Origin of the sequence: Pseudomonas sp. BCRC 81390 (assembly GCF_030341915.1) — a bacterium.
Classification (GTDB): domain Bacteria; phylum Pseudomonadota; class Gammaproteobacteria; order Pseudomonadales; family Pseudomonadaceae; genus Aquipseudomonas.
This window is the reverse complement of sequence record NZ_JATAAG010000083.1, coordinates 314,623-369,772: the sequence shown is the minus strand read 5'-3', so window position 1 is coordinate 369,772 and position 55,150 is coordinate 314,623. Positions and strand designations below refer to the sequence as shown.

The 55,150-nt window shown below is 64.9% G+C and carries 50 protein-coding genes (1 of these 50 cut by a window edge); 29 read left to right on the top strand and 21 right to left on the bottom strand.

Features of this window, described 5'->3' with window-relative positions; all coding sequences use genetic code 11:
• Window positions 1–114: 114 nt before the first annotated feature.
• From eco to QSV36_RS24780, 12 genes are all read right to left on the bottom strand, one after another.
• Window positions 115–594: a serine protease inhibitor ecotin gene (gene eco, locus QSV36_RS24835; RefSeq protein WP_289135653.1), complete on the bottom strand. Its 480-nt coding sequence runs from the start codon at window positions 592–594 to the stop codon at window positions 115–117.
• 55 nt (window positions 595–649) lie between these two features.
• Complete coding sequence (gene hbdH, locus QSV36_RS24830) at window positions 650–1,420, bottom strand: 3-hydroxybutyrate dehydrogenase (RefSeq protein WP_289135651.1); 771 nt, start codon at window positions 1,418–1,420, stop codon at window positions 650–652.
• A gap of 10 nt (window positions 1,421–1,430) precedes the next feature.
• Window positions 1,431–2,822 (bottom strand): GntP family permease, encoded by a 1,392-nt coding sequence (locus QSV36_RS24825; RefSeq protein ID WP_289135649.1) that lies wholly within the window; start codon window positions 2,820–2,822, stop codon window positions 1,431–1,433.
• Between the two features lie 268 nt (window positions 2,823–3,090).
• On the bottom strand, window positions 3,091–4,473 hold the full coding sequence (locus QSV36_RS24820; protein WP_289135647.1) for a sigma-54 interaction domain-containing protein: 1,383 nt from the start codon (window positions 4,471–4,473) through the stop codon (window positions 3,091–3,093).
• 36 nt (window positions 4,474–4,509) lie between these two features.
• Window positions 4,510–5,526: an ABC transporter permease gene (locus QSV36_RS24815; protein WP_289135645.1), complete on the bottom strand. Its 1,017-nt coding sequence runs from the start codon at window positions 5,524–5,526 to the stop codon at window positions 4,510–4,512.
• Window positions 5,526–6,584: a microcin C ABC transporter permease YejB gene (locus tag QSV36_RS24810; RefSeq protein ID WP_289135643.1), complete on the bottom strand. Its 1,059-nt coding sequence runs from the start codon at window positions 6,582–6,584 to the stop codon at window positions 5,526–5,528. Before QSV36_RS24810 ends, QSV36_RS24815 begins: the two co-directional genes overlap by 1 nt.
• Complete coding sequence (locus QSV36_RS24805) at window positions 6,581–8,506, bottom strand: extracellular solute-binding protein (protein ID WP_502945762.1); 1,926 nt, start codon at window positions 8,504–8,506, stop codon at window positions 6,581–6,583. Before QSV36_RS24805 ends, QSV36_RS24810 begins: the two co-directional genes overlap by 4 nt.
• A 13-nt stretch (window positions 8,507–8,519) precedes the next feature.
• A complete protein-coding gene (locus QSV36_RS24800; RefSeq protein ID WP_003248318.1) occupies window positions 8,520–8,801 on the bottom strand; it encodes a peptidylprolyl isomerase in 282 nt (93 codons plus the stop codon).
• Between the two features lie 32 nt (window positions 8,802–8,833).
• On the bottom strand, window positions 8,834–9,943 hold the full coding sequence (locus QSV36_RS24795; protein ID WP_289135641.1) for a 3-deoxy-7-phosphoheptulonate synthase: 1,110 nt from the start codon (window positions 9,941–9,943) through the stop codon (window positions 8,834–8,836).
• A 555-nt stretch (window positions 9,944–10,498) separates the two neighbouring features.
• A complete protein-coding gene (locus QSV36_RS24790) occupies window positions 10,499–11,041 on the bottom strand; it encodes a YbhB/YbcL family Raf kinase inhibitor-like protein (RefSeq protein ID WP_289135639.1) in 543 nt (180 codons plus the stop codon).
• 48 nt (window positions 11,042–11,089) lie between these two features.
• Window positions 11,090–11,401, bottom strand: coding sequence for a hypothetical protein (locus tag QSV36_RS24785; RefSeq protein ID WP_289135637.1), 312 nt, complete (start codon window positions 11,399–11,401; stop codon window positions 11,090–11,092).
• Between the two features lie 215 nt (window positions 11,402–11,616).
• Window positions 11,617–12,912, bottom strand: a complete 1,296-nt coding sequence (locus QSV36_RS24780; protein ID WP_289135635.1) for an MFS transporter — start codon at window positions 12,910–12,912, stop codon at window positions 11,617–11,619.
• Between the two features lie 154 nt (window positions 12,913–13,066).
• Here QSV36_RS24780 and QSV36_RS24775 point away from each other — a divergent pair, with 154 nt between their 5' ends.
• On the top strand, window positions 13,067–13,942 hold the full coding sequence (locus QSV36_RS24775; RefSeq protein WP_289135632.1) for an AEC family transporter: 876 nt from the start codon (window positions 13,067–13,069) through the stop codon (window positions 13,940–13,942).
• A gap of 88 nt (window positions 13,943–14,030) precedes the next feature.
• Here the strand turns inward: QSV36_RS24775 and QSV36_RS24770 are convergent, their stop codons facing one another.
• Entirely contained in the window at window positions 14,031–14,633 is a 603-nt protein-coding gene (locus QSV36_RS24770; protein ID WP_289135629.1) for an SEN1982 family lipoprotein, read from the bottom strand.
• Window positions 14,634–14,900: 267 nt separating this feature from the next.
• On the opposite strand from QSV36_RS24770, the gene QSV36_RS24765 reads away from it, so the two are divergent.
• The 4 genes from QSV36_RS24765 (at window position 14,901) to QSV36_RS24750 (ending at window position 19,763) form a co-directional block, all read left to right on the top strand.
• On the top strand, window positions 14,901–16,076 hold the full coding sequence (locus tag QSV36_RS24765) for a M20 aminoacylase family protein (protein WP_289135626.1): 1,176 nt from the start codon (window positions 14,901–14,903) through the stop codon (window positions 16,074–16,076).
• Window positions 16,077–16,156: 80 nt separating this feature from the next.
• A complete protein-coding gene (locus QSV36_RS24760; protein WP_289135623.1) occupies window positions 16,157–17,467 on the top strand; it encodes a citrate-proton symporter in 1,311 nt (436 codons plus the stop codon).
• Window positions 17,464–18,921: an amidase gene (locus QSV36_RS24755; RefSeq protein WP_289135620.1), complete on the top strand. Its 1,458-nt coding sequence runs from the start codon at window positions 17,464–17,466 to the stop codon at window positions 18,919–18,921. The genes QSV36_RS24760 and QSV36_RS24755 overlap by 4 nt, the downstream gene beginning before the upstream one ends.
• A gap of 65 nt (window positions 18,922–18,986) precedes the next feature.
• Window positions 18,987–19,763, top strand: a complete 777-nt coding sequence (locus QSV36_RS24750; protein WP_289135617.1) for an IclR family transcriptional regulator — start codon at window positions 18,987–18,989, stop codon at window positions 19,761–19,763.
• A 6-nt stretch (window positions 19,764–19,769) separates the two neighbouring features.
• Here the strand turns inward: QSV36_RS24750 and QSV36_RS24745 are convergent, their stop codons facing one another.
• A complete protein-coding gene (locus QSV36_RS24745) occupies window positions 19,770–20,681 on the bottom strand; it encodes a LysR family transcriptional regulator (RefSeq protein ID WP_289135614.1) in 912 nt (303 codons plus the stop codon).
• 16 nt (window positions 20,682–20,697) lie between these two features.
• Window positions 20,698–21,354, bottom strand: coding sequence for an HAD family hydrolase (locus QSV36_RS24740; protein WP_289135611.1), 657 nt, complete (start codon window positions 21,352–21,354; stop codon window positions 20,698–20,700).
• Between the two features lie 101 nt (window positions 21,355–21,455).
• Between QSV36_RS24740 and lexA the strand changes: the two genes are divergently transcribed.
• From lexA to QSV36_RS24720, 4 genes are read left to right on the top strand one after another with little or no spacing between them, the layout of a single operon-like run.
• Window positions 21,456–22,064: a transcriptional repressor LexA gene (gene lexA, locus QSV36_RS24735; RefSeq protein ID WP_502945761.1), complete on the top strand. Its 609-nt coding sequence runs from the start codon at window positions 21,456–21,458 to the stop codon at window positions 22,062–22,064.
• The gene (gene imuA, locus QSV36_RS24730; RefSeq protein ID WP_289135605.1) at window positions 22,064–22,684 is read left to right on the top strand and encodes a translesion DNA synthesis-associated protein ImuA; all 621 of its coding nucleotides are present in this window, start codon (window positions 22,064–22,066) and stop codon (window positions 22,682–22,684) included. Before lexA ends, imuA begins: the two co-directional genes overlap by 1 nt.
• Window positions 22,685–22,690: 6 nt before the next feature.
• Window positions 22,691–24,109 (top strand): Y-family DNA polymerase, encoded by a 1,419-nt coding sequence (locus tag QSV36_RS24725; protein WP_289135601.1) that lies wholly within the window; start codon window positions 22,691–22,693, stop codon window positions 24,107–24,109.
• A complete protein-coding gene (locus QSV36_RS24720) occupies window positions 24,106–27,186 on the top strand; it encodes an error-prone DNA polymerase (protein ID WP_289135598.1) in 3,081 nt (1,026 codons plus the stop codon). The genes QSV36_RS24725 and QSV36_RS24720 overlap by 4 nt, the downstream gene beginning before the upstream one ends.
• A 317-nt stretch (window positions 27,187–27,503) precedes the next feature.
• Here QSV36_RS24720 and QSV36_RS24715 read toward each other — a convergent pair whose 3' ends face one another.
• Window positions 27,504–28,325, bottom strand: coding sequence for an aldo/keto reductase (locus tag QSV36_RS24715; RefSeq protein ID WP_289135595.1), 822 nt, complete (start codon window positions 28,323–28,325; stop codon window positions 27,504–27,506).
• Window positions 28,313–29,218, bottom strand: a complete 906-nt coding sequence (locus QSV36_RS24710) for a LysR family transcriptional regulator (RefSeq protein ID WP_225777953.1) — start codon at window positions 29,216–29,218, stop codon at window positions 28,313–28,315. The genes QSV36_RS24715 and QSV36_RS24710 overlap by 13 nt, the downstream gene beginning before the upstream one ends.
• A gap of 140 nt (window positions 29,219–29,358) precedes the next feature.
• On the opposite strand from QSV36_RS24710, the gene QSV36_RS24705 reads away from it, so the two are divergent.
• The 9 genes from QSV36_RS24705 (at window position 29,359) to QSV36_RS24665 (ending at window position 37,692) form a co-directional block, all read left to right on the top strand.
• Entirely contained in the window at window positions 29,359–30,057 is a 699-nt protein-coding gene (locus QSV36_RS24705; protein WP_225777952.1) for a CoA transferase subunit A, read from the top strand.
• Window positions 30,058–30,092: 35 nt separating this feature from the next.
• Entirely contained in the window at window positions 30,093–30,749 is a 657-nt protein-coding gene (locus QSV36_RS24700; protein ID WP_186674200.1) for a CoA transferase subunit B, read from the top strand.
• A gap of 136 nt (window positions 30,750–30,885) precedes the next feature.
• Window positions 30,886–32,304 (top strand): short-chain fatty acid transporter, encoded by a 1,419-nt coding sequence (locus tag QSV36_RS24695; RefSeq protein WP_289135589.1) that lies wholly within the window; start codon window positions 30,886–30,888, stop codon window positions 32,302–32,304.
• A gap of 99 nt (window positions 32,305–32,403) precedes the next feature.
• The gene (locus tag QSV36_RS24690; RefSeq protein WP_225777950.1) at window positions 32,404–32,946 is read left to right on the top strand and encodes a helix-turn-helix domain-containing protein; all 543 of its coding nucleotides are present in this window, start codon (window positions 32,404–32,406) and stop codon (window positions 32,944–32,946) included.
• Window positions 32,947–33,196: 250 nt separating this feature from the next.
• On the top strand, window positions 33,197–33,373 hold the full coding sequence (gene eppA / locus QSV36_RS24685; protein ID WP_289135584.1) for an EPS-associated small membrane protein EppA: 177 nt from the start codon (window positions 33,197–33,199) through the stop codon (window positions 33,371–33,373).
• 225 nt (window positions 33,374–33,598) lie between these two features.
• Entirely contained in the window at window positions 33,599–34,153 is a 555-nt protein-coding gene (locus QSV36_RS24680) for a polysaccharide biosynthesis/export family protein (RefSeq protein WP_289135581.1), read from the top strand.
• 24 nt (window positions 34,154–34,177) lie between these two features.
• Complete coding sequence (locus tag QSV36_RS24675; protein ID WP_289135578.1) at window positions 34,178–35,293, top strand: hypothetical protein; 1,116 nt, start codon at window positions 34,178–34,180, stop codon at window positions 35,291–35,293.
• 19 nt (window positions 35,294–35,312) lie between these two features.
• Window positions 35,313–36,875: a GumC family protein gene (locus tag QSV36_RS24670; protein WP_289135575.1), complete on the top strand. Its 1,563-nt coding sequence runs from the start codon at window positions 35,313–35,315 to the stop codon at window positions 36,873–36,875.
• 10 nt (window positions 36,876–36,885) lie between these two features.
• Window positions 36,886–37,692 (top strand): CpsD/CapB family tyrosine-protein kinase, encoded by an 807-nt coding sequence (locus tag QSV36_RS24665; RefSeq protein WP_289135572.1) that lies wholly within the window; start codon window positions 36,886–36,888, stop codon window positions 37,690–37,692.
• A gap of 33 nt (window positions 37,693–37,725) precedes the next feature.
• On the opposite strand, the gene galE is transcribed toward QSV36_RS24665, so the two are convergent.
• The 3 genes from galE to QSV36_RS24650 all read right to left on the bottom strand — a co-directional run bounded on the left by galE (window position 37,726) and on the right by QSV36_RS24650 (window position 42,953).
• Complete coding sequence (gene galE, locus QSV36_RS24660; RefSeq protein ID WP_289135570.1) at window positions 37,726–38,700, bottom strand: UDP-glucose 4-epimerase GalE; 975 nt, start codon at window positions 38,698–38,700, stop codon at window positions 37,726–37,728.
• 108 nt (window positions 38,701–38,808) lie between these two features.
• Window positions 38,809–41,421, bottom strand: coding sequence for a cellulase family glycosylhydrolase (locus tag QSV36_RS24655; RefSeq protein WP_289135567.1), 2,613 nt, complete (start codon window positions 41,419–41,421; stop codon window positions 38,809–38,811).
• Between the two features lie 5 nt (window positions 41,422–41,426).
• Complete coding sequence (locus tag QSV36_RS24650) at window positions 41,427–42,953, bottom strand: O-antigen ligase family protein (protein WP_289135564.1); 1,527 nt, start codon at window positions 42,951–42,953, stop codon at window positions 41,427–41,429.
• A 92-nt stretch (window positions 42,954–43,045) separates the two neighbouring features.
• Here QSV36_RS24650 and QSV36_RS24645 point away from each other — a divergent pair, with 92 nt between their 5' ends.
• The 11 genes from QSV36_RS24645 (at window position 43,046) to QSV36_RS24595 (ending at window position 55,121) form a co-directional block, all read left to right on the top strand.
• The gene (locus QSV36_RS24645; protein WP_289135561.1) at window positions 43,046–44,422 is read left to right on the top strand and encodes an oligosaccharide flippase family protein; all 1,377 of its coding nucleotides are present in this window, start codon (window positions 43,046–43,048) and stop codon (window positions 44,420–44,422) included.
• A 237-nt stretch (window positions 44,423–44,659) separates the two neighbouring features.
• Window positions 44,660–46,126: a GMC oxidoreductase gene (locus QSV36_RS24640; protein ID WP_289135559.1), complete on the top strand. Its 1,467-nt coding sequence runs from the start codon at window positions 44,660–44,662 to the stop codon at window positions 46,124–46,126.
• Window positions 46,127–46,231: 105 nt separating this feature from the next.
• A complete protein-coding gene (locus QSV36_RS24635; RefSeq protein ID WP_289135557.1) occupies window positions 46,232–46,849 on the top strand; it encodes an acyltransferase in 618 nt (205 codons plus the stop codon).
• A complete protein-coding gene (locus tag QSV36_RS24630; protein WP_289135555.1) occupies window positions 46,842–47,798 on the top strand; it encodes a glycosyltransferase family 2 protein in 957 nt (318 codons plus the stop codon). Before QSV36_RS24635 ends, QSV36_RS24630 begins: the two co-directional genes overlap by 8 nt.
• A gap of 8 nt (window positions 47,799–47,806) precedes the next feature.
• Window positions 47,807–48,331: a serine O-acetyltransferase gene (locus tag QSV36_RS24625; protein ID WP_289135553.1), complete on the top strand. Its 525-nt coding sequence runs from the start codon at window positions 47,807–47,809 to the stop codon at window positions 48,329–48,331.
• Between the two features lie 5 nt (window positions 48,332–48,336).
• Window positions 48,337–49,314 carry a glycosyltransferase family 2 protein gene (locus QSV36_RS24620; protein ID WP_289135550.1) on the top strand — a complete coding sequence of 326 codons (978 nt, stop codon included), beginning with the start codon at window positions 48,337–48,339 and terminating at the stop codon, window positions 49,312–49,314.
• Between the two features lie 10 nt (window positions 49,315–49,324).
• Entirely contained in the window at window positions 49,325–50,326 is a 1,002-nt protein-coding gene (locus QSV36_RS24615; protein ID WP_289135547.1) for a VirK/YbjX family protein, read from the top strand.
• 60 nt (window positions 50,327–50,386) lie between these two features.
• Window positions 50,387–51,589, top strand: a complete 1,203-nt coding sequence (locus QSV36_RS24610; protein ID WP_289135545.1) for a glycosyltransferase — start codon at window positions 50,387–50,389, stop codon at window positions 51,587–51,589.
• Window positions 51,586–52,773, top strand: coding sequence for a glycosyltransferase family 2 protein (locus tag QSV36_RS24605; protein ID WP_289135542.1), 1,188 nt, complete (start codon window positions 51,586–51,588; stop codon window positions 52,771–52,773). Before QSV36_RS24610 ends, QSV36_RS24605 begins: the two co-directional genes overlap by 4 nt.
• Window positions 52,773–53,525, top strand: a complete 753-nt coding sequence (locus tag QSV36_RS24600; protein ID WP_289135539.1) for a WecB/TagA/CpsF family glycosyltransferase — start codon at window positions 52,773–52,775, stop codon at window positions 53,523–53,525. Before QSV36_RS24605 ends, QSV36_RS24600 begins: the two co-directional genes overlap by 1 nt.
• Before the next feature lie 174 nt (window positions 53,526–53,699).
• Complete coding sequence (locus tag QSV36_RS24595) at window positions 53,700–55,121, top strand: undecaprenyl-phosphate glucose phosphotransferase (protein ID WP_289135536.1); 1,422 nt, start codon at window positions 53,700–53,702, stop codon at window positions 55,119–55,121.
• A gap of 27 nt (window positions 55,122–55,148) precedes the next feature.
• Here the strand turns inward: QSV36_RS24595 and QSV36_RS24590 are convergent, their stop codons facing one another.
• Window positions 55,149–55,150, bottom strand: partial view of a LysR substrate-binding domain-containing protein gene (locus QSV36_RS24590; RefSeq protein WP_289135533.1) — a 2-nt sliver only. It continues 949 nt past the right edge of the window; only 2 of the gene's 951 nt are visible here; the start codon falls outside the window, past its right edge; its stop codon straddles the right edge of the window (only 2 of its three bases are visible, at window positions 55,149–55,150).

Genomic DNA, 55,150 nt, shown 5'->3' with positions numbered 1-55,150 from the left:
CTTGCGCCGCGATGGGCTGCGAAGCAGACCCGGCAATTTGTGCTGCGAAGCTGAAAATCCGGGTCTGCTTCGCAGCCCATCGCGGCGCAAGGCCGCTCCTACAAGGAACGGTGTCTACTCTACTTTAGCCTTTTGCACGTCCGGCGATGCGCTCCAGATGCGGTAGCGCACTTCGACATCCTTGGGCACATACACCACCACCGGCAGCTTGCTGTTGTAGCGCAGCATGAAGCCCTCACCGACCACCGGTACGAAGGCCTCGGTCTTCTTGCCATCCGGGCAGGCCATCAGCGTGCTGGCCGGGCCGCTGACCTTGTCCAGGCGGTAGTAGCTGTAACCCCAGCCATCCAGGGTACGTTCCTCCAGGCTACCGCCCAGGCGCTGGCGGTTGCAGTCCACCTGCAAGGTCTTGCCGGCGAGGATTTCCAGTTGGTAGGCCGACTCATCGGCCTGGGCCGGCAGGTGAATGACCTGCCGGTTGAAGCCTTTTTCCGCCTCGGGGTAGGGCGCGACGTCCTTCAGGCTGGCAGCCGACGCGTGCGCGGCAGCCGCCAGGGTCAGGGTCAGGATCGCGGTCTTCGGGGTTGGGCGCATAGGGCCTCCTTGCAGATAAACGAATGCAAGGCCAGCGCCAGATCCAGGCCGTCCCTCACTGGGCCAACCAGCCACCGTCGACGTTCCAGGCGGCACCGCGAACCTGGCTTGCGGCCTCGCTGCACAGGAATAGTACCAGCTCGCCCAGCTGCTCGGGGGTGACGAAGGCCAGTGAGGGTTGCTTTTCAGCCAGCAGATCGTGCTGCGCTTGCAGCGGATCGCCACCGTTGGCCGCACGATCGTCGATCTGCTTCTGCACCAGCGGGGTCAGCACCCAACCCGGGCAAAGGGCATTGCAGGTCACGTTGCTGGTGGCAGTTTCCAGGCCCACCACCTTGGTCAGGCCGACCACCCCGTGCTTGGCCGCCACATACGCCGCCTTGCCGATCGAACCGACCAGGCCATGCACCGAGGCGACATTGATGATGCGCCCCCAGTTGCGTGCGCGCATGCCAGGCAAGGCCAGGCGGGTGCCGTGAAACACGGCCGACAGGTTGAGCGCGATGATCTTGTCCCAGCTTTCCGGCGGAAACTGCTCCACTGGCGCCACATGCTGGATGCCGGCATTGTTGACCAGAATGTCGACGCCGCCAAAGGTCTGTTCGGCCAGGGCGAACAACGCCTCGAGCTGGGCGACGTCCGACAGGTCGGCCGGGTGATGCACCACCTTCACCCCGTGCCGGGCGATCTCGGCTATTGCCGCTGCCGGGTCGCCAAAGCCATTGAGCACGATGTTGGCGCCCGCGCGGGCCAGCACCTGGGCAATGCCCAGGCCGATGCCGCTGGTCGAACCGGTGACGAGTGCAGTCTTGCCGTTGAGGGTCATGCAATGCTCCTTAGACGATGCCGGTGGCGTAGAACGTGGTGATGACCACGAATACCGCCAGGGTCTTGATCAGGGTAATACCGAAAATGTCTTTGTAGGCCTCGCGGTGGGTCAGCCCGGTTACCGCCAGCAAGGTGATGACTGCGCCATTGTGCGGCAGGGTGTCCATGCCGCCGCTGGCCATCGCCGCTACCCGGTGCAGCACCTCCAGCGGTATGTTGGCGGCATGGGCCGCGGCGATGAAACTGTCGCCCATGGCCGCCAGGGCGATGCTCATGCCGCCCGAGGCAGACCCGGTGATGCCGGCCAGCAAGGTCACGGTAATGGCCTCGTTGACCAGCGGGTTGGGGATGCCGCGCAGGGCGTCGGCCAGTACCAGGAAGCCCGGCAGCGAGGCGATCACCGCACCAAAACCGTATTCCGAAGCGGTGTTCATGGCCGCCAGCAAGGCGCCGGCCACTGCACTCTTGCTGCCTTCGGCCAGACGGGTGCGAATGGCGCCGAAGGCACACAGCAAAACCATCAGGATGCCCACCAGCAAGGCCGCCTGCACTGCCCAGATCGCCGTGAGCTTGGCCACATCGCTTTGCACCGGCGCGCTCATGCCGGGCAACTGCAGGCTGTGGCTGGTGCCGTACCATTGCGGGATCCAGTGGGTGAACAGCAGGTTCATCACGCCCACCAGCAGCAGTGGCGACAAGGCCAGCCAGGGGTTGGGCAAGGCCAAGTCGGCGGCGGTTTCCGGTTCGTTGCGCAAGTTGCTGCCGTAGCCTTCACCGGCACGTTGCGCCCTGTTGCGCTGGCGCTGCAGGTAGGCCATGCCCGCACAGAACACGAACAGCGTGCCGATCAGGCCCAGCCAGGGCGCAGCCCAGGCGGTGGTGTTGAAGAAGGTGCTGGGAATGATGTTCTGGATCTGCGGGGTGCCGGGCAGGGCATCCATGGTGAACGAGAACGCGCCCAGGGCGATGGTGGCCGGAATCAGCCGCTTGGGGATGTTGCTCTGGCGGAACATCTCGGCAGCGAACGGGTACACCGCGAACACCACCACGAACAGCGAAACGCCGCCGTAGGTGAGCAGGGCGCAGACCAGCACGATCACCAGCATCGCCTGGCGGGTGCCAAGCACGCGGATCGCCGCGGCGACGATCGAGCGGGAGAAGCCTGACAGCTCGATCAGCTTGCCGAACACCGCCCCCAGCAGGAACACCGGGAAATAGAGTTTGATGAAGCCGACCATCTTCTCCATGAACACCCCGGTGAATGCGGGCGCCACGGCGGACGGGTCGGTGAGCAGCACGGCGCCGAGGGCGGCGATCGGGGCGAAGAGGATTACGCTGTAGCCACGGTAGGCGGCGAGCATCAGCAGGGCCAAGGCGGCGAGGGCGATGAGCACGGTCATCGGGGAAAGTCTCCTGGGTGAGTCTTGTTTTTATCGGTGCCCAGGTATTAGCGGGAATCGTGCCAGTTTCCAAGCTATTGAATTACAAGGTTATTTTCTTTTCCCATTGGTTTCTGTCTCTGCTTTGAGATTTATTTGGGCCGCATTGTGGCCGTCGCGACGCACGGGCCGCTCCCCCACAGGCACCGATTTAACCGTTAGGCACGGGCTCGTGCGAGGTCGACGGCGGCCCTTGCGACAATCTCAAAATAGAAAACCAAGTCTCTAATCAGAGACCAAGCGCCACCATCTTCTTGTACAAGGTCGACCGGCCCAGCCCCAACGCCGCTGCAGCGTCCGGCACGTTCCCTTCATGCTCGGCCAATGCCGTGGCAATCAACTCGCGCTCGAACTGCGCACACGCCTCGCGGTAGCTCTGGCGCATGGGCGCCTGTGCCATCGGGCTCAACGGCCCCAACGCCGTACGCAAGTCGCCGGCCCCGAGCCGCGGCTGGTCCGCCAGCAAGGTGGCGCGCTCGAGCACATTGCGCAATTCGCGGATGTTCCCCGGCCACGCATGCCGCGCCAACAGCTGCTGCGCTTCAGGCTCCAGCTCATACTGGCTGCCCAGCTCGCTGAGGATGGCTTCGCACAGCGCCGGCAGGTCTTCCAGCCGTTGGCGCAGCGGTGGCACCTCGATCGGTAGTACGTTGAGCCGGTAATACAGGTCGGCGCGGAACGCGCCGCGGGCGATGGCCGCCTGCAGGTCGATCGAGGTGGCGGCAATGATGCGCACGTCGCTGCGCAGCATCTGGTTCGAGCCTACCGGTTCGTACTCCTTCTCCTGCAGCACGCGCAACAGCTTGCTCTGCAGTGCCAGCGGCATGTCGCCGATCTCGTCGAGAAACAGCGTGCCGCCTTCGGCCAGTTGCAGCTTGCCGCTGCGGCCCTTGCGGTCGGCCCCGGTGAAGGCGCCAGGGGCAGTACCGAAGAATTCGGCCTCCAGCAGCGTCTCAGGGATCGCGGCGCTGTTGATGCTGACGAAGGCCTTGTGCGCGCGCGCCGACGCTGCGTGGATGGCGTGGGCGAGCAGTTCCTTGCCGGTACCGGTTTCGCCCAGCAGCAATACCGGCGAATCACTGCTTGCGCCACGCCTGGCGCGGCGCTTGGCCTCCAGGCTGGCGGCGCTGCTGCCGACGAACTGGGCGAAGCTGTATTTGGCCTGGCGGGCACGCAACTGCGAGCGGGTCGAGGCCAGCTCCTGCTGCATGCTGGAATAGCGCTTGAGCAGGGGTGACAAGCTGCGCAGCTGGTCGAACAGGGCAAAACCGATGGCGCCGATCAGGCTGCCCTGGTCGTCGTGGATCGGCAGGCGCATCACCACCAGCGGCTCGTTCGGGGTGTCGAGCATGTCCAGCAGGATCGGCCGGCCATGGGTCACCACTTCACGCATCAGGCTACCGGGGATCACCGCCTCGCACGGCTGGCCGATAGCGCCGGCGGCATCGGCCAGGCCGAAACGCCGGGCATAGCGTTCGTTCATCCAGACAATGCGCGCCTGACGGTCGACGATCACCGTACCTTCGCTGGACTGCTCGATAATCTCGAACAGCGAGCGGATCGCCAGTTGCCGAACCTGGGGGTAGTCCTTGAGGCTGTCGCTGTCGTGCATGGGTCTAATTCCAAATCATCTATGAGCAGGCCTGGCCTACCCCCTGGGGTCGAACGCCTCGCGCAAGGCATCGCCGATAAACACCAGCAGCGACAGGATCAGCGCCAGTGCAAAGAACGCGGTAAAGCCCAGCCACGGCGCTTCCAGGTGCTGTTTGCCCTGGGTTACCAGCTCACCCAGCGAAGCGCTCCCGGCCGGCATGCCGAAACCAAGGAAGTCCAGTGCCGTCAGGGTGGTGATCGCGCCGGTCAACATGAACGGTATGTAAGTGAGCGTGGCGTTCATCGCATTGGGCAGGATGTGCCGCAGCATCACCTGGCTGGCCGGCATCCCCAGCGCCCGGGCCGCCTGCACGTACTCCAGGTTGCGCCCTCGCAGGAATTCGGCACGCACCACATCGACCAGGGACAGCCAGGAAAACAGCGCCATGATCCCCAGCAGCCACCAGAAGTCCGGTTCGACAAAGCCGCTGAGGATGATCAGCAGGTACAGCACCGGCAGCCCCGACCAAACCTCCAGCAGGCGCTGGCCGAGCAAGTCGACCCAGCCGCCGTGGTAGCCCTGCAGGGCGCCGGCCGCCACGCCAATGAGTACGCTGACCACGGTCAGGGCAAAGGCGAACAGCAACGATACCCGGGTGCCATACAGCACGCGGGCCAGCACGTCGCGGCCCTGGTCGTCGGTGCCCAGCCAGTTGCTGGCGCTGGGCGGGCTGGGCGTGGGCACCTGCAAATCGTAGTTGGGCGTATCGGCACTGAACGGGATCGGCGCGAACAGCATCCAGCCGCCCTGGTCGGTAATCAGCTGGCGCACGTAGGCGCTGCGGTAGTCCGGCTGGAACGGCAGCTGGCCGCCGAACTGCTGCTCGCTGTAACGCTTGAGCGCCGGCACGTAAAGCTCGCCCTTGTAGCCCAGCAGCAACGGCTTGTCGTTGGCCACCAGCTCGGCACACAGGCTCAACAGCAGCAGGCAGGCGAACAGCCACAGCGACACCCAGCCAAGGCGGTTGCGGCGAAAGCGCTGCAGGCGACGGCGCGCGACCGGTGACAGCATCAGTGCGCCCTCGTGTCAAAGTCGATGCGCGGGTCGAGCAGGGTATACGACAGGTCGCCGACCAGGCGGATCAACAGGCCTGCCAGGGTAAAGATGAACAGCGTGCCGAACACCACCGGGTAGTCTCGCGACACTGCCGCTTCATAGCTCATGCGGCCCAGGCCATCGAGCGAGAAGATCACCTCGATCAGCAACGAGCCGGCGAAGAACACCGTGATCAGCGCCTGCGGCAACCCGGCCACCACCAGCAGCATGGCGTTGCGCAATACGTGGCCATACAGCACCCGCCGCTCGCTCAGGCCCTTGGCCCGGGCGGTGACCACGTATTGCCGGGAGATCTCGTCGAGAAAGGCATTCTTGGTCAGCAGGGTGAGGGTGGCGAAGCCGCCGATGACCAGCGCGCCGACCGGCAGCACCAGGTGCCAGAAGTAATCGGCGACCTGGCCCAGCAGGCTGAGTTCGTCGAAGTTGTCCGAGACCAGGCCACGCACCGGGAACCAGTTGAGCGAGGTGCCGCCAGCAAACAACACGATCAGCAGCAGGGCGAACAGGAACGAGGGCAGGGCGTAGCCGACCACGATCAGCGCGCTGCTCCAGGCATCGAAGCGGCTGCCATGGCGTACCGCCTTGCGGATGCCCAGCGGGATCGAGACCAGGTAGGTGATCAGCGTGGCCCACAGGCCCAGCGACAGGGTAACCGGTAGTTTGTCGAGGATCAGCTCGGTGACCTTGGCGCCACGGAAGAAGCTGTTGCCGAAGTCCAGCCGGGCGTACTGGCCGAGCATCAGCCACAAGCGCTCGGGGGCGCTCTTGTCAAAGCCGTACTGGCGCTTGATCTCTTCGATCAGCTTCGGGTCCAGGCCACGGCTGGCGCGGGACTCGCCATGCACCACCTCGGCCCGGGCACCGGGCGCACCGGCGCCAAGCCCTTGCAGGCGCGCCACGGCCTGCTCCACCGGGCCGCCCGGCGCTGCCTGGACGATGGCGAAGTTGACCAGCAGGATCGCCAGCAGGGTCGGAATGATCAGCAACAGGCGGCGCAGGATGTAACCGGTCATGGCGAAGCCTGCAGGCGCTCAGCCATCTGCGCATTGGTCAGCGCGCTGGGGCTGGCCTCCCACCAGGTGTCCAGGCCTTCGTCATAGGCAGCCTGGACCTTGGGCCGGCCGAAGCGGTTCCACCACACGGTGGAGCTGCCAGGCGGGTAGTAGTTGGGGATCCAGTAGTAGTTCCATTGCAGCACCCGGTCCAGGGCGCGGGCATGCTGCAGCATGTCGGCCTGGGTGGCAGCGCGCACCAGGCCGTCGACCAGGTGGTCCACGGCAGGGTCCTGCAACACCATCAGGTTGTTCGAGCCGGGGTCGTGGGCCGCTGCCGAGCCAAAGTAGTTGTACAGCTCGGCGCCGGGCGACAGGGTGACCGGGTAGCCGGTCACGATCATGTCGTAGTCGCGGGCCATCAGCCGGTTGACGTACTGGGCCGAGTCGACATTGCGGATGTTCAGTGTCACGCCGATCTGCGCCAGGTTGCGCTTCCACGGCAGGAGCAGGCGTTCCATGCCTGCCTGGCCATTGAGGAAGGTGAATGCCAACGGCGTGCCCTGGCTGTCGACCAGGCGATCGCCCTGCGGGTGCCAGCCGGCCTGTTCGAGCAGGGCCAGGGCCTGCAATTGTTGTTGGCGGATGATCCCCGAGCCATCGCTGACCGGCGCGCTGAACACGCGGCTGAAGACCTCGTCCGGCACCTGGCCACGCAACGGTTCGAGCAGTTGCAACTCACCGGCATCAGGTAACTGGCGCGCAGCCAGCGGGGTGTTGGAAAACACGCTCTGCTGGCGGATGTACAGGTTGCGCATCATCTGCCGGTTGCTCCATTCGAAATCCCACAGCATGCCCAGTGCCTGGCGCACCCGGCGGTCCTTGAACTGCGCTTGGTCAAGGTTAAACACGAAGCCCTGGGCAACCTGCGGCTTGGCCGGGCCCAGATGGGCACGCTGCAGGCGCCCGTCATCCAGTTGCGCGCCGGCATAGCCCAAGGTGTAGGCGGTGGCGGAAAACTCGCGGTTGTAGTCGTAGCCGCCGCCCTTGAGCACCTGCCGCGCCACTTCGGTGTCGCCGAAGTACTCGATGCGCAGCTTGTCGAAATTGTAGCGGCCACGGCTGGCCGGCAGGTCCCGTGCCCACCAGTTCGGGTCACGCTCGAAGGTGATGCTGCGGCCGTTGTCGATGCGGCCGATACGGTATGGCCCGCTGCCGACCGGCTTGTCGAAGCCGGCGCCGTTGGCGAAATCGCGCTGCTGCCAGTCGTGCTCGGGCAGCACCGGCAGGCTGGCGAGGTCCAGCGCCAGGGTACGACCGTGCCCGGGTTTGAAGTCGAAACGCACACGCCCCACGCTTTCCACGGCCACCCCGGCAACGTCGGCGAACTGGGTGCGGTACCTGAGGCTGCCCTTGCTCATCAGCAGCTCGAAGGTGAAGCGCACGTCTTCGGCGCGCACCGGCTTGCCATCGGCGAAGGTGGCACGCGGGTCGATGTCGAAACGCAGCCAGGCGTCATCCGGGCCGCGCTCCATGCGCCGGGCAATCAGGCCATAGACGGTATAGGGCTCATCGAACGAACGCATGGCCAGTGGCGCGTAGAGCAGGCCATCGACCTCGCTGACGCCGATGCCTTTGTCGATGTACGGCAGGATATGGTCGAACTGGCCGATCTCGATGGCCGAACGGCGCAGGATGCCGCCCTTGGGCGCGTCGGGGTTGACGTAGTCGAAGTGCTGGAAGCTGGCGTTGTAACGGGGCGCTTCGCCGTAGACGGTGAGGGCGTGGGTGGGGGCGGCGTGGGCTTCGAAGGCAAGGCAAAGCAGGAACAGGCAACGCAACCCCTGCAAGAGCGGGCTTGCCCACGAATGCGGCCATGCAGGCAACCGGGCTGCCTGCGCTGACGCGTCCGCGGGTGAACCCGCTTCCACAGGGACCTTCACCGGCGCTGAGGGCTCAGTCCTGGCGGCTGGTCACTTCCAGCAGGTGGTAGCCGAACTGGGTCTTCACCGGACCTTGCACGGTATTGACCGGGGCGCTGAACACCACGGTGTCGAACTCCTTGACCATCTGGCCCGGGCCGAACGAGCCCAGGTCGCCACCCTGGCGGCTGGACGGGCAGGTGGAGTTGGCCTTGGCGATTTCAGCGAAGTCGGCACCCGCTTCGATCTGGGCTTTCAGTTCGTTGCACTTGTCTTCGCTGCTGACCAGGATGTGGCGGGCGGTTGCACGGGCCATGGGTACTGCTCCTTGGGGTAAAAGAGGCAAGCCTAGCGCACTTGTCCGGGGTCTGTCTCGCCAGCCTTGCACGTGGCCTGGCGGAGTTTTTCCGCGGCCTGGCACAACAGGGTTTCGGTCGACGCCCAGCCCAGGCAGCCGTCGGTGATCGACACACCGTATTTCAGTGGCCCCTTGCCCAGCGCCTGGCAGCCATCGAACAGGTGGCCCTCGATCATTACGCCAACGATCGAGCGGTCGCCGGCCAGGCGCTGCGCCAGCACGTCGCTGAACACGGCAGGTTGGCGCGCCGGGTCCTTGCCGCTGTTGGCGTGGCTGCAATCGACCATGATGCGCGCCTGCAGCCCGGCCTTGGCCAGCGCCTGACGGGCCATGGCGATGTTCTCTGCGTCGTGGTTGGGGCCCTTGTGGCCACCCCGCAGTACCAGGTGGGTATCCGGGTTGCCCAGGGTCTCGATGATGGCCGGGTAGCCCTGCGCATCCATGCCGAAGTGGCGGTGCGGGTGGGCGGCGCTGCGCATGGCGTCGCTGGCGATGGCGATGCCGCCGTCGGTGCCGTTCTTGAAGCCTACCGGCAGTTCCAGGCCACTGACCATCTCGCGGTGGATCTGCGATTCGGTGGTGCGCGCGCCAATCGCGGCCCAGGCCAGCAGGTCATCGAAATAGCCGGCGGCCATCGGTTGCAACAGTTCGGTGGCAATCGGCAGGCCGCGTTCGAGCATGTTCAGCATCAGCCCGCGCGACAGGGCGATGCCTGCGTGCATGTCGTCGCTACCGTCGAGGTGCGGGTCATAGGCCAGGCCTTTCCAACCGACCGTGGTACGCGGTTTTTCGACATAGGCACGCATGACCAGCAGCAGCTGGTCGCCAACTGCGCGGCTGAGGCCGGCCAGGCGGTCGGCGTACTCCAGGGCCGAGCGCGGGTCATGGATCGAGCATGGGCCGACGATTACCAGCAGGCGCTGGTCGTGGCCGTCGAGGATGTCGCGGATAGCCTGGCGCTGGGCATGGACTTGCTGGGCCAGTTCGCTCGACAGCGGCATTTGCTGCTTGAGCAGGTGCGGGCTGGGCAGACGCTGGCTGACGGTGGTGTTGGCCGCTTGCGGCTGGGTCAGGGGCAGGGCGAGGCTGGAAGCTTGCATGGCATTTTTTCCCTGGGCGGACGGCGGGTCGTGGCCCGCGCTGTCGGCCCTATCGAGGTGTTCGACAGATCGTTGACTGGGTATTGGTTGTTGCATTGCCACCTGTGGAGGACCGAACGGAGGCGGCAGGCTGGCCCGAACGGGATTGGCTAAATCGCCAGGCATAGCTGTTGGCAGAGTAATAAGTGGCGTAGTTCATGAATCGGTCCTCAATGTGCATCGGTGTTGGACAAAGGCCTGAAAAGCAAAACCCCCGGTCGGGAGGCCGACCGGGGGTTTGAGTATTCTCATGTTCGGCGGCCCCTCGAAGGTGGGCGCCGTGTGGGTATCGGCGCCTAGTGGCTAAACCAATACCCGAAGTAATAGCTGGCAGCTGCCACGCAGCCGGCAACGGCCAGCACAGGACGCAGGCTGCGACCGGTGTGGTTGGCGTGGTTGCGGGTGTGTTTCGGCATGTTGCTCTCCAGTGAATGAGCCCGAGCTTACTTCAGTTCGGCCAGGCCATTCAATGAGTAAATGCTATCGCGGCGGTCATGTGTTCTTGTACTGCCTGGTTCAATGCCCGTAGCGCCCGACCAGGCTCTGCGCGCCCAGCGCATGGCCTTGCAGCAATTGCAGCAAGCCTGTGCGGTCCAGGCCTTCGGGCAAGGTGCCTGGCGGCAGGTCGGTGGTCAACACATAGTGGTGCGGGTTGTCGCCGGCAGGCGGGCAGGGCCCACGGTAGCTGAGCGTGCCTCGCGAATTGCGCCCCACCGTAACGCGTTGCCCGGTGAGGCCGGCGGCGCCTTCCTTCAGCCCATCCTGGTCAGGGTGGATGTTGTAGACCAGCCAGTGGACCACTCCGAGGCCCTTGCCGCCGTCTGGGTCGAACAGGACCAGGGCCAGCGACTGCGTGCCTGCGGGCAGGTTGTCCCAGCTCAGTTGCGGGCTGCGCTCTTCACCCGCGCCGCAGGCCGGGTCCAGGCCAACCTGCGGCAAGGCGATTATGCCGCCGTCGGTAAACGATGAGGAGCTGATCGACAGCGCGCCCTGGCCAGCCGCGACAGCCAGGGGACTACACGCTAGCAGGGCAGCCAGCAGCCAGGGTGTGAGGTGCATGGCGAATCCTCGCTGGGGCGTTTCGGCGCAGTGTAGCCCAGCACTGCCTCAACGGCTGTCCTGGTCCTCGGCATTGCCACCGGTATGGCCCGCGCCGGAGCCTGTGGCTTCACCGGTGCTGTTGGAGCCGCCAGTGGCACCGTCGGCGGCATCGCTGTTGCTGCCGGTGTCGCTGCTGTCGTTGTCCTTGCTGCTGCCCGGGCTGTTGACGCTGCTGCCTTCACCGGCGGTCTTGCCACCGTTCTGGTCAGCTTGCGGGCGGGTGTCGGTAGTGGTGCTCTCGCCAGCCGCGAGGCTGGTACCGGCCAGCGTGGCCAGGGCCAGGGCGAGGGACAGCGAAAGGGGACGAATGCGGATCATGGCAACACTCCTGGGCAGATGATCTGTCATTCGTTTGGCCGGGGTCGCGAGGCGCGGTGCCTTTGGCGCGACGAGTGGTAACTCTGTAGCGCCTGTGAGATCGAGCGCCGCCTGCGCGGCGCTCGATCTCACAGGCAACGAGGATCTCCCAAGGCAGGCCAGTCCTCTGCACGTTTCCAGCAACGGTCTCCGGGACTGCGTAGCAGCCCCTACGTTCAGTGGCTTGCGCTGCGGCCGCTGCTCACAGGCTCGGTGGGTGCCAGCGGTGGGTGCTCCTGTGCTGCATGCATCAGGTCTTCAGTCACCCGCAACTCGGCACCGGTCGGCGAGAAGGTGGTCGAAGCGGTGAACGGCGCCGGGTGCTCTGCCGCCGGGCGCTTGCCACGGCGCCACAGGAAGAAGCACACCATGGCCAGGTTGACCACGGCGAACGCCCAGAACAGGCCGGGCTCGCCGAATTCGGTCATCATCGGCGAGATCGCCACCGGCGCCATGGCCGACCCCAGCGAGTTGATCAGCAACAGGCCCTGGATCATCGGCACCAGCGCATCGGACGGCGCCCGGTCGGCCGCGTGGCTGACCGCCACCGGGTACAGGGTGAACACGCCGCCACCCAGCAGGAACAACATGGCCGGCAGCAGGACCGAGTCCGATGGCAGGAACACTGTCAGCAGCGACAGCAGCAGGCACAGCGCTGCCAGGGCGATCAGGACATCCTGGCGGTCCTTGCGGTCGGACCAGCGCCCGACCGGGTATTGCAGCAGCATGGCCCCGAGGATTACACAGGCCATCATGTTGCCGACTTCGCCTACCTCCAGGCCGATGCGTTGCAGGTACAGCGGCAGCAGGGTGTAGATGGCGGCAATGGCCACACCCGAACCAAAGCAGCCGACCAGGCCCGACGGTGCCACGCCCAGCAACTGCCGCGGTTTGAGCGGTTCGACCTGGTCCAGCAGGGGCGACACCCGCGGCAGGATCACGATCGGCAGCACCGACAGCGCAGCCAGCACGCCGGCCAGCATGAACGGCGCGGTGTCACCCAGGTGGGTGATTTCGCCCAGGCCGGCCTGGGCGATCACCCCGGCACCGTAGAAGGCGATCATGTACAGCGCCAGCAGACGACCACGGATCTTGGCGTCACCGGCCAGCAACAACCAGCTCTCGATCACCAGGAACACGCCCACCGCCGCCCAGCCGTTGACCAGGCGCAGCAGCGACCACCAGGTGACTTCGTAGAACAGGCCTTGCAGCAGGATGGTCGCCGCGATCAGCGCGGCGAAGCTGGTGTAGGCGCGGATATGGCCGATACGCAGGATCAGCCGGTCGTTGAAGATGGCACCCAGGGTCAGGCCGATGAAGTAGGTCGACGAGACCACCCCGATGGTGGTGGCCGATTCGCCGGCAGCGCCCAGGCGCAAGGTGGTAAGGGAAGACATGAAGCCGTTGCCCAGGGCAATGATGAACAGCCCGAGCAGGGGCGCCAGCGCCATGGCCAGCAAACGCGGAGACATAAGTACCTCGAGTGGGGTCGGCCCGCCACGGCGACGGGCGAAAAGGACGCGCGATTCTAAGGGCTTGGGCGATTTTGCCCAAGGGGGCCAGGCATGCGACGAGACGCCGCAGTCTGCGGCATAATGCGGCCCCATCCCCAAGCAAGGCAGGCCCATGTTCGCCTCACTGTTCGCAGTCCTGGCCCCGGTGTTCATTGTTGCCGGTATCGGCTATGCCTGGGCCCGCAAGGGCCTGGACTACCCCACCGAATTCATCGCCCGGGTGGTGATGACCATCGGCACCCCGTCGTTGGTGCTGTCCACCCTCAGCCGTAGCGAACTGCAGCCGCAAGCCTTCGCCAGCATGGCCATGGCCTGCCTGCTGTGCACCCTGGGCATGGCCCTGGCCGGCTGGCTGGTATGCCGCGCCAGCGGCCGACATTGGCGGGTGCTGTTGCCGGCGTTCATGTTCCCCAACACCGGCAACATGGGCCTGCCCATCAGCCTGTATGCCTTCGGCGAACATGGCCTGGCCCTGGCCGTGGCGTTTTTCCTGACCCTGTCGATCGTGCAGTTCACCCTGGGCATGGCCATTTCCGGGACTGCCGCGTCGTTCAAGGCGTTGCTGCGCAACCCCATCGTGATCAGCCTGGCCGGCGCCATGCCGATCATCTTTCTCGACTTCGAACTGCCGCGCTGGCTGGCCAATACCGTCAACCTGCTGGGCGGCATGACCATCCCGCTGATGTTGCTGACCCTGGGTGTGTCGCTGGCCAGCATTCGTCTGCGCCAGGTCGGCAGCGGCATGCTGCTGGGCGGCTTGCGCATCGGCCTGGGCGCCGCGGTGGGCTGGGCGGTGGGCGTGGCGTTGGCCATGGACAGCCTGGATCGCGCGGTACTGATGGTGCAATCGGCGATGCCTGTGGCGGTGTTCAATTACCTGATGGCGGTGCGCGCCAAGCGTGAGCCAGAGCAGGTGGCAAACCTGGTGATGTGCTCGACCGTGCTGTCGTTTGCCTGGTTGCCGGTGGTGCTGGCCTGGTGGATGTAGAACCGCGACCGGCCTGTCGTCGGCAAGCCCGCGCCGGGCAGCGCCTGTGGCGCAGGCACGGTAGGCGCCAGCCTGCCGATGAGCGGGGCTAGTTGCCAAGCAATCGCTCATCCACCCAGCCTTGGCTGGTCAATACCATCGCCCCGGTTTCCTTGAGCGGTGCGTCAGTGCTGGCCACTGCCTTGCCCAGCTCGGCAATGCTGGCCTTGACTGCCTCATGGCCGGCCCAGGCCGGTAACCCGGTAATCTTGTAGGCATAGGTCACACGCGCCACCTTCTGCCCCATGGCCTCGCTCGGCTCGCTGAACTGCTCGATGGCGGTGACCTGCGCCTTGCCGAAACATAGCCCATTGCCCGCCTTGTAGTACTTGCGGCCTTCGTCAGTGAGGTCGTAGGCATAGTAGATATCAGTGCGCGCCGCTTGCCACAAGCGGGCAGGCACTTCGGTGCGCGAAATCTCCTTTTCGCTGACCACACCGGCCTGAGCCAGGGCGTGCAGCGCCTGGTTGTTGCCATGCAGGTCGAAGTCCTGGGTTCTGGTCGGGAATGAACTGACCACGAAGCAGCGTGGGTACTGGGTGTCGAGGTAGGCCTGGGCGGCTTTGTGAAAGCTGGCCTCGCGGTTGTCTTCGTTGTTCGAGCAACCAGCCAGGGTTGCCAACAGCGCCAGCGGCACGATCTTCCTGTACATGGTGAAACTTCCTTGGGCGATGGATCGGGCTCGATTAGAACCCGCGCGCTAGAGAGGCGCAATCATGGCAAGACGGCATCTCGACCCTACACGCTTCGCAGTGCCGAAGCGGGCGCTGGCCCAGCCTGTTCCGCAGTGTGGAACCACATTCGATTGTGGTTGCGCGGCACTCGCGTTTATCTGTCAACCCAGCACGACCTGCCTCGACCGTCGTGACCTCAAGGCGAACAACAAGAACGGGAAACCGCCCGCGCAAGGAGACTCTACATGTCCCGACATCAGCACATCCTGGCCTGGCTGAACGATGTGGCCAGCGACCTTCAGGCAATCCGTCACGATATCCACGCCCACCCGGAACTGGGCTTCGAAGAAAACCGCACCGCGGCGCTGGTCGCCCGGTTGCTCGCGACCTGGGGTTATGAAGTGCACACCGGCATCGGCAAGACCGGCGTGGTCGGCGTGCTGCGCCATGGCGGCAGCCCCCGCCGCCTGGGCCTGCGTGCCGACATGGACGCGCTGCCCATCGACGAGGCCAGCGGCGCCGTCTACAGCAGCCAGCACCAGGGCCGCATGCACGCCTGCGGCCATGACGGGCATACCACCATGCTGCTGGGCGCCGCGCGCTACCTGGCGGCCACCCGGCAGTTCGACGGCACGCTGACGCTGATCTTCCAGCCGGCCGAGGAGGGCCAGGGCGGCGCCGAGGCGATGCTGGCCGATGGTTTGCTGGAGCGCTTCCCTTGCGATGCACTGTTCGGCATGCACAACATGCCCGGGCTGCCAGTCGGGCACCTGGGCTTTCGCGAAGGGCCGATGATGGCCTCGCAAGACCTGCTCACGGTGACCTTGGACGGGGTTGGTGGCCATGGCTCGATGCCGCACCTGACCGTCGACCCGCTGGTGGCGGCGGCCAGTGTGGTGATGGCACTGCAAACCGTGGTGGCCCGCAATATCGATGCGCAGGAGGCGGCCGTGGTTACCGTCGGCGCCTTGCAGGCCGGCGAAGCGGCCAACGTGATTCCGCAACAGGCGCTGCTGCGCCTGAGCTTGCGCGCGTTGAATGCCGAGGTGCGGGCGCAGACCCTGGAGCGGGTGCAGGCCATTATCGTCCGCCAGGCCCAGAGCTTTGGCTGCCGCGCCACCCTCGAACACCGCCCGGCCTACCCGGTGCTGGTCAACCATGCTGCGGAAAATGCCTTTGCCACCCAGGTCGGGGTGGAGTTGCTGGGTGCCGAGGCCGTGGATGGCAACACCCGCAAGCTGATGGGCAGTGAAGACTTCGCCTGGATGCTGCAACGCTGCCCGGGCGCCTACCTGTTCATCGGCAATGGCGTAGCGCGGCCGATGGTGCACAACCCGGCCTATGACTTCAACGACGACATCCTGCTGACCGGTGCCGCCTACTGGGGCGCGCTGGCAGAGCGCTGGCTCGCGCCCGCCTGAGCGTTGCTTTTGAGACTGCCGCTGGAACCCGGCCGCGCCTGCGCCGGGCGATCACCCAATCCTTGTGTGGAGTGTTTCCTATGCAGACTTCGAACACCGGCGCGTCGCGTACCCGGCAAGTGGTCGCTGCCGTCATCGGCAATGCCCTGGAGTGGTATGACTTTATCGTGTACGGCTTTCTCGCCAGCATCATCGCCCGCCAGTTCTTCCCCTCCGACGACGAATACGCGTCGCTGCTGATGGCCCTGGCTACCTTCGGCGTTGGCTTCTTCATGCGCCCGGTGGGTGGCGTGCTGCTGGGCATGTACGCCGACCGCAAGGGCCGCAAGGCGGCCATGCAGATGATCATCCGGTTGATGACGGTGTCGATCGCCATGATTGCCTTTGCCCCGGACTACCTGGCCATCGGCATGGCTGCGCCAATGCTGATCGTGGTGGCGCGCATGCTGCAGGGCTTCGCCACCGGCGGCGAGTACGCCAGTGCCACGGCATTCCTGGTGGAGAGCGCGCCGGCCCAGCGCAAGGGCCTGTATGGCTCGTGGCAGTTGGTGGGGCAGTGCCTGGCGGTGTTTTCCGGCGCGGCGATGGTGGCCCTGGTCACCCACCTGTGCACGCCGCAGGCACTGGACAGCTGGGGCTGGCGTATCCCGTTCGTGCTCGGCCTGCTGATTGGCCCGGTGGGGCTGTGGATCCGCAAGCACATGGCAGAGCCCGAGGAGTTCGTCGTGGCGCGCCGCCAGGCCAAGGGCCAGTCGCCCAGCCTGTGGCAGGTGCTGCGCGACCACCGGCGCAGCTTGCTGGTGTCGATGGGCCTGGCCTGTGGCGCGACGGTGTCGTTCTACGTGGTGCTGGTGAACATGCCGACCTTCGCCCACAAGAACCTCGGGCTGCCGCTGGACCAGGTGCTGCTGGTGCAGATGCTCGCCGTGGGGCTGATGACCGTGGTGATTCCGCTGTCCGGGGCGTTGTCGGACCGGCTGGGGCGGCGGCCGGTGCTGATGGTCTTTACCCTGGCATTCTTCGTCATGGTCTACCCGTTGTATGTGTGGGTGGCCGCGGCACCGTCGCTGGAGCGCTTGCTGGTGATGCAATTGCTGCTGTGCACCGCCATCGGTGGCTTTTTCGGCCCGGCGCCCACGGCGCTGGCCGAACAGTTCCCGGTCGAGGTGCGCTCCACCGGTGTGTCGGTGGCCTATAACGTGGCGGTGATGGTGTTTGGTGGCTTTGCCCCGTTGATCGTCACCTGGTTGAGCAAGGCGCTCGGCACGCCAGTGGCGCCGGCATTCTACGTCCTGTTTGCCTGCCTGCTGACGCTGCTGGGCACCTATTGCCTGAAGGAAGCGCCACGCACGCTCAAACCTGCCGCCTTGAATCTGGGAGTGAAACCGTGATGTCGCTTGCCATCGACCCCATCGTTGCCCTTGACGCCGAGGCACTGTCCCAGGCCATCCATGCTCGCCAGGTGTCGTGCCGGGAGGTGATGCAGGCCTACCGGGTGCATATCGAACGTTTCAACCCGCAGGTCAATGCGCTGGTGTCGCTGCGCCCGGCCGAGGTGCTGCTGGCCGAGGCCGACGAGCGCGATCGCGAGCTGGCCGCTGGCCATTCGCGCGGCTGGATGCATGGCATGCCCCAGGCGATCAAGGACCTGGCCGCCACCGCGGGGCTGCGCACCACGCTGGGCTCGCCGCTGTTTGCCGAGCAGGTGCCCGGGCAGGACGCGATCAGCGTGGCGCGGGTACGGGCCAGCGGCGCGCTGATTGTCGGCAAGAGCAACGTGCCCGAGTTCGGCCTTGGCTCGCAGACCTACAACCGCCTGTTCGGCACCACTACCAACGCCTACCACCCGGCCCTGGTGGCCGGTGGCAGCAGCGGCGGGGCGGCAGCGGCGCTGGCCATGCGCCTGCTGCCGGTCGCCGACGGCAGTGACATGATGGGCTCGCTGCGCAACCCGGCGGCGTTCAACAACGTGTATGGCCTGCGCCCGTCGCAGGGCCGGGTACCCCATGGGCCGGCGCCGGAACTGTTCCTACAGCAACTGGCCACCGAGGGGCCGATGGGGCGTAGCGTGGTGGATGTGGCCCGGCTGTTGTCGGTCCAGGCAGGCTTTGACCCGCGCGCGCCATTGTCGCTGAGCCAGGGTCGGTATGATTTTGCTGCGGGCTTGCGGCGTGATTTCCGGGGTGTGCGGCTCGGCTGGCTGGGCGACTACGAGGGCTACCTGGCGATGGACGCCGGGGTGCTGAACCTGTGCGAAGCGGCACTGGCGGACTTCACTGAGCTGGGGTGCCGGGTCGAAGCCTGTCAGCCGGCGTTCGACCTGGCGCAATTGTGGCAATGCTGGCTGACCCATCGCCACTTCCTGGTGCACGGCAACCTGGCGGCGGCCTATGCCGACCCGGCCACGCGCGCCCTGCTCAAGCCCGAGGCCCAGTGGGAAGTAGAGGGCGGCCTGCAGCTGAGCGCGGCGGCGCTGTACCAGGCTTCGCTGGACCGCAGCGCCTGGTACCGCGCGCTGGCCAAGCTGTTCGAGCGTTACGATTTCCTGCTGTTGCCAACAGCCCAGGTGTTCCCTTTCGATGCTCGGCAGCCGTGGCCGACGCTGGTCGGGGGGCGGGCGATGGACACCTATCACCGTTGGATGGAAGTGGTGATCGGGCCAACCCTGGCCGGTTTGCCGAGCATCAGCGTGCCGGTCGGTTTCAATGCCGCCGGGCTGCCCATGGGCCTGCAGATCATAGGCCCGGCCCAGGCCGACCATGCGCTGCTGCAGCTGGCCTACGCCCACGAACAGCTCACCCGCTGGGTCGAGCGGTGTCCACCCCAGCGCCTGCAAATGCCATGAAACCGCCGCGCAGGCGCGGATCTTGCTGGCTATCCTGAGCATTCAGCTACAGGGAGGTCATTCCTATGGAAACCACGGCAGATACGGGCGGTGTGCGTTCGGTGGAAAGGGCGCTGGCCATCGTCGACCTGCTGGGCGAACACCAGGCACTGGGCCTGGAAGAACTGCATTACCTGACGGCACTGCCCAAGGCCACGGTATCGCGCATGCTGGCCACCTTGCAGGAGCAGGGCTGGGTCTTCCGTGGCCTCAGCGACCGGCGTTACCGCCTTAGCGCCCGGCGCCTGTTCGGCGACCGCCAGTTGCGCTTCAAGCGGCGCCTGGTGGAAAGCGCCGCGCCCATGCTGCTGGAGCTGAGCGAGCGCACCGGGCTGGTCGCCGACCTGTCGTGCTTCGACGGTGAGCGCCTGGAAGTGATGGAGAGCGCTGTTCCCCAGGTACTGCGCAAGCGCTACCCGCACACCTGCCAGATCGTCGGCCAGCATGCCAGCCTGTTTCACTCGGCGATGGGCCGGGCATGCCTGGGCGAGTTGGCGGAGGCTGAAGTACAGCGCCTGGCGGCGGCCCACGAGCGGCTAGGTGACGAGGCGCTGCTGCGTGATATCGAGGAAGAGGCGAACAAAGGGTTTGGCCAACGAACCGAAGGGCACTGGGAATACCCGGTGCGCTTGCCGTTCCTGATTCGCGCGATTGCCTTGCCGGTGCATGCCGAAGGGCGCCTGGCCGGCAGCATCGCCTTGCACTGGCCATTGGACCAGGCGCCGGTGGAGCGGGTGTCGAGCCTGCATCTGAGCAGCCTGGCGACAACGGTGGGCGAAGTGCAGCGGGCCTTGGCGGTTTAAAACCGCTCAACGCTCCAGGCTGTACATCCGGCACTCCGCCAACAGTGCCAGCAGGTTCGGCTCCCTCTCCCGCGCCTTCAGAAACACCACACCGATATGCTGTTGCACGCGATATTGCGGCTTCAGGGCGATCAACCTGACCCGGTTTTCGTACACCGCCGCAATGCGCCCGGGCAGCAGGGCAAAGCCTACGCCCGAGCTGACCATGCTCAGCAGGGTGAAGATGTCGTTCACCTGCATGGCCACCTTGGGCTCGAAGCCGGCCTGCTGGAACACCCGTGCGCCATCGCGGTGGGTGGCGAAGCCTTGGGTCAGGGTGATGAAGGTGGAGTTGGCCAGGTCGGCCAGGTCCACCTCGGCCTGCCCGGCGAAAGGCGAGTCGGTGGGGACGGCGAGGAAGATGTCGTCGGAGAACAGCGGCAACTGCGCGCAGGCCGGGTCGCTGACGCTTTCGTCGAGCGAAACGAGAATGGCCTCCAGCTCATGGTTCTTCAGGCGCTGCAGCAGGTCGACGTTGGAGCCCAGGGTCAGGTCGATATTGAGTTCGCTGCGGCGCAGCTTCAGGCCCATGACCAGCTTGGGCACGGTTTTCACCGTCAGCGAGTAGAGTGCCCCCAGGCGGAAGCGCTCGGCATAGAAACCGGCAGCCTCACGCGTCTGGCGCACCATCTGCTCGGCGTCCTGGATCAACTGGCGGGCTTTCTTTTCCAGGACATAGGCGCTTTCCAGCGGGATCAGCTGACGGCCTTCGTGCTTGAACAGCGGGCAGCGCAGCGCGCTTTCCAGCGAATGGATGGCGCGGTGCACGCTGACGGCGCTGGTCGCCAGCTCGGCCGCCGCGCGGCCAAGGTTGCCGGTGCGCATGAAGGCGAGGAAGGTTTCCAGCTTCTTGAGGGTCAGTTCTTCGTCGATGAGCATGAGTGATCGCGTCAGGTCATTGCCTGGCCTTGATCAACGCCCACAACGCCGGGTCGTTGAAATCGTCGATGACCAACCCGGCCCCCGCTGCCAGCAACCGCTCTGGCGTCTGGGACGTGGCCACGCCTACGGTGAAGATCCCTGCGCCACTCGCCGCCGCCACCCCTGGCAGCGAGTCCTCGAAGGCCAGGGCCTGCCCGGCCTCGGCCCCCAAGCGCTGCAACCCGGTCAGGTAGGGCAGCGGGTCGGGCTTGGGCCGTGCCAGTTCCTCGGCCACCAGCACGTGCTCGAAGTGCCGGCCAAGGCCCATGGCGCCCAGCATGTGTTCGGCATTGAGCCGCGGTGCGTTGGTCACCACGCACAGCCCCAGTGCATGCGCGCGGGCATGTTCCAGCAAGCGCAGCAGGCCGGGCATCGGCTCCAGGCTGGGCGACAGGTCGCGGAACAGCGCCTCCTTGCGCTCGGCCAGTGCCCGGCATTGCTCGGCACTGGCGCCGACAAACAGCTCGGCGAACAGCTCGCCATTGGCGCGGCCGCTGACCTGGGCCGCGAACTGTGCCTGGCTCAGTTCGCGGCCGTCGTGCTCGTGCAGCAGCTGGCGAAACGCCTGCAGGTGCAGGGTGTCGGTGTCGGTGAGGGTTCCGTCGAGGTCGAACAGCAGGGCAGTCAGCATTGGGTATCCAGATAAAAAAACCACGCGCCTGGGCATGATAGCGAAAGCTGACGACGAAGGGGGCTGTTCAGCGTGCTCCGAAAAGAGTACAAATGTGCTCCATGGATACTCTGACCCCCAAACGCCGCGCGATCTTCGACTTCATCCGCGAGCGCATCGCCGACCATGGCCAGCCACCGAGCCTGGCCGATATCGCCGCGCGCTTCGGCTTTGCCTCGCGCAGCGTCGCCCGCAAGCACATCACCGCCCTGTGCCAGGCCGGCTACATCGATGTCACGCCGAACCAGGCGCGCGGCATTCGCCTGGCCGAACCGCTGCGTCGGCCGGAAATCCTCGAGGTACCGGTCCTGGGCCAGGTGGCGGCAGGTGCCCCCATCGGCCCGGACCTCGACATCCACGAGCAGCTGCTGCTCGACCCCAGCCTGTTCCGCCGCACCCCCGACTACCTGCTGAAGGTGCGTGGCGACTCGATGATCGACGACGGCATCTTCGACGGCGACCTGGTCGGCATCCTGCAGCAGTCCGACGCCCGCGACGGGCAGATCGTGGTCGCGCGCCTGGATGGCGAAGTGACCATCAAGCGCCTGCAGCGCCAGGGCCGCGGTTACCGGCTGTTGCCGCGCAACCCGGCTTATGCGCCCATCGATGTGCGGCCTGAACAGGAGTTCTTCATCGAAGGCGTATTCTGCGGCTTGCTGAGGCGTGACTGATGGGCGCAGTGGTCGACCTCGACCGGCTGCTCGACCAGCGCCGGGTATGGCGCGGCCGGCAGGCCCAGGCGCGGCCGCAGGGGCTGCAGCCCACCGGCCATGCCGCCCTCGACGAACGCCTGCCGGAAGGTGGTTGGCCGGCAGCGGCCCTCAGCGAACTGTTGCTGGCCAGCCCCGGCTGTGGCGAATTGCAATTGCTGTGGCCAACGCTGGCGCGCCTGAGTGCTGATGCTGGCCGGGTGGTGCTGGTGGCACCGCCCTTCATTCCTTACGCCCCGGCCTGGCAGGCTGCCGGGGTGGACCTGCGCTGGCTGGTACAGGTGGACGCCGAACCTGCCGATGCCTTGTGGGCGGCCGAACAGTGCCTGCGCTCCGGCAGTTGTGCAGCGGTGCTGTGCTGGCCGGAACGTGCCGATGACCGCGCCCTGCGGCGTTTGCAGGTGGCCGCTGAAACCGGCCAGGCATTGGCCTTTGCCTGCCGGCCGCAACAGGCAGCGCACAACCCTTCACCCGCTGCGCTGCGTATTGCCGTCGACACCCGCCCGACGCAATGGCGTGTGCTGAAAAGCCGGGGCGGCATGCCACCGGCGCTACCCATCGCCTGCCCGGGGCGGGGCTGATGCACCATGCTCTGGGCCTGCATCCTGTTTCCACAGCTGGCGCTGGACACGGTCCTGCGTGAGCGTGACGACCCCGACACCCCCCTGGTGCTGCTTGGCGGGCCGGCCCAACGGCGGGTGCTGCAGGCGGTCAACCCGGCTGCGGCCGCACTCGGCTTGCGTGCCGGGCAAACCCTGACCGCCGCACGCGCCCTGGCCGAGGGTTTCAGTTGTGTCGAAGCCGACCCCAGGCGCATCGACCAGGTGCAGCAGTTGCTGGCGGCCTGGGCCTACCGCTTCAGTGCCCAGGTCAGCCTGCACTACCCACGCGCGCTGTTGCTGGAGGTGGGTTCCAGCCTGCAACTGTTCGGCCCCTGGCCGGCGTTCGAGGCGCGCCTGCGTCAGGAACTGGCGGAGCTGGGGCTGCGCCAACGCATCGTCCTGGCCAGCAACCCGGTGGCGGCGCGCATGCTTGCCAACGGCCACGATGGCCTGGCCGTTGGCGATGCCGAAGCCACCCGGGCAGCGCTGCTGGGCATGCCGATCGAGCGCATCGGCCTGCCGGCGCCGGCTGCCGAGGCCTTTGCGCGCATGGGCCTGCGGCAGTTGGGCCAGGTCCTGGCCTTGCCCCGCGATACCTTGGCCAGGCGCTTTGCGGCCCAGGTGCAGCTGCACCTTGACCAGTTGCTTGGCCTGCGCCACCTGGGGCTGGCCTTCTACCAGCCACCTGACCGTTTCGAAACCCGGCTGGAGCTGAACTTCGACGTCGAATCACACCAGGCCCTGCTGTTCCCGTTGCGGCGCATGCTCAACGACCTGGCCGCGTTCCTCGCCGGGCGTGATTGCGGCGTGCAGCGGTTCTGCCTGCATCTGGAGCACGCCGACGGGCCGGACACCTTGCTCAAGGTGGGCCTGCTGGCCGCCGAACGCGATGCCGCGAGGCTGTTCGAGCTGGCACGCGGGCGCCTGGAACCGCTACGCATTGCCGCGCCGGTGCGCAACCTGCGGCTGGTGGCCGAGGACCTGCCTCCGTTCGTGCCGCAGCACCAGGCGTTGTTCGACCCACGGGCGCAACAGGCGCAGCCCTGGGAGCAACTGCGTGAACGGCTGCGCGCGCGCCTCGGCGATGACGCAGTCAAGAGCCTGAGCGTAGCCGCCGACCACCGCCCCGAATGCGCCTGGCAGCGGGTAGAGCAGGGCGGCCCGGGCAGCTTGCCGGTGGCCCCCGGCAGCCGCCCGGGCTGGTTGCTGGCGGCGCCGATGAGGCTGGAGGAAAACGGCTACCACGTGCAGGGCCATGCCGAGCGTATCGAGTCGGGCTGGTGGGATGGCGGCGACGTGCGCCGTGACTACTACCGCATCGAAACCCGCGATGGCCTGCGTGGCTGGGCCTACCGCGACCTGAGCCAGGCTGGCCCGTTGTGGCTGCAAGGCTGGTTCGCATGAACGCCCCGGGTTATGCCGAGCTGCATTGCCTGTCCAACTTCAGCTTCCAGCGCGGCGCGTCGAGTGCCGACGAGTTGTTCCGCCGTGCGCGCGAGCAGGGCTACCAGGCCCTGGCGATCACCGACGAATGCACCCTGGCCGGCATCGTCCGGGCTTGGCAGGCGGCCAAGGAACACCAGTTGCAGTTGATCGTGGGCAGTGAAGTCCAGCTGCAGGACGGCCCCAGGCTGGTGCTGCTGGTGCAGGACCTGGCGGGCTACCAGAACCTCTGCGCGCTGATCACCCGGGCCCGGCGGCGCGCGCAGAAGGGCGAATACCAGCTGTTTCGCGATGATCTGCAGCACCACCACCAGGGCCTGCTGGCCCTGTGGGTGGCCGAGGACGGCACCGATACCGCTCCGGGGCAGTGGCTGTACAGCGTGTTCGCTGAGCGCCTGTGGCTGGCCGTGCACCTGCATCGTGGCAGTGACGATGCCCTGCACCTCGAACGCATGCGCAGCCTGGCAGCCAGGGTCGGTATCCGTGCCGTGGCCTGCGGCGACGTGCACATGCACGTGCGCGGTCGCCGCGCCTTGCAGGATTGCATGACCGCCATCCGCCAGCACTGCCAGGTGGCCGAGGCCGGGCGCTTTCTGTTTGCCAATGGCGAGCGGCACCTGCGCAGCCAGGCGCAACTGGGCGAACTCTATCCCGCCGACCTGCTGGCCGAGACCTTGGCCATCGCTGCGCGCTGCCGCTTCGAGCTGAGCGAGTTGAAGTACCAGTACCCTCGCGAGCTGGTACCCCAGGGCCATACCCCGGCAAGCTGGCTGCGGGCACTGTGCGAGCAGGGGTTGCCGTTGCGCTGGCCGGAGGGGCCGAGTGGCAAGGTGCGGGAAGTGCTGGCCAAGGAGCTGGCGCTGATCGAGGCGTTGGGCTACGAGAGCTATTTCCTGACCGTGCACGACATCGTCGCCTTCGCCCGCAGGCAGGGGATTCTTTGCCAGGGCCGGGGGTCGGCTGCCAACTCGGTGGTGTGTTTCGTCCTCGGCATCACCGAACTCGACCCCATGGAACACCGCCTGCTGTTCGAGCGTTTCCTCTCGCGCGAGCGCAACGAGCCGCCGGATATCGACGTGGACTTCGAGCATGACCGCCGCGAAGAAGTGATCCAGTATGTGTTCCGCCGCTATGGCCGGCACCGGGCGGCACTCACCGCGGTGGTCAACACCTACCATGCCGCCGGTGCGGTGCGGGATGTGGCGCGGGTGCTGGGGTTGCCCGCCGACCAGGTGGATGCCCTGGCCAAGTGCTGTGGCCGCTGGAGTGATCGCATACCCGATGACCAGCGCCTGGCCGAGGCCGGTTTCGACGCGGGCAGCCCTTCGCTGCGGCGGGTGCTGGTGCTGGCCGGTGAGCTGATCGGCTTCCCCCGGCACCTGTCGCAGCACCCGGGCGGTTTCGTCATTTCGCAGCAACCCCTGGACGAACTGGTGCCGGTGGAAAATGCCGCAATGCCGGAGCGTACGGTGATCCAGTGGGACAAGGACGACCTGGACATGGTCGGCCTGCTCAAGGTCGACGTGCTGGCACTGGGCATGCTCAGTGCCCTGCGCCGTTGCTTCGACCTGTTGCAACGCCACCGTGGCCGACACTTGACCCTGGCGACCATTCCCGGCGAAGACCCGGCCACCTACGCGATGATCAGCCGCGCCGAGACCATGGGCGTGTTCCAGATCGAGTCGCGCGCGCAGATGGCCATGCTGCCTCGGCTGCGCCCGGTAACCTTCTATGACCTGGTCATCGAGGTGGCGATTGTGCGCCCCGGGCCGATCCAGGGGGACATGGTCCATCCTTACCTGCGCCGACGCCTGAAGCAGGAGCCGGTGACCTACCCCTCGCCGCAGCTCAAGGCCGTGTTCGAGCGCACCCTGGGGGTGCCGTTGTTCCAGGAGCAGGTGATGGAGCTGGCCATGGTCGCCGCCGACTACAGCCCCGGCGAGGCCGACCAGTTGCGTCGCAGCATGGCTGCGTGGAAGCGCCATGGCGGCCTGGAGCCGCACCGCCAGCGGCTGGTACAGGGCATGTTGCGCAATGGTTACGCGCTGGCGTTTGCCGAGCGCATCTTCGAGCAGATCAAGGGCTTTGGCAGTTATGGCTTCCCAGAGTCGCACGCGGCCAGCTTTGCCTTGCTGTGTTATGCCAGCAGCTGGCTCAAGTGCCATGAACCGGCGATCTTCACCTGTGCGCTGGTCAACAGCTGGCCCATGGGTTTCTACAGCCCCGACCAGTTGCTGCAAGAGGCCCGGCGCCAGGGCATCGAGGTCAGGCCGGTGGATGTCTGCCACAGTGATTGGGACTGCACGCTGGAGCCTGAAGCGGGCGCGGCCCTGGCCATCCGCATGGGGTTGCGCCTGGTGCGTGGTTTTGCCGAGGCCGATGCCAAGCGCCTGGTGCAGGCGAGGGCGCAGCGGGCATGGCGCGATGTCGAGGACGTGTGCTTGCGCGCCGGTCTCGACGCGCGTGCCCGCGCCCAGCTGGCCGATGCCGGCGCGCTGCGCGCCTTGGCCCGCGATCGCCATCAGGCGCGCTGGCAGGTGGCGGCGGTGCAGCCGCAGCTGCCCTTGTTCGCCGACGTTGACACTGTGCCGGAAGGCGACGTCGAACTGCCTGTCCCCAGCGTGGCAGAGAACCTGATGGCCGATTACCAGACCTTGGGCACCACGCTTGGGCCGCATCCGTTGGCCTTGTTGCGCTCACGTCTGAGGGCGCTGGGCTGCCGCAGTTCGCATGAACTGCAAGGTGTCGAGCATGGCGACAACATTGCCGTGGCCGGGCTGGTGGTGGGCCGCCAGCGGCCACAGACGGCCAGCGGCGTAACCTTCGTCACCCTGGAGGACGAGCACGGCATGCTCAATGTCGTGGTATGGCGCGACCTGGCCGAGCGGCAGCGGCGGGCGCTGGTGGGGTCGCAGTTGCTCAAGGTCAGCGGGCGGCTGGAGCAGGCCGACGGGGTGCGCCACTTGATTGCGCGGCGGCTGGAAGATGTCAGCCAGTTGCTGCAAGGGCTGGATGTGCGCAGCCGGGACTTCCATTAAAGCGATCCGGGTACCTTGCAGGAGCAACTGTCTTGTTCAATTTCTAAAAGCTGGCGCGGTCTTTGTGGGAGCGGGCTTGCCCGCGAACACGGGCAAAGCCCGTGCCATCCACCGCGGTGTCCTCCGGCATTCTAATCCCCTCACAAGCGGATTATCCGCGAAGCAGGCGACGCGGTGAATGGCACCGGCTGTGCCGGTAATCGCTGCTGAAGCCGCTCCAGCGGTCGCGATGCTTCCAGACCAGCACTGTACCTGTGCAAGCCGTTGGATCCTGCGCAACACAGTTGCTCCACAGAAAGAGCGACCCGTGTAGGTACCTAGACCATCGCCAGCCGCTGCTTGCGCGTCGGCGCCGGGAACGCCCGGTCGATCGCGCGCAGGTCCTCGCTGCTCAAGGTCAGCGAACCTGCCGCCGCATTCAGCCGCACATGCTCGGGGGCTACGGCCTTGGGGATGGCGATCACCCCCTCATTCCGGGTCACCCAGGCCAGGCTGACCTGGGCTGCGGTGGCGCCGTGCCGTTCGCCGACCTGCGCCAGCACCGGGTGCTGCAACAGGCGCCCGGCCTGGGCCAGCGGGCAGTAGGCCATGGTCGGCAGGGCGCGCTGTTCGCACCACGGCAACAGGTCGAACTCAATGCCGCGCTGGGCCGGGTTGTACAACACCTGGTTGGTCGCGCAATCGGGGTTGTGCAATTCGCGCAGGTCGTCGACATCGAAGTTGGACACGCCCCAGCGCCTGATCTTGCCTTGCTCGCGCAAGCGCTCGAAGGCTTCGACGGTTTCTTCCAGTGGGTGCTGGCCGCGCCAGTGCAGCAGGTACAGATCGATGCAGTCGGTACCCAGGCGCGCAAGGCTGCGCTCGCAGGCAGCCGCCATGCCGCGCCGGCTGGCATTGTGCGGATACACCTTGCTGACCAGGAACACCTGGTCACGGCGCCCGGCAATGGCCTGGCCAACGACCGTTTCCGCGCCGCCTTCGGCATACATCTCAGCGGTATCGATCAGGCTCAGGCCAAGCTCGATGCCTTGTTGCAGTGCCGCCACCTCGGCCGCCCGGCGGCCTGGATCTTCACCCATGTACCAGGTGCCCTGGCCGATGGCCGGAACGCTCGAACCTGCCAGTGTCACGTAACGCATGTCACCTCCGGAATGCGGGTATTGGAAAGCAGCACCTCGAGCAGCGCCTGCGCCGCCGTGGAAAGCCTGTGCTCGCTGAGGGCAATCACGCCAATGCGGCGTTCGACCGTCGGCTCGACCAGGGGCACGCAGCGGGCGCCAAGCTCCTGCATCTGGTTGATGCACAGCGCCGGCACGGCACTCACCCCCAGGCCACTGGCAACCATGCGGCCGATCGTCGAAAGCTGGTGGCTCTCGAACGCCACCGCCAGTTTGCCGTGCCGTGCAGCCACGTTCTGCTCCATCAGCAGGCGCACCGCCGAGGGGCGCTGCAGGGCCACGAAGTCTTCGGCCAGCAGTTGCGCCCAGCTGACCTGGGGCAATCGCGCCAGGGGCGAGTCGGCAGGCACCACGGCGACGAAGCGGTCCATGTACAGCGGGTGGAAGTCCAGGCCATCGATGTTGTCCGGTTCGAAGCCGATGCCCAGTTCGACGCGGCGATGACGCACCAGTTCCAGTACTTGTTCGTTGATCACATCGTGCACGGTGACGTTGACCTTCGGGTAGCGCTGGCGAAACACCTTGAGCGAATGCGGCAGCAGGTTGCCAGCGAAGGCCGGCATGGCCGCCACCGACACCCGGCCCAGTTGCAGGGTGAAGCGCTGGCGCAGCATCTCTTCGGTGTCGTCCCAGTCGGCCAGCAGGCGCCGGGCCAGCGGCAGCAGCACCTCGCCCTCGGCGGTCAGGCTGACGCTGCGGGTGGTACGGCTGAGCAGGGCGCCCCCGAGGTTTTCTTCCAGGGCCTTGATGGTCAGGCTCAGGGCCGGTTGTGAGACATGCAGGTGCTCACCGGCCTGGGCGAAGCTCTGGTACTTGGCCACGGTGACAAAGGCACGCAGTTGCTTGACGTTCATGACTGGCCTGCTGGTTGTTTTGCAAAAATTATCAATCGATGATGAAAACAAAATTAACAAATCAGTCGCTTGCGGTGAAGATGTCCCCACACGCTCACCGACAGCCTCGTCGGTTCAACAACTACAAAAGGCGGATCAGCATGGCCGGACTGGACAAGCGCGTTGCAACCTATGAGCAGGCCCTCGAAGGCCTGACCGACAACATGACGGTACTGGCAGGCGGTTTTGGCCTGTGCGGCATCCCGGAAAACCTCATCAGCGAAATCAAGCGGCGTGGCGTCAAGGGCCTGACCGTGGTTTCCAACAACTGCGGCGTCGATGGTTTCGGCCTTGGCGTGCTGCTGGAAGACCGGCAGATCCGCAAGATGATTGCCTCGTACGTGGGCGAGAACGCCGAATTCGAACGCCAGTTGCTCAGCGGCGAGCTGGAAGTGGAACTGACCCCGCAAGGCACCCTCGCCGAGAAGATGCGTGCTGGCGGCGCCGGTATCCCGGCCTTCTACACTGCCACCGGCTACGGCACCCCGGTAGCCGAAGGCAAGGAAGTGCGCGAGTTCAACGGCCGCAAGTACATCCTTGAACAATCCATTACCGGTGATTTCGCCATCGTCAAGGGCTGGAAGGCCGACCACTACGGCAACGTGGTGTACCGCAACACCGCGCAGAACTTCAACCCGCTGGCAGCCACCGCCGGCAAGATCACCGTGGTCGAAGTGGAAGAGATCGTCGAACCCGGCGTGCTGCTGCCCAGCGAAATCCATACCCCGGGCATCTATGTCGACCGCGTCATCGTCGGCACCTTCGAAAAGCGTATCGAAAAGCGCACCGTCAAGGCCTGAGCGCCATCCAGCAGAACAACAAAGAGACCCTGACCATGGCACTGACCCGCGAACAGATGGCGCAACGCGTCGCCCGTGAATTGAAAGACGGCTACTACGTCAACCTCGGTATCGGCATTCCGACCTTGGTGGCCAACTATGTGCCCGCCGACATGGATGTAATGCTGCAATCGGAAAACGGCCTGCTCGGCATGGGCGAGTTTCCTACTGAAAGCACGCTGGATGCCGACATGATCAACGCCGGCAAGCAGACCGTTACCGCCCGTCGTGGCGCCTCGATCTTCGACTCGGCGCAATCCTTCGCCATGATCCGTGGCGGCCACGTCGACCTGACCGTGCTCGGTGCCTTCGAGGTGGACGTGCACGGCAACATCGCCTCGTGGATGATTCCGGGCAAGTTGGTGAAGGGCATGGGCGGCGCCATGGACTTGGTAGCCGGTGCCGAGAACATCATCGTCACCATGACCCACGCCTCCAAGGATGGCGAGTCCAAGCTGCTGCCGCAGTGCAGCTTGCCGCTGACCGGTGCCGGCTGCATCCGCAAGGTGCTGACCGACCTGGCCTACCTGGAAATCGAAGACGGCGCCTTCATCCTGCGCGAAACCGCGCCGGGGGTAAGTGTTGAAGAAATCATCGAGAAGACCGCCGGCAAGCTGATCGTGCCGGATGACGTGAAGGAAATGACCTTCTAAGACACTACCGCAACCCCTGTGGGAGCGGGTTCACCCGCGAATGCGTCGGTACATTCACCGCAGCATTCGCGGGTCAACCCGCTCCCACAGGGCTTTTGCCGTTGCACCCCATAAAACCAATAAAAGGAATTCAACCGTGGCCGCTGAAATTCAAGACAGCCGCTCCGCCCGCTTTGCCTTGCGCTGCTCCAACTGGGCCGAACGCTGGTTCCCTGACTCCTGGGTGTTTGCTGCCCTGGCAGTGCTGCTGGTGTGCATCGGCGCGCTGGCCATGGGCGCCAGACCGACCGATACCGCCAAGGCCTTCGGCGATGGCTTCTGGAGCCTGATCCCGTTCACCATGCAAATGGCCTTCGTGGTCATCGGCGGCTACGTGGTGGCCAGCTCGCCGCCCGCCGCACGGCTGATCGACCGCCTGGCACGCATTCCCGGCAATGGCCGCTCGGCGGTGTGCTGGGTAGCGCTGATCTCGATGCTGGCCTCGCTGCTCAACTGGGGGCTGTCGCTGGTGTTCGGTGGCCTGCTGGTGCGCGCCCTGGCGCGGCGTAGCGAACTGCAGATGGACTACCGCGCCGCCGGTGCAGCTGCCTACCTGGGCCTGGGCGCCGTCTGGGCACTGGGCCTGTCGTCTTCGGCGGCGCAACTGCAGGCCAACCCGGCCAGCCTGCCACCCTCGATCCTGTCGATTACCGGGGTGATCCCGTTCACCGAAACCATCTTTCTCTGGCAGTCCGGGGTGATGCTGGCCGCGCTGGTGGTGGTCTCGCTGGTCATTGCCTACGCCACCGCGCCAGGGCCGAGCAGCGCGCGCAGCGCCCAGGACTGCGGCGTCGACCCCAGCTTCAGCGCACCACCGGCACCCCAGCGTACCCGTCCGGGCGAGTGGCTGGAGCACAGCCCGATCCTGATCCTGCTGCTGGTGGCATTGGCTGCTGGCTGGCTGTACCAGGAGTTCGCCAGCAAACCGGCGATTACCGCCATTTCCGGGCTGAACACCTACAACCTGCTGTTCATCATGCTTGGTGCCTTGCTGCACTGGCGCCCGCGCAGCTTCCTCGATGCGGTGGCGCGTGCGGTCCCGACCACCACCGGGGTGTTGATCCAGTTCCCGCTGTATGGCTCGATTGCGGCCATCCTCACCCAGGTGAAGGGTGTCGATGAACAGACCCTGGCCCACCACATTTCCGTGTTCTTCACCCAGGTCGCCACGCACGACACCTACGCCGTGCTGATGGGGGTGTATTCGGCAGTGCTGGGCTTCTTCATCCCCTCGGGGGGTGGCAAGTGGATCATCGAGGCACCTTACGTGATGTTGGTGGCCAACGACCTGCAGTACCACCTCGGCTGGGCGGTACAGATCTACAACGCCGCCGAGGCCCTGCCAAACCTGATCAACCCGTTCTACATGCTGCCCCTGCTGGGCGTGCTGGGGCTCAAGGCACGTGACCTGATCGGCTTCTCGTTCGTGCAGTTGCTGGTGCATGTGCCGCTGGTGCTGGTGCTGCTGTGGGCGCTGGGTACCACACTGCAATATGTGCCGCCGGTCATGCCATGACGTTCGCCACGAAATGGGGGGCTGCGTAGCAGCCCCAGCATTTCCCTGGCAGTCCACGTATCATTGCCAGGCCGCCTTCGCCTGGGAAACCCGCGTCACATGTCTATCCGATTGAAACTGCTGCGCAAGAAACTGGGGATGACCCTGGAAATGCTGGCCGAAAAGACCGCCATGACCAAGAGCTACCTGTCCAAGGTCGAGCGCGGCCTGAACACGCCGTCCATCGCCGCCGCGCTGAAACTGGCGCGGGCGCTGAACGTCAATGTCGAAGAGCTGTTCGCCGAAGAACAGGCCGGCCCGGGCCGCTACAGCCTGGTGCGCCATGCCGAGCGTCAGGCCCTGGTGGGCGACGGGGCCGGGCCGGGGTACGCGGCTCTGACCAGCCAGGTGGGGCAACGCAGCCTGTTACCGTTCCTAATCCAGCCTCCGCTCGAGTTCAGCGACCCCACATTCAAGGAACACCTGGGCGAGGAGTTCCTGTTTGTCCACAGCGGCCAGGTAGAAGTGGATTTCATGAACGAGCGGGTCCTGCTGGAGCAAGGCGATGCCCTGCATTTCAACGCCCAGACTCCGCACCGGTTACGCTCGGTGGGGCCGCTGCCGGCGCAATTGCTGGTGGTTGTACACCACGCGGACGAGTGAAACGACGGGGCCTTGCGTCCCGTCTTCGGCTTTTCTCAGCGATGAAACGTTGGCGCCAGCCGGCGAATGCGCTCATGCACAGTTTGCCTGTCGGTATTTTGACGAGTCGGCCAGCCGCTCATTGAATTTTATTATTGTGTCGGATCATTGACGCAGTGGGTTTGTGCTCATAAGCTCAATTCAACAGCGAAACAACTCCCGCAACACCACGCCAATAACTTATTGATTTTCCTTTTTAAAGGAGGGGCGTATGCGCACGGCTCTGATAATAAAGGCGATGTTTTTGCTGGCGTTGTTAAGTGGCGCGGCACGCGCTGCGGATTTGTATATCAACCAGAACAGTATCATGCCTGTTTCAACCGCAGGTTGGTTGTTTGCCTTTGCTGTCGTGGGTTTTGTGGCGGTTGCCAACAGAAGGAAAATCTGAGCCTGTTGCGGGCTGGCTTGTCAATTTGCCAACCATTGCTATATTGCCAGTAGCCCCTGAAGGTCCACGGTTGCAGGCCATGCAACTCAGGCTGCACAGCGTCAAGGCAAGGGCGTCCAGGAAGGTGAGGCCGTCGCGGCAGGGTAGGCCGCAAAGCGGAGCGAGAGTTGGCGGGCTGTTCTCATTCAGTGCTCTTCGTCGGGCCTTTTGGCCGGAGGGACCCTCATGGTGCGTTCAATGTTTGCCGTGCTGTGCCTGTTGATGGTGTGGTCTGGTGCCGGCAATGCCGAGCCGAACGGTACCTACCTGCTCAGCCCCGGCGATGTGGTGATGGTTTCGGTGTGGCAGGAAGACAGCCTGCGTCAGGAAGCCACCGTATTGCCCGATGGCAGTATTACTTTCCCGCTGGCCGGGCGCATCGAAGTTGCCGGGCTGGATGTAACGGCGGTTGAAAAACAAGTGGCCGCCAAACTCGAAAAATTCCTCCCCGACCCGAATGTCAGCGTTGTCGTCAAGAGCATCGCCGGCAACCTGGTCTATGTACAAGGCAAAGTCATCAAGCCCGGGCCGGTACAAATGGCCGGCCCTACCGCAGTGCTGCAGGCCCTGAGCATGTCGGGTGGCCTCGACAAGTTTGCCGATGAAAGCGAAATCAAGGTGGTGCGCGGTACCGGCACTTCACAAAAAATCCTGCCTGTGCGATATAAAGACCTGGTGTCTGGCAGGGATATGTCCACCAACATCCAACTTCAGGCTGGCGATACGCTGGTCGTTCCTTGATCTTGCCTTTAATAAGAACATTTGATGCCTCTTTTTAGAACAACTCGCATTGCAACGGCAATCTTGGTCTTGCCATTTACGGACGCGGTTCTGGCGGCAAATTGGCAATCGACGGTAGTCGTACCGACCTCCGTCGAACATGACAGCAACCCGTTGCTGCTGTCGTCGGGAGAAAAGGGCATAACGCGCACGATCATCGCGCCCGATTACACCCTGATCGGCACCTTCGATCGTGACGAACTGCGGTTGGGGCTGGGCATGCATGTGATGCGCTCGTCCGACACGGCCGTGGTGGACAACCGTGAGGACCCTGATGTGAGCCTGGGCTGGCAACGCCAGACCGAACGCGGGCGTTTTGGCCTGCTGGCACGTTACAACGAAAGCTCGACGTTATCGGGAACGGTGCTGGATACCGGCGTGGTCACCACCGACGGCACGCAGAAGCTCTATACCTTGACCGGCAACTGGAGCCAGGCCGTTACCGAGCGCAGCACGTTGAGCAATGAGACTACCTACAACCGAGCCCGTTATGACATCAGTACGCTGACGGGTTACGAGGAACTGGGCAACGTGTTCACCTGGACCTACGCCTGGAGCGAGCGGGCTGATGTGTACAGCCGCTTCGGTGTTCGCCGTTACGAGCCCGAGCAGGACCAGACGGCGACGGCCTCGAACAGTTACAGCCCGGCGGTCGGGGTGAAGTATCAGTTGTCCGAAAGCCTCAGCGCCGATGCGCACGTGGGCGCCACTCAGGTCTCCGGTAGCGAAGGTGGCGGGCGCGGGGAGGGTGGTGTTGCGCTGCTGTACACCGGTGCGCGCGCGCTTGCCAGCTTCACCGCCGAGCGCAGCACGGTAGCCAGCGCCGAAGGCGGTTTCGCGGAACTGGACCAGGTGCGCGCTGTATGGAGCTACGCGCTCGGTGAGCTGACCCGGGTGGGTGCCGATGCCGCCTGGCAGGACAGCAAAGGGCAGACGCCCAACACCCTGCAGACCTACAGCGTGTGGGCCAGCCGCGAGTTTTCACCGTACTGGGACCTGCGCCTGTCGCTGATGTACAAGGAACGGCAGCAGGATCACGAAGCCGATGCGAGCGCTACGATCGTGGGTTTGACATTGACGTACAGGTACCCCGACATCTGAACTTCAGGCAGGTGGCCCCATGAAGTCCGATTACGAGCTGTCCCTCAGAGATTACATCGCCATAATCAAGGACCGGGCCCTGTTGTTGGGGGTCAGCATCGTAGTCATCCTGGCGGCGACCGTCGCGGTTGCCGTGATGGTGCCACCCATCTACCAGGCGACCGGTACCATCCTGGTGGAGTCGCAGCAGATTTCACCCGAACTGGTCTCGACCAACAACGCCAGTTTTGCCGATGAACGCATCGAGGTGATTCGCCAGCGGGTGATGACCCGCGAGAACCTGTTGCGCATCATCGCCAAGTACAACCTGTTTGCCGACACGCGCTTCAGCGAAAGCGACCGGATCGAGCAGATGCGCAGTGCCATCGTGGTCCAGAGCCTCACTACCTATGTGCGCGGGCGCGGTGAAGCGACCGTGGCGTTCAATGTGTCGTTCGAGCACCGTCAGCCGGAAGTGGCCAAGGAAGTCGCCGACGAACTGGTCACGCTGTTCCTCAACGAGAACCTCAAGCAGCGCACCGAGCGCGCCAACGAAACCACCGAGTTCCTGACCCAGGAAGCGAACAAGCTGGGGGCCGAGCTGGCCAGCCTTGAGAACCAGCTGGCGGACTTCAAGCAGGCCCATGCCAATGCCTTGCCCGAGCACCAGACCCTGCGCATGAACATGCTGTCGCGCTCGGAACTGGAATTCCGCGAGGTCGACCGTGATTACAAGGCCGCCCAGGAAGAACTGCGTTACCTGGAACTGGAACTGTCTGCGGCCAATGCCGGGCTGGCCACCAAGGCGGTCGATGGCCCGCGGGTGGCGGCTGCCGATGAAGCTCAGGACCTGCCAAGCCTGAAGGCCGAGTATGCCCGGCTGCTGAGCCGCTACAAGGAAGCCCACCCCGATGTGGTGGCGGTCAAGCGCAAGATCCAGGCGCTCGAAGCCAGCGGCAATGCCACGGCGGCGGTTTCCACCAGCAGCCTCGACGCTGCCCGGGTGCGGGCCAAGATCAGCGCGGCACAGGTGCGCATCGCTTCACTGGCCGAGCAGAAACGCGAACTGACCAGGAAGATGGAAGGCTACGAGGCCGAGATTCTCGAGGCGCCGCAGGTCGAGCGTGGCCTGGTGACGCTGATGCGTGACCATGACAACGCGCGCAAGAAGTATGAAGAAATCCGTGCCAAGGAAATGGGCGCGAAGATTACCGAAAGCCTCGAGCAAGAGAACAAGGCCGAGCGCTTTGTCCTGCTGGAGCCACCATTGATGCCAGAGAAGCCGGTCAAGCCCAACCGCAAGAAGATCGCCGCGCTGGGCCTGGTGCTGGCGCCGGCAGGCGCTGGCGCGCTGGTGATGTTGCTGGAAATGTTCAACCAGCGTATTCGCGGCGTCGGTGCCCTGGAGAACTTGCTGGGCCGACGGGTGCTGGTGGCGTTGCCGTATATCGACACCAAGGCCGACCTGGCCCGGCGCAGGCGTTGGCGCAACTGGCTGTTGCTGGCGGCGTTGCTGCTGGTAGCTATCCTGATAGTGCTGGTGCACGTGTTCTACATGCCACTGGATGTGCTGCTGTTGAAAGTCATGTCTCGGTTTGCATAAGGAAGCAGTGATGGACAGGACCAAGCCGGCTGTGGGCAACAATCTTCACCCGGTAACCCCGGGTACCCCCCAGGCCTTGTCACCCGCCCCCGGTACGGCACTGGCGGAAGTGCCGGGCCAGTTCGATTACGTGAACACCAAGGTGGTGCCGCTGCGCGCGGAGCATCTGGAACGTCACCGCATCGTGGCGTACAACAAGAACTCCAACATGAATGGGCCGATCGACCTGCTGCGCACCCAAGTGCTCAGGACCATGGAAGAAAACGGCTGGCGGACCCTGGCCATCACCTCGCCAACGCCTGAAGCGGGCAAGACCGTGCTGGCCATCAACCTGGCCATGAGCATTGCCCACCACACCACCAGGACCGCGTTGCTGGTGGATTTCGACCTGCGTCGGCCCAAGGTCGGCAGTACCTTGGGTTTGCCCATGGAGCAGGCATTGAACGAGTTTCTCAGCGACCAGGCCGAGTTGCAGGACTGCCTGGTCAACCCGACTTTGCCCCGGTTCGTGGTACTGCCAACCCGGGTGCCGGTGCCAATGTCCACCGAAATGCTGTCCTCGCCCAAGGTGGGCAACCTGATCAGCGACCTGCGCAACCGCTATGAGTCGCGCATCTGCATTTTCGACTTGCCACCGTTGCTCAGCTCCGACGATGCAATCACCGTGATACCCAAGTTCGACTGTGTGTTGCTGGTGGTGGCCAACGGCATGAACAACAAGAAGGAGATCGAGGATTGCCTGCACCACCTGGCCAGGGTGAACCTGGTCGGCACGGTGCTGAACAAGGCCGACGAGCAACCGCGAACCTACTATTGAGCCTTTTGCCTGCAAGCAGGCATGGCGCATGCCCTAGCGCTGGCGCACCGGCCACGGATACTGCAGTTCCCACTGCCACGCATGCCGCACGATCTGTTCCAGTTCGGCAAATTCCGGGCGCCAGCCCAGCACACGCATGGCCTTGCCGGCATCCGCCACCAGCCGCGGCGGGTCGCCCGCACGGCGCGGGGCATCGAGGCAGCGTATCGGCCGGCCGGTGACTGCGTGGGCCGTATCGATTACCTGCTGCACAGAAAAACCCAGGCCGTTGCCCAGGTTGAACGCGGTGCGCTCGCCGCCTGCCAGCAGGTAGTCCACCGCCAGCGCATGGGCCGCTGCCAGGTCGCTGACATGCACGTAGTCGCGTATGCAGGTGCCATCTGCGGTATCGTAGTCGCGGCCAAACACGGTGATTGCGTCACGCCGGCCCGAAGCGGCCTGCAGGATCAGCGGGATCAGGTGGGTTTCCGGGTCATGCCGCTCGCCCAGTTCACCTTGCGGGTCGGCCCCCGCCGCATTGAAATAGCGCAGGCACACCGACTTCAGGCCATAGGCGCGGTCGAAGTCTTCGAGAATCTGCTCGACCATCCATTTGCTCAGCCCATACGGGTTGATCGGCCCCTTGGCGTGCGCTTCGTCGATCGGTACATATTGCGGGTTGCCATAAACGGCTGCGCTGGAAGAAAACACCAGGTAGCGGATCCCGGCATTGACCATGGCCTGCAGCAGCGCAAGGGTTGCCGCGACGTTGTTCTGGTAGTATTTGCCGGGCGCGCTGACAGATTCGCCCACCTGGATGAACGAGGCAAAGTGGAACACCGCATCGAACCGGCAAACGGCGAACAGCACGTCCAGCGCGGGCTCGTCGGCGATGTCCAGCCTGGCCCACTGCACGCCGGGGCCGGGCGAGACCAGGTCAGCGACCACCACCTCATGGCCAGTGCCAAGCAGGTGCTTGACCATGTGCGAGCCGATGTAGCCTGCGCCACCGACAACCAGAAACTTCATCCATGCCTCCTGGACTCTGCTGTTGTACAGCCGCAGTGAATCATCCCTGGTCGAGACCGGGCGGGCGCTTCAGCTACAGGTCTGCTTGAGGGTAGATGGCCATATGCCCTATTTCAAGAACAGCCAATTGGACATGTACTGGCCGTCGAACGTGATGCGGTAATGCCCATCCTGGTAGGCCACTGGCAGAGGTTTCAGCTGGCCCGGTGCCTCGCGGGCGAACAGCTTCAGGCCAGCAGGCGCCTTGATGGTCAGGCTGCCGGCAAGCGGCTCGACGTTGAACGGTGTATTGGCATCGGCCTTGGGCACGGCACGGGTGCCCAGCGACACCAGCAATTCGCGCGACTGGCCCAGGGGCTGGCCATCCAGGCTTTGCACCACGACGCTGGCATAGGCTGTCTGTGCCTGCACCTGGATGGCGCCAAGGCTGATCGAGCGGCCCCCCAGCCAGCCGGTGGCGGCTTGCGTCAGCGCGCTGTCGATGGTGTAGATGCCTTGTTGCCAGTTGCGTTTGAGCTCACCGGTGTCGCTGACCGCTTCGCTGGCGTCGGCCGCCAGCAGGGCTTGACCCGGGTCCTGCAGCACCTGTGCATCGGCCGGAATGGCCGCAGGTTGCAGCCAGGGCAGTTCCGGCGTCTGCGGCAGGGCGATCTGCAGTTGGCCCTTTTCCATGGCCGTGCGCAGCAGTGGCGAGTTGCGCGGGGTGATCTCCTGGTTGTACAGCATGCCGGGCGTCGGCGCGAATACGTAGCGGGTAGTGGCTTGGCGCACGTCTGCGCGGCGATAGAGCAGGGCGGCGGCAGGCAGGGTGGCGAGCATGGCCGGGTCGTTGTAGGCATGCCAGTTATCCGCCGTGCGCCAGCCGGGATTGAAGGCTTGCTGGCTGTAGGCATACTGCAGCATGGCGTCCCAGCCCTGGTGGCTGCCGGTAGCAGCCACGTACAGCGGCAGTGAATGGCGGTCGGGCAGCGGGAAGGGTTCGGCGTTCCACTCGCTGACGGTCATCGGCTTGCCGACCACCTGGGCGGCGGCCAGCCAGTCGATCATGCCGTCGCTGCTCAACGGGTTCTTTTCCAGCTGGCCATTGGCGCCGTAGCTGTGGGCATCGATCACATCGCCTGCGCTCAGTGCCGGCAGCGCACTGAGGCCATTGCCGCCCCAGGTGCTGGTGGTGGCGATCGGCACCTTCACGCCGAGGTTGCGCAGGTGCGCAATCATCTCGGCATCGAAACGCTGCTCCAGGTCATTGAGAAACAGTTTCGACGGGCCGTGCTCCCAGGCACGCCAGGCCCGGTCGCCCGGCAGGTCATGCTGGCGGGCGAACGCCTTGGCCGCATCCATGTAGCGTGCGCTGTGGCGGGGTACGTCCTTGTCCGGCAGCAAGGCGTTGCCGTAATGCTGGGTGAGGTCGTTCTCGTTGGTGATCAGCACCGCGGCAATGGCCGGGTCGTCCTTGTAGGCCAGCCCGGTGTACGGGTTGACGTGGCTCAGGTACTGTTCGGCAAAGCGCTGCATGGCCTGCTGGATGCTGCGGTTGACATAGGCGTAACCCTTCAGGTCGACATGGTCCTGGCCTTTGGCAATCTCGGCGAAGTCGTCAATGTTGTCATTGGCGGTAAGCGCCCGCTGTACATGCATGTCCAGCCAGACATAGATACCTTCGTCCTTGAGCGCCTTGATCCACACATCGAGCTTGCGCAGCGACTCGGCATCGAGTTGGCGGGTATCGCGCACCAGGGTGCCATCGCCGAACACGTTCGGGCTGACCCACGGCGAGTCGTGGTGGTGCAGGCGCACCAGGTTGAAGCCCAGGGCCGACAGGCGCCTGGCCTGTACGCGGATTTCTTCGTCCGGGCTCTTGAACAATGCGTAGGCGGACAGGTTGGTGCCCCAGAAGCGCGCCGGGGTGTTGTCGGCGAACATCAGTTGCTCGCCGACAGCCTTGACGAAGCCGCGCTTGCCAGCGGGCTTTTCCGCTGCATTGAGAAATGACAGGTCTACAGGCGAGGTGCGCCAGTCCAGTTGGTCATCGGGCCAGCTGGCCGGGTCGGCCAGGCCGAAGCGCTCGCTGGGGGTTGGCCCCAGGTCGATGTCGCCGGTAACGTTCAGCACCGCCTTGATCTGCTGCCGGCCGGGATTGATCGGGTCGCTGTAGAGGAACGCACGCACCTCGGACGGGTTGCCGCGTTCGAAATACAACTTGGCCAGCGGCGGATCGAAGCGCATCTCGATGCGTCGGCCCTGGTCTGGCTTGCCCCATGACCAGCCGCGGTTGCCGGGCAGCAGCTGCGGGGCGCCCATGTCCCCGGCAATGTGCGCCGGGTCGAACTGGAACACCAGGCCACCGCCCATCACCCCGGCCTGGCGGCTGTGGGCGTCAAGGTCGAAGACCCAGCTCAGGGTCTGCGCCTGCTGCTTGCGGATATCCGCTGTCAGGTCGAAATCCAGCGCCTTGTTCTGACCCTGTAGCGTGTAGTGGTAGGGGCCGTTGACCTTGACCGTGGTATCGAAGCTGGTCCAGCTCCAGTTGGCCGCCCAGAAGTCGAACCTGGCTTTCATCACCGGCCCACCGCCTTGGGTGACCGTGGGCAGGCCATTCTGTTCATCGACACTGGCTTGCCATTCCGATGCCCAGCCCGCCCATGGCAGCAAGGCCAGGCCAGCCATGGCCGAGGCCCGCAGGGTTAGAACGACTGTACGGTGCAGGTGGGGCAGGTTCATAGGCATTACCCGGTTTGAAGATCCGCGTCGGCCAGCGCGGTGACCTGGCCGTGGTCAAGCCGGCGCACCATCTGGACATAGGCCACGCCCAGCCCGGCGATGGTCCAGTACACCACCGGGATGAAGGTGATGCTGCTGACGGTGAAAATGATCACCAGGATGCCGACCAGCGTCGCCAGCAATGCCCGGCCAAGCTGGCGGCGCTCGTCGTCCTTGTCCGGGAAACTGCGCATGGCCTTGCGGATACCGTGCAGCACGGCAGCGAAGAACGCCACGAACAGGCCGAGCCCGACCAGGCCGACGCGCAGCGCCAGGTTGATGTAGGTGTTGACGATGTCGATGATGCCTTCGCCCTGGATCATCGATTGCATTTCCGGGGTGTTGCGGAAATCGAACGAGCCGAACAGCGGGTTGCGCTGGATGACGATCCAGGAGTTGTCCATCAACCGCTCGCGGTAGGTGATGTTCTCCTTGTCCACAGTGCCAATGAACGGCAACAGGTCCAGTACCTTGTCGCCACCCGGCACGGCAGTCAGCAGGGGCAGGGCCAGCATGCCGGCCGCAGCCAGCAGCACCAGGCGCCTGAGCGCACCTCTGCCCAAGGCGATGAACACCACCACGATCACCATGGCGCCGATCCACGGGCCGCGCGACAGCGGCGCGAACAGCCCGGCGGCCAGCAGCAGGGCGCCCATCAGCCGCTGCCAGGGGCGGCGCAGGCAACCCTGAAGGAACAGGAACAGGCCGATGGCCACGCTCATCACGTAACCCAGGACGATGGCCTGGCCGGTGGTGACGCTGGCGCGCAACGAACCGCCCCTGCTCAGGTAGCCGGACATGCTCCACGGCACGCCCATGGCATCGATCAGGGCGCTGTACAGCAGCCAATGGCGCACGTACTCGGCCACGCCGATCAGGGCCAGCAGGAACGACGCGAGCACGAAGGCCAGCAGGGTGTCTTTGAAGTCGCTGATCTGACGCAGGCCGCGGCTGGCCACGTAATACGGCAGGAGCACGTCGATGAACAGGTACAGCGTCTGGCGCAGGGTGTCGGTCAGGGTGGTTTCACGCAGGTACAGCGCGCTTATCAGCAGCAGCCCGGCCGCCAGCAGCCGGTCGGGCCAGGTGCGGCCGAAGCGCAGCGTGTCAGCTTGCCGGCGCAGGGCCAGGGCAGCCGGCAACAGCACGCACACAGTCAGCAAGCGGATATGGTTGAGGTCGACCAGGTAGTTGACCAGGCCAAGCCCCGGCACCTGCAGCGAAGCCGGCGGGATCAGGAACAGCAGCATGTAGAACAGCGCCATGGGGTTGTGCTCGCGGCGCCCGGCGAGGTACAGGATCACCGCGCCCGCGCCCAGGTACAGCCAGAAACTGTGCGAGACGAAGGCCAGCACGGTCAGCAGGAACCAAAGGTTGCGCCTGCGCTTGAAGTCGCCCGGCGGGATCAGGTCGGTAGCAGGCCGCCGGGCCAGCAGGAAGACCACGCTAGCCAGGAACAGGATGACGATCAAAGCGCGAAAATGTTCAGGCATCGGCTATGTGCACCTTTCCCTCGGTGGGCAACGGCTAGCATCGTGGCTAATTGAAACTATAGTGACTTTTTAGTCAGTCAGAGATCGAAGTCATGCCGTCGATTGATGTGTCAGCCACCGCGAGCCTGCGCCAGCGGGCCCTCAGGGCCGGGTCGTGGAACCTGGTCTCGCAGGTGGCGTCACAGCTGATGCGCCTCGGCGGCAACCTGCTCATGGCCCGCTTGCTGGTGCCAGAGATGTTCGGGGTGATGGTGATTGCCAACACCGTTTCGGTACTGCTGCATCTGTTGTCCGATGTCGGCCTGCGGCAGAACATCGTCCAGAGCCCGCGCGGCGACGACCCGGATTTTCTCGATACCGCATGGACAGTACAGATCATCCGTGGCTTCGTGCTGTTCATCCTCACCTTGCTGCTGGCCGTCGCCGCCTGGTTTGCCCAGCTGGCTGACGTGTGGCCGGCTGACACAACCTATGCCGAACCCGTGTTGCCCTGGGTACTGGCGGCCACCGGGCTGTCGGCGGTGATCTGGGGGTTCCAGTCCACCAAGATAGATGTGGCGGTACGAACTTTCCAACAGAAGCGCGTGGTGCTGGTCGACCTCGCCTCGCAGGTGGTGGGCCTGGTGGTGATGCTGGTGCTGGGCTACCTGACCCGCTCGGTCTGGGCGCTGGTCATCGCCGGCCTGGTGTCGGCCCTGGCCTGGACCCTGCTTGGCCACACCGCCCTCGAGGGGCCGCACAACCGCTTGCACTGGGAGCGCAGTGCGCTGAACGAACTGATCGTGTTTGGCCGCTGGATCCTGTTGTCGTCGATGGTCGGCGTGCTGGCCATGTACGGTGACCGTATCTGGTTCGGTGCCAGCATGACGACAGCGCAACTGGGCGTTTATTCGATTGCCGTGCTGATCCTGGGTGCGGTGCAGACCGCGCTGATGAAGGTTTTCGGGGCGGTGGCGCTGCCGGCCTTCAGCGAAGCGGCCAGGGCCGATGACAAGGAACGCCTGAAGGCCCTGTACCACCGCTTCCGCCTGCTGGTCGACCTGCTGGTGCTGTTCATCTGTGGTGGGTTCCTCACCGCCAGCCCGCTGCTGATCGGCTGGCTGTACGACGACCGCTACCGTGAAGCCGGGCCGATGCTGGCGATTCTTTCGCTGTCGTTCCTCACCTTGCGCTATACCTTGGCACACCAGGTGTGGATTGCCCTGGGCCTGACCAAGTACCAGGCCATCGACAACATCATCCGCCTGGTCTCGCTGTGGGGGTTGTTGCCGTTGTTGCTGGCGCTTGGCGGTGTGGACTGGGCGATCTGGGGCGTGGCGTTGCACACGCTGCCGACGCTGGTGCTGATCGTGTATGTAAATTGCAAGCTGGATATCTTCAGCCTCAAACGTGAACTGATGGTGCTGCCGATGCTGCTGGTCGGGGCGCTTTGCGGGGCGCTGCTGACAGCCTTTTGCAACTGGCTGTGATGCGGCTTGCCGGGGTTAGACTTGAACAGGCACAGGCTACTGGACCATGGGGAAGTTGACTTTTTGTGCTGCGCAGCCGGGGCGCAGGCGCTTTATCCAGAGTTGTGTCTTGCTGGGTGTCGGGGGCACGCTGTTCGGTACTACAGCGGCCGGTGCGGGTGAGCGGGTCGACAGCCACGGGTACGTGCTGATCAATGGCTGGGTGCTGCCGTCCCGTTACTTCCGGAACGAGCAAGCATGATCAACGATTTCCAGTCGCAGAAGACGCTGCGCGACGCCTATGACGTTTGCATCATCGGCGCCGGCCCGGCGGGCATCACCCTGGGCCTGCGCCTGGCGGCCGCCGGCTGGCGGGTGCTGCTTGCCGAAGGTGGCGGGCGTGAATACTCGTCGCTGTCGCAAGACCTGTATGCCTGCAAGTCCACCGGCCTGGAGCTGTATGCCCAGGTATCCCGCCTGCGTTACCTGGGCGGCACATCCAACCATTGGGCCGGCCGTTGCCGGCCGTTCACGGCCTCGGATTTCGCCACGCCACCCATCGGCGGCCTGCCGGGCTGGCCCATCCCTTATTCGGAAATTGCCGCCTACCTGCCAGCCGCCATGCAGATCGTCGACTTGCCGCCCGGCTCGGATTTCGAGGCAATCAACAGCGGGCTGGTCGGTGATGAATTCGAACCAGACCGCTTTCTGCTCAGCCCGCCGACCCGGTTTGCGCAGAAGTACGCTGCGGCGCTCGAGCAGACCGAAGGCCTGGATGTATTCATCAACTGCAATTGCGTGGACCTGGAGTTCGACGAGGCCACCGGCACCCTGGCCGCAGTGGTACTGTCCGATTACCAGCGCAATCGCCAGCGCCTGGTGGCGAGAAACTTCGTGCTGGCCACCGGTGGCATCGAGAATGCCAGGCAGTTGCTCAACAGCGAATCGTTGCTGCGCGCGGGCATCGTCAGCCGGGACGGATTGGTCGGTGGCTGTTTCATGGAACACCTGAATATCGACCTTGGCACCTTCATCCTCCGCTCGGGGCTGGCCCCTGAGCCGCGCGAATATTTCACTACCGATGCCTTCACTGACGAGTACAAGGCCGGCAAGGGCAATGTCAGGGCCGCCTTGCTGGACGACGTGCAGACCTACGGCCGCACTGCCGAGGTCAAGCATTTTCTGGAAAACCTGGCCTGTGACATGGGGGTCGCCAGCAAGATTGCCTTCGTGGCCCAGTTCAGTTGCCCCGGCGATGGTCTCATCAGCACGCTGATAGAGCAGTTCCCCAACCTGCACAGCCGCATTTCGCTGCTGGACGAGAGGGACGCGCTGGGCGTGGCCAAGGTCAACGTCAACTGGGCCCTGAGCGCCGATGACCGGCACACCATCAAGTGCATCGGCAGCGAGCTGGCCAAGCGCTGGGCCGACATGAACCTGGGCTTCATCAAGCTCAACGACTTTGTCTATGACACCTCGATACCGCTGAAGATGTCGCCGCATGCCCACCACATGGGCACCACGCGCATGGCGTCCTCCGCGCAAGCCGGTGTCGTCGACAGCAACTGCAAGGTGTTCGGTGTTGCAAACCTCTACATCGCCGGCAGCAGCATCTTTGCCACAGGCGGTGCTTCCAATCCGACCCTGCCGCTGCTGCAGTTTGCCCTTCGCCTGGCCGACCACCTCGATGCCAGTATGAGCGGCGCCAGGCAGGCAGTGGGGTGATACAGGTGGGAAACGGGTTGAGTGCGCTGCGGTCAGCACCCATGACAACCAGACCGGATGCGCCTCAGGAACAGTCCAGATTGCTTTGATTGCGAGGCTGGCAGGATGAACGGATGGATACGCAAGGCAGTGGCGCATTATGTTCATGCAACCGGGCGAGGCGCCTCGTTCTACCGCAGGTTCTGCCGGCCCACGCCACTTGAGTGGGGCGCGTACCTCACCCGTTGGGGCAACTTTCATTCGGTGGGCAGGCACTTCCATGCCAACCCGGGGAGCAAGTTCCTCGACCCTTCGCTGGTGCGCATTGGCAACAGCGTGGGCCTGGCCGACTGCACGCTGATCGGCCATGACGGGGTGGTATTGCTGATCGAGCACCGCTTCGGCAAGCACCTGGATTCGGTCGGTTTCATCGACATCAAGGACAACTGCTTCATCGGCCACGGCGCGATCATCATGCCGCGCGTGACCATCGGGCCCGAGTCGATCGTCGCCGCAGGCGCGGTCGTGACCAAGGACGTGCCGCCGGGCACGGTGTTCGGCGGCAACCCGGCAGAGTTCATCTGCACCACCGAAGAGCTGATCAAACGGGTCGAGGCGCGTTGCGAAGCCTACCCGTGGATCGGCCTGGTCAAACAGCGCAACGGTGCCTATGACCCCGAACTGGAACCGCTGCTGATGGCGCAAAGGCGCCAGTACTTCTTCGGGGAGGGTGGCAATGGCTAGCAAACCGGTCGATGTCATGGTGGTCAACTTCAACACGGCCGGGTTGCTGCAGCCGATGTTCGATGCGCTGCGCCGGGCTGATGGTGAACGCCTGGCCAACTACCTGGTGGTGGACAACGCCTCGGTGGATGACTCGGTGCAGCGCATGGCCCACGTGTGCCCACAAGCGCTGCTGCTGAGCAACACGCACAACGTCGGCTTCGGCCGGGCCAACAACCAGCTGCTGGCGCACCTGAAGGGCAAGTACGCCTTGCTGCTGAACACCGACGCCTTCGTGGCTGCCGATTCCCTGCAGAAGACCCTCGATTACATGGAGGCGCACCCCGAGTGCGGCGTGCTGGGCGTGCGCCTGGAGGGCCGCGATGGCGACCTGCAGCCCAGTTGCCGCTACTTTCCGACACCGTTCAATGTATTCGTCGGGCGTACCGGGCTAGGGCGCTTCTTTCCAGGCCTGAAGATGGTCGACGAGATGGACTGGGACCACGCATCGGTCCGCGAATGCGATTGGCTGCCTGGCTGCTTCTACCTGGTACGCCGTGAAGTGCTCGACCAGGTTGGCCTGTTCGACCCGCGCTACTTTCTTTATTACGAAGAAGTCGACCACTGCAAGCGGGTCAAGGCGGCGGGCTGGAAAGTGGTGTTCTACCCGCACACCACAGTGGTGCACATCGGCGGCGAGAGCTCCCGCTCGGTAGCCGAACTGGAGGCGGCCAGCCGGCAGATTTCGGCCTACCAGATCGAAAGCGAACTGCTTTACTTCCGCAAGCATCACGGGCGGGCAGGGCTTGCCCTGCACATGTTGCTGGTGACCTTGGGCGACCTGCTGCTGGCACTCAAGGCACTGTTGAAACGACGCGGTTGGGGCGCGATACGTGCCTGCTGGCGTCACTGTCGGGCGACCTGGGCCCTGTTGTTCAAGACCCGGTACGCCAGCCAACCGACCAGGTAGGGGGAGCCATGTTCGAAAATATCCGTGCCGACTTGCGCGCCCATGGTGGCGATTGGGGCGCCCAGGGCTTCTGGGTATTGCTGGTGTACCGCTTCGGCCGCTGGCGCTATGGCGTGCGCCCGGCACTGCTGCGCAAGCTGTGCTCGCTGCTGTACAAGGTGTTGTTCAAATGCGTGCAGATCATCACCGGTGTGGAGTTGCCGTGCGAAGTGGTGATTGGTCGCAACTTCGTCATCGATCATTTTGGCGGCATCGTGATCAGCGGTTATGCCCGGTTTGGCGATGACTGTCGTATCCGCAACGGCGTGGTGGTGGGCCTGAAGAGCGTCGACGAGCCGGTTGCACCGGTGTTCGGCAACAATGTCGATATCGGTACCGGAGCCAAGGTGCTGGGCAGCATTCGCATTGGCAACAACGTGGTAATCGGTGCCAACGCCGTGGTGCTGGTGGATGTGCCGGACGATTCGCTGGCGGTGGGGGTACCGGCCACCATCAAGGCCAGGCACGCGGCCAGCACGGCGCCGGCCGGGTGAACCCCATGGCGAGCGGTCTTGGCGTGGTGGTGATAGGCCGCAACGAAGGCCAGCGCCTCGAGCGCTGCCTGCGCTCGCTGGCGCATGGCGCGGACCAGGTGCTGTACGTCGACTCGGGTTCCTCCGACGGTTCACCGCACCTGGCCCGTAGCCTCGGGGTGGAAGTGCTGGCGCTGGACATGGGCCAGCCGTTCACTGCGGCCCGCGCGCGCAATGAAGGCTTTGCCGCTTTGCAACGGCTGCTGCCGTCGATGCGCCTGGTGCAGTTCGTCGACGGCGATTGCGAGGTCGACGCTGGCTGGCTGGCGACGGCACAGGCGTTTCTCGACCGCCAGCCTGACGTGGCGGTGGTGTGTGGGCGGCGCCGCGAGCGTTTTCCGCAACGCTCGGTATACAACCTGCTATGCGACCTGGAATGGGATACCCCGATCGGCGAAGCCAAGGCGTGCGGTGGCGACGCGCTGATGCGGGCAGACGTCTTCGCCGCGGTCGGCGGTTTCCGCAGCAGGCTGATCGCCGGCGAAGAGCCCGAGCTGTGCGTGCGCCTGCGGGCCAGGGGCTGGAAGGTCTGGCGGCTGGATGTCGAGATGACCCTGCACGACGCCGGCATGACCCGTTTCAGCCAATGGTGGCGACGCAGCCTGCGCGCCGGCCATGCTTATGCAGAAGGCGCCTACCTGCATGGCCAGGCGCCAGAGCGGCACTGGCTGCGCGAGTCGCGCCGGGCCTGGGTCTGGGGCCTGGGCATACCGCTGGCGACGCTGCTGGCCTGCCTGGTGTTCGGCGGCTGGGGCCTGGCGTTGCTGCTGGTCTACCCGTTGCAGGCCTGGCGCCTGGCGCGTCGCGGGGGCCGGTCGGCACGTGAGAACTGGCTACGGGCAGTGTTCCTGGTATTGGGCAAGTTTCCGGAAATGCTTGGGCAGTTGAAGTTCCTGTACCGGCACTTGGTGGCCGGCAAACCGGCCTTGATCGAATACAAGTGAGGGACCACGGATGCTCGGCACGATCATCAAAAGCGTGTTCACCCTGCAACCGGGCTACTCGTTGCGGGCGCTGAACAACAAATACCGGCTGATGCGCCAGGTTGCCCGGCATTGGCCCGAGCTGAATGCCTTCCTGCAACGCATGACCCTGGCACTGGGCGAGGGGCGCTGGCGCCGGCTGGGCGTGGATTGCCTTGGCGTCGTGCAATGGCCCTATATCAGCAAAAGCTGGGAAGCGCCGCAGCGCCTGGAGGTGGTGGCATCGCACTTCGAAGTGGTGGCCGGGCAATTTCCGCCGCTGTTGCTGCTGGACCGGGCAGACAGCCGGGTATTGTGCGAGCTGACCCGCCATTCGCCGGGTTGCCGCCTGGTGCTCGACCGGCCGATCTGGTTCAAGCGGGAAGGCGAGCTGGTGCTGAACCTGTTCCAGAATGACCTGCGCGTGGCTTCCCTGGCATTTACCCTGTGCCGCAGCCAGGGCGAACTGTGCCTGTTCATCGGTGCCGTGCAAGGCATTCACAAGGGAGTCGACAGCGAGACCTCGCTGGCCGTCTACCGCGACCTGACCAAGGACTTCGAGGGCCTGCGCCCGCGTAGTTTGCTGCTCGAAGCGCTGAAGTGCCTGGCCAGGATGCTGGGCGTGGAGCACCTGTACGCCGTCAAGGATGCCTGTCGCCACCACCGGCACGCGTATTTCGGCAACGACAAGGGCCAGGAGCTGGTCGCCAATTATGATGCGATCTGGCAAGAGCATGGCGCCATTAGCTGCAATCGTGCGGACTTTCTTGAGCTGCCACTGGCCCCGGCGCAGCGCGCGGAACAGGACATTCCGAGCAAGAAACGGGCGATGTACCGCCGCCGTCAGGCGTTGCTCGACGATGTTTTCGCACGTTTGCAGGCAGCTTTGGCAGGCAGCGGTCACAACCTTGGACTACAAGAGAAGCAGGGGGATGCACCTGACGCAGGGGCATCGGCGGGACGCCGGCCACCGGTAATCGACAGCTTGAAGTAAGCGCTGGCGTTACTGTGGGAGGTCCAAGGGTTCATCATGCGGGTCTTGATCTGGATTCCTATGCGCATTGCCTATTTCGTCAACCAGTATCCGAAGGTCAGCCACAGTTTCATCCGCCGTGAAATTCTCGCGCTGGAGCGCCAGGGGGTCGCGGTGCAGCGTATTGCCCTGCGCGGCTGGGACGCGCAGCTGCAGGACGACGAAGACGCAAACGAACGCGACAACACCCGCTATGTGCTGCAAAGCGGCATCGTCGGCCTGCTCAAACCCACCTGGCAAGTACTCTGCGGGCAGCCACGGCAGTTCTTCCGTGCGCTGTGGCTGGCGCTGCGCCTCGGCCTGCGCGCCGACCGCGCCTTGCCCTACCACCTGGTCTACCTGGCCGAAGCCTGCCAGCTGCTGCAGTGGCTGCAGGCAGGCAAGGCACAACACGTGCACGCCCATTTCGGCACCAACTCCACCGAGGTGGTAATGCTGGCCCACGTGCTGGGGGGGCCGGCCTACAGCTTTACCGTGCACGGGCCGGAGGAATTCGACAAACCGCAGTTTCTGCACATGGCCGAGAAGGTGCGGCGTGCCGCGTTTGTCGCGACCGTCAGCTCGTATGGACGCAGCCAGGTGTTGCGCTGGGTGGCACACGACCACTGGGCCAAGGTGAAGGTGGTGCATTGCGGCCTCGAGCGCAGTTTCCATGAGGTGGCGCCGGTCAGCCTACCGGCGGCGCCGCGGCTGGTGTGTGTCGGCCGCTTGTGCGAACAGAAAGGCCAGCTGCTGTTGCTCGAAGCCGCGCGGATACTAGCCGCCCAACCGCTTGGTTTCGAGCTGGTGCTGGCCGGCGACGGCGAGATGCGTGGGCAGGTCGAGGCGTTGATTGCCCGGTATGGCTTGCAGCGCCAGGTACGTATCACCGGCTGGATCAGCAGTGCCCAGGTGCGCGAAGAGATCCTTGCCGCGCGCGCACTGGTGCTGCCCAGCTTCGCCGAGGGGCTGCCGGTGGTGATCATGGAGGCCATGGCCCTGCGCCGGCCCGTGCTGACGACCTATGTGGCGGGCATTCCCGAGCTGGTGCAGCAGGGCGAGAACGGTTGGTTGTTTCCCGCCGGCGCCGTTGACGAGCTGGTGACGGCCATGGCCGAGTGCCTGGCGCAACCTGTCGAGGTGCTGCAGCGTATGGGCGAGGCGGCCCGCCAGCGTGTGTTGCAACGGCATGATGTCGACACCGAGGCGGCCCGGTTGGCCGCTTATTTCAAGGCATCCGCATGATCAGTGTATTGGCTTGGTTACTTGGCATCCTGGCGCTCATTGTCCTGCTGCCGGTACTGCTGCTGTTGGGGCAGGTGCTGCTCGCCTGCTTGCCGAGGCAGGCGCAGCCCCCGGGCGGCAACAGGCGTCCGCAGGTGGCCGTGCTGGTGCCAGCGCATGACGAAGCAATGATCATTCGCGCCACGCTGGCGAGCATCACCCCGCAATTGCGGCCTGGCGACCAGTTGCTGGTGGTGGCGGACAATTGCACCGACGACACCGCGCAGCTGGCCCGCGAGGGTGGCGCGCAGGTAGTGGAACGCCACGACCTGCGCTTGCGTGGCAAGGGCTATGCCTTGGACTTCGGCGTGCGCCACCTGGCCCGCCAGCCGCCCGAGGTAATGATCGTGGTCGATGCCGATTGCCGGGTCGGCGAGGGCGCGATCGACTGCCTGGCGCGTCGTTGCCACGAAACCGCCCGGCCGGTGCAGGCCCTGTACCTGACGCACGCCCCGGCGGGGGCCGGGACGAAAGTACAGATCGCCGAATTCGCCTGGCGGGTCAAGAACCTGGTACGCCCGCGCGGTTGGGCGCGCCTGGGCCTGCCTTGCCAGTTGATGGGCGCTGGCATGGCGTTCGGTTGGCGTGACCTGGCCCTGGTCGACCTGGCCAATGGGCACCTGGTGGAGGATGTGAAGCTGGGCCTGGACCTGTGCCAGCAAGGCAAACCCCCGGTGTTCTGCCCCGAGGCCTTGGTCACCAGCCAGTTTCCGGCCAGTCAGCAAGGCCTGAACAGCCAGCGCACCCGCTGGGAGCATGGCCACCTGGGGTTGATGCTGAGCGATGCCCCCAGGCGTGCGCTGGCCGCCGTCAGGCAAGGCAACGGCAGCTTGCTGGCGATGACCCTCGACCTGCTGGTGCCGCCCCTGGCATTGCTGGTGCTGGCCCTGCTCGGGGTCAACCTGTTGGCCTGGCTGGCCTGCCTGCTGTTCGGCGTCGCGGCACCTGCATGGATCGCCCTGGGTGCGCTGGCGTTGCTGGGCCTTGCGGTCATGCTGGCCTGGGCGCGCTTCTGTCGTGAGCTGATCCCGTTTTCCGTGTTGCTGTATGCGCCGTTCTATGCAGCAAGAAAGGTCCCCATGTACCTGGGGTTTCTGATCAAGCGCCAGGTTGACTGGGTGCGCTCGAAGCGGGATGCAGACTGATGGCTGAATGGCAGCAGCGCTGGGCCGGCATCATCGACAAGCTCGAAGCCGTGGCTGACGACGCTGCCGCGCAGCGTCTGCTCGACCGGCTGGCCGCTGTGCAGACCCCGACCGTGCTCGGTTTCGTCAACGCCCATGCGATGAACCTGGTGGTGCGCGACGGCGCGTACGCTCAGGCATTGTCGGCGGCCGACGTGCTGCTGCGTGACGGCGCCGGCATGGCGATCCTCTATCGCCAGCTTGGCCGGGAGCCCGGGCTAAACATGAATGGTACCGACTTCATTCCCCGGCTGATGGCTGCCTACCGCGGGCGGCGGGTGGCGTTCTGGGGCACACGGCAACCCTACCTGGACCAGGCCGCGCAGCGCAGCGCCAGCCTGTTCGGGGTGGTGCCGGTGTCGGTCCATGATGGCTTTGCCAGCCTGGAAACCTATCTGCAACTGGCCAGGGAGCAGCAACCCGAGCTGATCGTGCTGGGCATGGGCATGCCCCGGCAGGAGGCGGTAGCGGCGCAGTTGGCGGCCACTGGCGAACCGTGCCTGATCGTCTGTGGTGGGGCGATCCTGGATTTTCTCGGCGGCAAGGTCAGCCGGGCGCCGCCGTGGCTGCGGCGTGTGGGCGGGGAGTGGTTGTACCGGTTGTCGCGCGAACCGAAGCGCCTGTTCATGCGCTATGTGGTGGGCAACCCCTTGTTTCTGCTGCGCGCCCGGTTGTACCGCCGCGGTGCAGGGCGTGCCGGACGCAGCGTGTAGACGGACGGACCCCGCGCGGTCGCTAGGGGGTGGCACGTTGATGGCGGCTGGCTGCTACAGTGAGAGCAACGGTGATGGGCTGACGATGCTGTCTCACTGGTTTTGCATGGGCCATTGGCCAGGCTGGCGGTTTGATCAAAAGGACTTGCTGCGCGTGAATTGATGAGGTCTGAGATGGTTTTCGAACCCAGAAGCAGTCGTTCCTTGCTTCAGCGAAGAAGCAGCGTCAGTAACGCCATCCAGGCCGGTCTCGACGGAATAGCCGTCACCGGTATCGCCTGGTACCTGATCTACGACCAGTTCGGCTATATCACTTCCGATTACGTGATCATGCTGTTGTTGCTGATCGGTGCACTGGCGGTGATCTACGATCACTATGCGATCTACCGCACCAACGTCGGCCTATCGATCAAGGCGTTCCGGCTGTTCAAGGCGTGGTCGGCAACCTTCTGCTTCCTGGTGGTGATGGCCTTCCTGACCAAACAGAGCGAAACCTACTCGCGGCTGCTGGTGGTGCAACTGTTCGTCATCGGCTACATCGCCCAGTTGTTCCTGCATTTTGCCGTGCGCGAACTGCAGAAGCGCTTCACCGCGCATGCGCGCCTGGACAATGCGCTGATCATCGGCGCCGGTGACCTGGCCAATTTCCTTTATCAGAAAATCAGCAACAACCCCTGGTTCGGCGAGCGGGTGCTGGGCTGCGTGCTGATCGACGCGCCCGACGAGCCGGGCCGCGAAGCTGCCGAGGGCAAGCAACGCCTGCCGGTGCTTGGGCACATTGCCGAGCTGGACGAGATCGTCGCCCGGCACGCCATTCGCACGGTGTACCTGGTCACGCCACTGGGCGGTTCCGAGGTCATCAACGAGGTGTACCTGAAGCTGCTCGACAAGTGCATTGCGGTGAACTGGGTGCCTGACATCTTCTCCTTGCGCCTGATCAACCACAGTGTGCGGGAAATCGCCGGCATTCCGGTGCTGACCTTGTCCGAGACGCCGCTGACGGGCATGAGCCTGTTCCTGAAAAACCTCGAGGACAGGGTATTGGCGGCGCTGATCCTGCTGTTTGCCTCGCCGGTGCTGCTGGCCGTGGCAGTGGCGATCAAGCTGGATAGCCGTGGCCCGGTGTTCTTCCGCCAGGAACGCACCGGCTGGACCGGCGAAGCGTTCCGTATCTGGAAGTTCAGGAGCATGCATGTGCACCAGCCGGAGGAGGGCGTGATCAGGCAGGCGCAGAAGAATGACCCGCGGCTGACCCGGGTCGGTGCGTTCATCCGCCGTACCAGCCTGGACGAGCTGCCGCAGCTGTTCAATGTGCTGACCGGGGAAATGTCGCTGGTCGGGCCGCGACCGCATGCCCTGCAGCATGACACGCTCTATTCGCAGGACATCGTCGACTACTTTGCCCGCCACAATATCAAGCCTGGCATGACCGGCCTGGCACAGGTGCGCGGGTTCCGCGGCGAGACCAAGGATATCGAGCAGATGATCCAGCGCGTCGACTCGGACATCGAGTACATCAACAATTGGTCGCTGTGGCTGGACTTCGTGATCCTGGTGCGTACGTTGAACGCGTTTACCGGTAAGCAGGCCTATTGAGCCGCTTCACGCCCAAAAAGCCTGCGTTC

Bases quoted from the DNA above. Each gene is read 5' to 3' on its own strand.
- QSV36_RS24715 (WP_289135595.1), bottom strand. From the start codon at position 28,325: ATGCGTTACGTGACACTGGCAGGTTCGAGCGTTCCGGCCATCGGCCAG.
- QSV36_RS24705 (WP_225777952.1), top strand. From the start codon at position 29,359: ATGGCCGGACTGGACAAGCGCGTTGCAACCTATGAGCAGGCCCTCGAA.
- QSV36_RS24610 (WP_289135545.1), top strand. From the start codon at position 50,387: ATGCGCATTGCCTATTTCGTCAACCAGTATCCGAAGGTCAGCCACAGT.
- QSV36_RS24595 (WP_289135536.1), top strand. From the start codon at position 53,700: ATGGTTTTCGAACCCAGAAGCAGTCGTTCCTTGCTTCAGCGAAGAAGC.
- QSV36_RS24655 (WP_289135567.1), bottom strand. From the start codon at position 41,421: ATGAACCTGCCCCACCTGCACCGTACAGTCGTTCTAACCCTGCGGGCC.
- QSV36_RS24620 (WP_289135550.1), top strand. From the start codon at position 48,337: ATGGCGAGCGGTCTTGGCGTGGTGGTGATAGGCCGCAACGAAGGCCAG.
- QSV36_RS24725 (WP_289135601.1), top strand. From the start codon at position 22,691: ATGCTCTGGGCCTGCATCCTGTTTCCACAGCTGGCGCTGGACACGGTC.
- QSV36_RS24665 (WP_289135572.1), top strand. From the start codon at position 36,886: ATGGACAGGACCAAGCCGGCTGTGGGCAACAATCTTCACCCGGTAACC.
- eppA (WP_289135584.1), top strand. From the start codon at position 33,197: ATGCGCACGGCTCTGATAATAAAGGCGATGTTTTTGCTGGCGTTGTTA.
- QSV36_RS24615 (WP_289135547.1), top strand. From the start codon at position 49,325: ATGCTCGGCACGATCATCAAAAGCGTGTTCACCCTGCAACCGGGCTAC.
- QSV36_RS24720 (WP_289135598.1), top strand. From the start codon at position 24,106: ATGAACGCCCCGGGTTATGCCGAGCTGCATTGCCTGTCCAACTTCAGC.
- eco (WP_289135653.1), bottom strand. From the start codon at position 594: ATGCGCCCAACCCCGAAGACCGCGATCCTGACCCTGACCCTGGCGGCT.
- QSV36_RS24700 (WP_186674200.1), top strand. From the start codon at position 30,093: ATGGCACTGACCCGCGAACAGATGGCGCAACGCGTCGCCCGTGAATTG.
- QSV36_RS24670 (WP_289135575.1), top strand. From the start codon at position 35,313: ATGAAGTCCGATTACGAGCTGTCCCTCAGAGATTACATCGCCATAATC.
- QSV36_RS24680 (WP_289135581.1), top strand. From the start codon at position 33,599: ATGGTGCGTTCAATGTTTGCCGTGCTGTGCCTGTTGATGGTGTGGTCT.
- QSV36_RS24645 (WP_289135561.1), top strand. From the start codon at position 43,046: ATGCCGTCGATTGATGTGTCAGCCACCGCGAGCCTGCGCCAGCGGGCC.
- QSV36_RS24785 (WP_289135637.1), bottom strand. From the start codon at position 11,401: ATGATCCGCATTCGTCCCCTTTCGCTGTCCCTCGCCCTGGCCCTGGCC.
- QSV36_RS24650 (WP_289135564.1), bottom strand. From the start codon at position 42,953: ATGCCTGAACATTTTCGCGCTTTGATCGTCATCCTGTTCCTGGCTAGC.
- QSV36_RS24790 (WP_289135639.1), bottom strand. From the start codon at position 11,041: ATGCACCTCACACCCTGGCTGCTGGCTGCCCTGCTAGCGTGTAGTCCC.
- QSV36_RS24815 (WP_289135645.1), bottom strand. From the start codon at position 5,526: ATGCTGTCACCGGTCGCGCGCCGTCGCCTGCAGCGCTTTCGCCGCAAC.
- QSV36_RS24740 (WP_289135611.1), bottom strand. From the start codon at position 21,354: ATGCTGACTGCCCTGCTGTTCGACCTCGACGGAACCCTCACCGACACC.
- QSV36_RS24820 (WP_289135647.1), bottom strand. From the start codon at position 4,473: ATGCACGACAGCGACAGCCTCAAGGACTACCCCCAGGTTCGGCAACTG.
- QSV36_RS24745 (WP_289135614.1), bottom strand. From the start codon at position 20,681: ATGCTCATCGACGAAGAACTGACCCTCAAGAAGCTGGAAACCTTCCTC.
- QSV36_RS24800 (WP_003248318.1), bottom strand. From the start codon at position 8,801: ATGGCCCGTGCAACCGCCCGCCACATCCTGGTCAGCAGCGAAGACAAG.
- galE (WP_289135570.1), bottom strand. From the start codon at position 38,700: ATGAAGTTTCTGGTTGTCGGTGGCGCAGGCTACATCGGCTCGCACATG.
- QSV36_RS24825 (WP_289135649.1), bottom strand. From the start codon at position 2,822: ATGACCGTGCTCATCGCCCTCGCCGCCTTGGCCCTGCTGATGCTCGCC.
- QSV36_RS24710 (WP_225777953.1), bottom strand. From the start codon at position 29,218: ATGAACGTCAAGCAACTGCGTGCCTTTGTCACCGTGGCCAAGTACCAG.
- imuA (WP_289135605.1), top strand. From the start codon at position 22,064: ATGGGCGCAGTGGTCGACCTCGACCGGCTGCTCGACCAGCGCCGGGTA.
- QSV36_RS24795 (WP_289135641.1), bottom strand. From the start codon at position 9,943: ATGCAAGCTTCCAGCCTCGCCCTGCCCCTGACCCAGCCGCAAGCGGCC.
- QSV36_RS24765 (WP_289135626.1), top strand. From the start codon at position 14,901: ATGTCCCGACATCAGCACATCCTGGCCTGGCTGAACGATGTGGCCAGC.
- QSV36_RS24635 (WP_289135557.1), top strand. From the start codon at position 46,232: ATGAACGGATGGATACGCAAGGCAGTGGCGCATTATGTTCATGCAACC.
- QSV36_RS24640 (WP_289135559.1), top strand. From the start codon at position 44,660: ATGATCAACGATTTCCAGTCGCAGAAGACGCTGCGCGACGCCTATGAC.
- QSV36_RS24690 (WP_225777950.1), top strand. From the start codon at position 32,404: ATGTCTATCCGATTGAAACTGCTGCGCAAGAAACTGGGGATGACCCTG.
- QSV36_RS24775 (WP_289135632.1), top strand. From the start codon at position 13,067: ATGTTCGCCTCACTGTTCGCAGTCCTGGCCCCGGTGTTCATTGTTGCC.
- QSV36_RS24630 (WP_289135555.1), top strand. From the start codon at position 46,842: ATGGCTAGCAAACCGGTCGATGTCATGGTGGTCAACTTCAACACGGCC.
- lexA (WP_502945761.1), top strand. From the start codon at position 21,456: ATGGATACTCTGACCCCCAAACGCCGCGCGATCTTCGACTTCATCCGC.
- QSV36_RS24675 (WP_289135578.1), top strand. From the start codon at position 34,178: ATGCCTCTTTTTAGAACAACTCGCATTGCAACGGCAATCTTGGTCTTG.
- hbdH (WP_289135651.1), bottom strand. From the start codon at position 1,420: ATGACCCTCAACGGCAAGACTGCACTCGTCACCGGTTCGACCAGCGGC.
- QSV36_RS24600 (WP_289135539.1), top strand. From the start codon at position 52,773: ATGGCTGAATGGCAGCAGCGCTGGGCCGGCATCATCGACAAGCTCGAA.
- QSV36_RS24625 (WP_289135553.1), top strand. From the start codon at position 47,807: ATGTTCGAAAATATCCGTGCCGACTTGCGCGCCCATGGTGGCGATTGG.
- QSV36_RS24750 (WP_289135617.1), top strand. From the start codon at position 18,987: ATGGAAACCACGGCAGATACGGGCGGTGTGCGTTCGGTGGAAAGGGCG.
- QSV36_RS24760 (WP_289135623.1), top strand. From the start codon at position 16,157: ATGCAGACTTCGAACACCGGCGCGTCGCGTACCCGGCAAGTGGTCGCT.
- QSV36_RS24605 (WP_289135542.1), top strand. From the start codon at position 51,586: ATGATCAGTGTATTGGCTTGGTTACTTGGCATCCTGGCGCTCATTGTC.
- QSV36_RS24770 (WP_289135629.1), bottom strand. From the start codon at position 14,633: ATGTACAGGAAGATCGTGCCGCTGGCGCTGTTGGCAACCCTGGCTGGT.
- QSV36_RS24780 (WP_289135635.1), bottom strand. From the start codon at position 12,912: ATGTCTCCGCGTTTGCTGGCCATGGCGCTGGCGCCCCTGCTCGGGCTG.
- QSV36_RS24810 (WP_289135643.1), bottom strand. From the start codon at position 6,584: ATGACCGGTTACATCCTGCGCCGCCTGTTGCTGATCATTCCGACCCTG.